At 52.4% G+C, this 57,671-nt stretch carries 58 protein-coding genes and 3 tRNA genes (2 of these 61 only partly in view); 19 read left to right on the forward strand and 42 right to left on the reverse strand.

What is annotated here, in order from left to right:
* Positions 1-340, forward strand: partial view of a TonB family protein gene (locus Ga0123461_RS06580; RefSeq protein WP_100277608.1) — the final stretch only. It extends 458 nt beyond the left edge of the window; 340 of the gene's 798 nt are visible here — the last part of the coding sequence; its start codon lies off the left edge, out of view; its stop codon occupies positions 338-340.
* Between the two features lie 75 nt (positions 341-415).
* The gene (locus Ga0123461_RS06585) at positions 416-835 is read left to right on the forward strand and encodes a hypothetical protein (protein ID WP_100277609.1); all 420 of its coding nucleotides are present in this window, start codon (positions 416-418) and stop codon (positions 833-835) included.
* A gap of 283 nt (positions 836-1,118) precedes the next feature.
* Here Ga0123461_RS06585 and Ga0123461_RS06590 read toward each other — a convergent pair whose 3' ends face one another.
* Positions 1,119-2,324, reverse strand: a complete 1,206-nt coding sequence (locus tag Ga0123461_RS06590) for an SH3 domain-containing protein (protein WP_100277610.1) — start codon at positions 2,322-2,324, stop codon at positions 1,119-1,121.
* Positions 2,321-2,473, reverse strand: a complete 153-nt coding sequence (locus tag Ga0123461_RS12355) for a hypothetical protein (RefSeq protein WP_157819267.1) — start codon at positions 2,471-2,473, stop codon at positions 2,321-2,323. The genes Ga0123461_RS06590 and Ga0123461_RS12355 overlap by 4 nt, the downstream gene beginning before the upstream one ends.
* Positions 2,474-2,661: 188 nt before the next feature.
* Here Ga0123461_RS12355 and Ga0123461_RS06595 point away from each other — a divergent pair.
* Positions 2,662-2,737: transfer RNA gene (locus tag Ga0123461_RS06595), tRNA-Lys, on the forward strand.
* A 192-nt stretch (positions 2,738-2,929) separates the two neighbouring features.
* On the opposite strand, the gene Ga0123461_RS06600 is transcribed toward Ga0123461_RS06595, so the two are convergent.
* The 4 genes from Ga0123461_RS06600 to Ga0123461_RS12790 form a co-directional block, all read right to left on the reverse strand.
* On the reverse strand, positions 2,930-5,548 hold the full coding sequence (locus Ga0123461_RS06600) for a cation-translocating P-type ATPase (protein WP_100277611.1): 2,619 nt from the start codon (positions 5,546-5,548) through the stop codon (positions 2,930-2,932).
* 1 nt (position 5,549) lies between these two features.
* Entirely contained in the window at positions 5,550-6,134 is a 585-nt protein-coding gene (locus Ga0123461_RS06605) for a VIT1/CCC1 transporter family protein (protein ID WP_100277612.1), read from the reverse strand.
* Positions 6,135-6,140: 6 nt separating this feature from the next.
* Positions 6,141-6,410, reverse strand: coding sequence for a DUF211 domain-containing protein (locus Ga0123461_RS06610; protein WP_100277613.1), 270 nt, complete (start codon positions 6,408-6,410; stop codon positions 6,141-6,143).
* Positions 6,411-6,881: 471 nt separating this feature from the next.
* Entirely contained in the window at positions 6,882-7,079 is a 198-nt protein-coding gene (locus Ga0123461_RS12790; RefSeq protein WP_157819268.1) for a PhoU domain-containing protein, read from the reverse strand.
* Positions 7,080-7,537: 458 nt separating this feature from the next.
* On the opposite strand from Ga0123461_RS12790, the gene hisJ reads away from it, so the two are divergent.
* From hisJ to Ga0123461_RS06635, 4 genes are all read left to right on the forward strand, one after another.
* Positions 7,538-8,365, forward strand: a complete 828-nt coding sequence (gene hisJ / locus Ga0123461_RS06620; RefSeq protein ID WP_232710057.1) for a histidinol-phosphatase HisJ — start codon at positions 7,538-7,540, stop codon at positions 8,363-8,365.
* A complete protein-coding gene (locus Ga0123461_RS06625) occupies positions 8,366-9,124 on the forward strand; it encodes an SDR family NAD(P)-dependent oxidoreductase (protein ID WP_100277616.1) in 759 nt (252 codons plus the stop codon).
* Positions 9,125-9,317: 193 nt separating this feature from the next.
* Positions 9,318-13,976, forward strand: coding sequence for a glutamate synthase large subunit (gltB, locus tag Ga0123461_RS06630; RefSeq protein WP_100277617.1), 4,659 nt, complete (start codon positions 9,318-9,320; stop codon positions 13,974-13,976).
* Positions 13,969-15,405, forward strand: a complete 1,437-nt coding sequence (locus tag Ga0123461_RS06635) for a glutamate synthase subunit beta (RefSeq protein WP_100277618.1) — start codon at positions 13,969-13,971, stop codon at positions 15,403-15,405. Before gltB ends, Ga0123461_RS06635 begins: the two co-directional genes overlap by 8 nt.
* 64 nt (positions 15,406-15,469) lie before the next feature.
* Here the strand turns inward: Ga0123461_RS06635 and Ga0123461_RS06640 are convergent, their stop codons facing one another.
* Both Ga0123461_RS06640 and Ga0123461_RS06645 read right to left on the reverse strand, forming a co-directional pair.
* Positions 15,470-16,645, reverse strand: coding sequence for a cation:proton antiporter (locus Ga0123461_RS06640; protein ID WP_100277619.1), 1,176 nt, complete (start codon positions 16,643-16,645; stop codon positions 15,470-15,472).
* Position 16,646: 1 nt separating this feature from the next.
* Positions 16,647-17,519 carry a cation:proton antiporter gene (locus tag Ga0123461_RS06645; protein ID WP_157819269.1) on the reverse strand — a complete coding sequence of 291 codons (873 nt, stop codon included), beginning with the start codon at positions 17,517-17,519 and terminating at the stop codon, positions 16,647-16,649.
* A 148-nt stretch (positions 17,520-17,667) separates the two neighbouring features.
* Between Ga0123461_RS06645 and Ga0123461_RS06650 the strand changes: the two genes are divergently transcribed.
* The 5 genes from Ga0123461_RS06650 to Ga0123461_RS06670 are packed head-to-tail and all read left to right on the forward strand — an operon-like array spanning position 17,668 to position 22,418.
* The gene (locus Ga0123461_RS06650; RefSeq protein ID WP_100277621.1) at positions 17,668-18,984 is read left to right on the forward strand and encodes a mechanosensitive ion channel family protein; all 1,317 of its coding nucleotides are present in this window, start codon (positions 17,668-17,670) and stop codon (positions 18,982-18,984) included.
* Positions 18,977-19,420: an ATP-dependent zinc protease family protein gene (locus Ga0123461_RS06655; RefSeq protein WP_100277622.1), complete on the forward strand. Its 444-nt coding sequence runs from the start codon at positions 18,977-18,979 to the stop codon at positions 19,418-19,420. The genes Ga0123461_RS06650 and Ga0123461_RS06655 overlap by 8 nt, the downstream gene beginning before the upstream one ends.
* A gap of 13 nt (positions 19,421-19,433) precedes the next feature.
* Positions 19,434-20,339, forward strand: coding sequence for a 30S ribosomal protein S6--L-glutamate ligase (rimK, locus tag Ga0123461_RS06660; protein ID WP_100277623.1), 906 nt, complete (start codon positions 19,434-19,436; stop codon positions 20,337-20,339).
* Entirely contained in the window at positions 20,336-21,379 is a 1,044-nt protein-coding gene (locus tag Ga0123461_RS06665) for a succinylglutamate desuccinylase/aspartoacylase family protein (RefSeq protein WP_100277624.1), read from the forward strand. Before rimK ends, Ga0123461_RS06665 begins: the two co-directional genes overlap by 4 nt.
* Before the next feature lie 49 nt (positions 21,380-21,428).
* Positions 21,429-22,418, forward strand: coding sequence for a phosphotransferase (locus Ga0123461_RS06670; protein ID WP_100277625.1), 990 nt, complete (start codon positions 21,429-21,431; stop codon positions 22,416-22,418).
* A gap of 17 nt (positions 22,419-22,435) precedes the next feature.
* Here the strand turns inward: Ga0123461_RS06670 and Ga0123461_RS06675 are convergent, their stop codons facing one another.
* A complete protein-coding gene (locus tag Ga0123461_RS06675) occupies positions 22,436-23,143 on the reverse strand; it encodes a rubrerythrin family protein (protein ID WP_100277626.1) in 708 nt (235 codons plus the stop codon).
* 202 nt (positions 23,144-23,345) lie between these two features.
* Here Ga0123461_RS06675 and Ga0123461_RS06680 point away from each other — a divergent pair, with 202 nt between their 5' ends.
* Positions 23,346-23,729, forward strand: a complete 384-nt coding sequence (locus tag Ga0123461_RS06680; protein WP_157819270.1) for a DUF3568 family protein — start codon at positions 23,346-23,348, stop codon at positions 23,727-23,729.
* Between the two features lie 23 nt (positions 23,730-23,752).
* On the opposite strand, the gene Ga0123461_RS06685 is transcribed toward Ga0123461_RS06680, so the two are convergent.
* Positions 23,753-24,445, reverse strand: coding sequence for a TrkA C-terminal domain-containing protein (locus Ga0123461_RS06685; protein WP_100277628.1), 693 nt, complete (start codon positions 24,443-24,445; stop codon positions 23,753-23,755).
* Positions 24,446-24,642: 197 nt separating this feature from the next.
* Between Ga0123461_RS06685 and cmoA the strand changes: the two genes are divergently transcribed.
* Positions 24,643-25,353 carry a carboxy-S-adenosyl-L-methionine synthase CmoA gene (cmoA, locus tag Ga0123461_RS06690; RefSeq protein ID WP_100278715.1) on the forward strand — a complete coding sequence of 237 codons (711 nt, stop codon included), beginning with the start codon at positions 24,643-24,645 and terminating at the stop codon, positions 25,351-25,353.
* Positions 25,350-26,336: a tRNA 5-methoxyuridine(34)/uridine 5-oxyacetic acid(34) synthase CmoB gene (cmoB, locus tag Ga0123461_RS06695; protein WP_100277629.1), complete on the forward strand. Its 987-nt coding sequence runs from the start codon at positions 25,350-25,352 to the stop codon at positions 26,334-26,336. Before cmoA ends, cmoB begins: the two co-directional genes overlap by 4 nt.
* Before the next feature lie 109 nt (positions 26,337-26,445).
* Here cmoB and Ga0123461_RS06700 read toward each other — a convergent pair whose 3' ends face one another.
* The 10 genes from Ga0123461_RS06700 to Ga0123461_RS06745 all read right to left on the reverse strand — a co-directional run bounded on the left by Ga0123461_RS06700 (position 26,446) and on the right by Ga0123461_RS06745 (position 36,314).
* On the reverse strand, positions 26,446-27,048 hold the full coding sequence (locus Ga0123461_RS06700; protein WP_232710058.1) for a peptidylprolyl isomerase: 603 nt from the start codon (positions 27,046-27,048) through the stop codon (positions 26,446-26,448).
* Positions 27,045-27,974 carry a tRNA pseudouridine(55) synthase TruB gene (gene truB / locus Ga0123461_RS06705; protein WP_335645326.1) on the reverse strand — a complete coding sequence of 310 codons (930 nt, stop codon included), beginning with the start codon at positions 27,972-27,974 and terminating at the stop codon, positions 27,045-27,047. Before truB ends, Ga0123461_RS06700 begins: the two co-directional genes overlap by 4 nt.
* A gap of 3 nt (positions 27,975-27,977) precedes the next feature.
* A complete protein-coding gene (locus Ga0123461_RS06710; protein ID WP_100277630.1) occupies positions 27,978-28,979 on the reverse strand; it encodes a DHH family phosphoesterase in 1,002 nt (333 codons plus the stop codon).
* Entirely contained in the window at positions 28,979-29,323 is a 345-nt protein-coding gene (locus Ga0123461_RS06715) for a ribosome-binding factor A (protein WP_100277631.1), read from the reverse strand. The genes Ga0123461_RS06710 and Ga0123461_RS06715 overlap by 1 nt, the downstream gene beginning before the upstream one ends.
* A gap of 5 nt (positions 29,324-29,328) precedes the next feature.
* Complete coding sequence (gene infB, locus Ga0123461_RS06720; RefSeq protein ID WP_100277632.1) at positions 29,329-32,430, reverse strand: translation initiation factor IF-2; 3,102 nt, start codon at positions 32,428-32,430, stop codon at positions 29,329-29,331.
* 9 nt (positions 32,431-32,439) lie between these two features.
* A complete protein-coding gene (locus Ga0123461_RS06725; RefSeq protein WP_232710059.1) occupies positions 32,440-33,051 on the reverse strand; it encodes a YlxR family protein in 612 nt (203 codons plus the stop codon).
* A complete protein-coding gene (gene nusA, locus Ga0123461_RS06730; protein ID WP_100277633.1) occupies positions 33,052-34,530 on the reverse strand; it encodes a transcription termination factor NusA in 1,479 nt (492 codons plus the stop codon).
* Between the two features lie 43 nt (positions 34,531-34,573).
* A complete protein-coding gene (locus Ga0123461_RS06735) occupies positions 34,574-35,044 on the reverse strand; it encodes a ribosome maturation factor RimP (protein WP_232710430.1) in 471 nt (156 codons plus the stop codon).
* Positions 35,045-35,200: 156 nt separating this feature from the next.
* A complete protein-coding gene (locus Ga0123461_RS06740; protein WP_100277635.1) occupies positions 35,201-35,743 on the reverse strand; it encodes a manganese efflux pump MntP in 543 nt (180 codons plus the stop codon).
* A gap of 193 nt (positions 35,744-35,936) precedes the next feature.
* A complete protein-coding gene (locus tag Ga0123461_RS06745) occupies positions 35,937-36,314 on the reverse strand; it encodes a PGAP1-like alpha/beta domain-containing protein (RefSeq protein WP_157819339.1) in 378 nt (125 codons plus the stop codon).
* Positions 36,315-36,828: 514 nt separating this feature from the next.
* On the opposite strand from Ga0123461_RS06745, the gene Ga0123461_RS06750 reads away from it, so the two are divergent.
* Positions 36,829-37,026 carry a hypothetical protein gene (locus tag Ga0123461_RS06750; protein WP_232710060.1) on the forward strand — a complete coding sequence of 66 codons (198 nt, stop codon included), beginning with the start codon at positions 36,829-36,831 and terminating at the stop codon, positions 37,024-37,026.
* Between the two features lie 341 nt (positions 37,027-37,367).
* Here Ga0123461_RS06750 and Ga0123461_RS06755 read toward each other — a convergent pair whose 3' ends face one another.
* Positions 37,368-38,141, reverse strand: a complete 774-nt coding sequence (locus Ga0123461_RS06755; protein WP_100277637.1) for a ribonuclease H family protein — start codon at positions 38,139-38,141, stop codon at positions 37,368-37,370.
* Positions 38,142-38,304: 163 nt separating this feature from the next.
* On the reverse strand, positions 38,305-39,363 hold the full coding sequence (lpxK, locus tag Ga0123461_RS06760) for a tetraacyldisaccharide 4'-kinase (protein ID WP_232710061.1): 1,059 nt from the start codon (positions 39,361-39,363) through the stop codon (positions 38,305-38,307).
* A 106-nt stretch (positions 39,364-39,469) separates the two neighbouring features.
* Between lpxK and Ga0123461_RS06765 the strand changes: the two genes are divergently transcribed.
* On the forward strand, positions 39,470-39,976 hold the full coding sequence (locus tag Ga0123461_RS06765) for an FKBP-type peptidyl-prolyl cis-trans isomerase (RefSeq protein ID WP_100277639.1): 507 nt from the start codon (positions 39,470-39,472) through the stop codon (positions 39,974-39,976).
* Between the two features lie 24 nt (positions 39,977-40,000).
* On the opposite strand, the gene Ga0123461_RS12360 is transcribed toward Ga0123461_RS06765, so the two are convergent.
* Complete coding sequence (locus Ga0123461_RS12360; protein ID WP_157819271.1) at positions 40,001-40,213, reverse strand: hypothetical protein; 213 nt, start codon at positions 40,211-40,213, stop codon at positions 40,001-40,003.
* Between the two features lie 106 nt (positions 40,214-40,319).
* Here Ga0123461_RS12360 and Ga0123461_RS06770 point away from each other — a divergent pair, with 106 nt between their 5' ends.
* Complete coding sequence (locus tag Ga0123461_RS06770) at positions 40,320-41,090, forward strand: ImmA/IrrE family metallo-endopeptidase (protein WP_100277640.1); 771 nt, start codon at positions 40,320-40,322, stop codon at positions 41,088-41,090.
* An 89-nt stretch (positions 41,091-41,179) separates the two neighbouring features.
* Positions 41,180-41,776, forward strand: a complete 597-nt coding sequence (locus Ga0123461_RS12565) for a hypothetical protein (protein ID WP_232710062.1) — start codon at positions 41,180-41,182, stop codon at positions 41,774-41,776.
* Between the two features lie 83 nt (positions 41,777-41,859).
* Here the strand turns inward: Ga0123461_RS12565 and Ga0123461_RS06780 are convergent, their stop codons facing one another.
* The 19 genes from Ga0123461_RS06780 to Ga0123461_RS06870 form a co-directional block, all read right to left on the reverse strand.
* Positions 41,860-42,351 carry a putative molybdenum carrier protein gene (locus tag Ga0123461_RS06780; protein ID WP_100277641.1) on the reverse strand — a complete coding sequence of 164 codons (492 nt, stop codon included), beginning with the start codon at positions 42,349-42,351 and terminating at the stop codon, positions 41,860-41,862.
* 30 nt (positions 42,352-42,381) lie between these two features.
* Positions 42,382-43,662: a serine--tRNA ligase gene (serS, locus tag Ga0123461_RS06785; RefSeq protein WP_100277642.1), complete on the reverse strand. Its 1,281-nt coding sequence runs from the start codon at positions 43,660-43,662 to the stop codon at positions 42,382-42,384.
* Positions 43,662-46,181, reverse strand: coding sequence for a DNA gyrase subunit A (gene gyrA / locus Ga0123461_RS06790; protein WP_100277643.1), 2,520 nt, complete (start codon positions 46,179-46,181; stop codon positions 43,662-43,664). Before gyrA ends, serS begins: the two co-directional genes overlap by 1 nt.
* A gap of 77 nt (positions 46,182-46,258) precedes the next feature.
* Positions 46,259-46,335 (reverse strand) — tRNA-Arg (locus Ga0123461_RS06795).
* 101 nt (positions 46,336-46,436) lie between these two features.
* Positions 46,437-46,964, reverse strand: a complete 528-nt coding sequence (locus Ga0123461_RS06800; RefSeq protein ID WP_100277644.1) for an adenine phosphoribosyltransferase — start codon at positions 46,962-46,964, stop codon at positions 46,437-46,439.
* Complete coding sequence (locus Ga0123461_RS06805; protein ID WP_100277645.1) at positions 46,964-47,809, reverse strand: sigma-70 family RNA polymerase sigma factor; 846 nt, start codon at positions 47,807-47,809, stop codon at positions 46,964-46,966. Before Ga0123461_RS06805 ends, Ga0123461_RS06800 begins: the two co-directional genes overlap by 1 nt.
* Before the next feature lie 74 nt (positions 47,810-47,883).
* On the reverse strand, positions 47,884-48,645 hold the full coding sequence (locus Ga0123461_RS06810) for a LysM peptidoglycan-binding domain-containing M23 family metallopeptidase (protein WP_100277646.1): 762 nt from the start codon (positions 48,643-48,645) through the stop codon (positions 47,884-47,886).
* On the reverse strand, positions 48,636-49,235 hold the full coding sequence (locus Ga0123461_RS06815; RefSeq protein ID WP_232710064.1) for a YqaA family protein: 600 nt from the start codon (positions 49,233-49,235) through the stop codon (positions 48,636-48,638). The genes Ga0123461_RS06810 and Ga0123461_RS06815 overlap by 10 nt, the downstream gene beginning before the upstream one ends.
* Positions 49,232-49,849, reverse strand: a complete 618-nt coding sequence (locus tag Ga0123461_RS06820; protein WP_100278721.1) for a protein-L-isoaspartate(D-aspartate) O-methyltransferase — start codon at positions 49,847-49,849, stop codon at positions 49,232-49,234. Before Ga0123461_RS06820 ends, Ga0123461_RS06815 begins: the two co-directional genes overlap by 4 nt.
* A gap of 82 nt (positions 49,850-49,931) precedes the next feature.
* Positions 49,932-50,008: transfer RNA gene (locus Ga0123461_RS06825), tRNA-Pro, on the reverse strand.
* A gap of 282 nt (positions 50,009-50,290) precedes the next feature.
* Positions 50,291-50,662, reverse strand: coding sequence for a MerR family transcriptional regulator (locus Ga0123461_RS06830; protein WP_100277647.1), 372 nt, complete (start codon positions 50,660-50,662; stop codon positions 50,291-50,293).
* Positions 50,659-50,943 (reverse strand): integration host factor subunit alpha, encoded by a 285-nt coding sequence (locus Ga0123461_RS06835; protein WP_100277648.1) that lies wholly within the window; start codon positions 50,941-50,943, stop codon positions 50,659-50,661. Before Ga0123461_RS06835 ends, Ga0123461_RS06830 begins: the two co-directional genes overlap by 4 nt.
* A 155-nt stretch (positions 50,944-51,098) precedes the next feature.
* Positions 51,099-51,782 carry an ABC transporter ATP-binding protein gene (locus Ga0123461_RS06840; protein ID WP_100277649.1) on the reverse strand — a complete coding sequence of 228 codons (684 nt, stop codon included), beginning with the start codon at positions 51,780-51,782 and terminating at the stop codon, positions 51,099-51,101.
* A complete protein-coding gene (locus Ga0123461_RS06845; protein ID WP_232710067.1) occupies positions 51,775-53,025 on the reverse strand; it encodes a lipoprotein-releasing ABC transporter permease subunit in 1,251 nt (416 codons plus the stop codon). Before Ga0123461_RS06845 ends, Ga0123461_RS06840 begins: the two co-directional genes overlap by 8 nt.
* A 372-nt stretch (positions 53,026-53,397) precedes the next feature.
* A complete protein-coding gene (gene lysS, locus Ga0123461_RS06850) occupies positions 53,398-54,909 on the reverse strand; it encodes a lysine--tRNA ligase (RefSeq protein ID WP_418289149.1) in 1,512 nt (503 codons plus the stop codon).
* A 23-nt stretch (positions 54,910-54,932) separates the two neighbouring features.
* Positions 54,933-55,361: a nucleoside-diphosphate kinase gene (gene ndk / locus Ga0123461_RS06855; protein ID WP_100277651.1), complete on the reverse strand. Its 429-nt coding sequence runs from the start codon at positions 55,359-55,361 to the stop codon at positions 54,933-54,935.
* 138 nt (positions 55,362-55,499) lie between these two features.
* Positions 55,500-56,186: a 7-cyano-7-deazaguanine synthase QueC gene (gene queC / locus Ga0123461_RS06860; RefSeq protein WP_100277652.1), complete on the reverse strand. Its 687-nt coding sequence runs from the start codon at positions 56,184-56,186 to the stop codon at positions 55,500-55,502.
* Entirely contained in the window at positions 56,183-56,773 is a 591-nt protein-coding gene (locus Ga0123461_RS06865) for a radical SAM protein (protein WP_100277653.1), read from the reverse strand. The genes queC and Ga0123461_RS06865 overlap by 4 nt, the downstream gene beginning before the upstream one ends.
* A 71-nt stretch (positions 56,774-56,844) precedes the next feature.
* Positions 56,845-57,671, reverse strand: the 3' portion of a protein-coding gene (locus tag Ga0123461_RS06870) for a tetratricopeptide repeat protein (protein ID WP_232710068.1). Its footprint extends 61 nt past the window's final position; 827 of the gene's 888 nt are visible here — the last part of the coding sequence; its start codon lies beyond the right edge, outside the window; the stop codon is at positions 56,845-56,847.

Genomic DNA, 57,671 nt, shown 5'->3' on the forward strand with positions numbered 1-57,671 from the left:
GACCAATCAGGCCTCCACTTCCCGCCCTGATATCGCCAATATCGCAGGCCAGCAACTCTCGAAAAATGAGATCGAGCGCTATATCGCACTGATGCAGGCGGCGGTACAGGAGCAGTGGAAGGTTCCTGTCAGCAGCAGCAAATTGAATGACCCGCTGGTTGAAATGGAGCTTGCCCGCAACGGTGATGTTGTCTCAGTAAAAATTGCTGAGAGTTCTGGTAATGAGATGATGGATGCTTCACTGATCCGTGCCATTCAGGCCGCTGCACCTTTCCAGATCCCCAAACAGCAGTTCGAGTATTTCCGACATAACAAACTCCGCTTCCGCCCTCTTAAATAATCAGGTAAAACCCACCTGTCTGGGTGGCCGATTTTGTTCTATATTAAGTGCAGGTAGAGGATTTTCGGAGGTGCAATGGAAGTTTCCGAATCAGATCAGAGCCTGACGATCGAAGATATTCAGTGGGATATGATCTCACTGCTCTGGGTGGCCGGACTGTTTTCTCTACTGTTGTTACTTCGTCTTCTTATCAACCAGCCCAATCAAGCCATGCTAATCATTATCCTCCTGCTTATATCTGGCTTACTGCTCTACATCGCCAATCAAGTCTCAGTGAAGTCCCGCTGGCAGTTTGATTTTGATAAGCAGGAACTACTCTGGTCGCAACAGGGGCTGTTGGGCCGCCGCCGTGGCGGCGTTATCCCCTTCTCAAGTATCGAAAGGCCATTTCTGCAGGCTGACTCAGGCATCGCGCCAGACAGCAGGCGCTACAGGCTTGCATTGATTCACTCAGATGGAGCGCTGCCCTTTTACCCCCTACTATCTCCGCGATGACATGGATTATGATAATCTGATAAGTGCAACAAACAGAATCAGTGAAAAAACAATGAGAGGCCCCTTTGATCATGATGATACAATTCGTGACCTGCTTAATCGAGGGATGTACTCCACGGCCATCAGGCAGGCGCGAATCATTCACAAGCTCCCTAATTACAGTAAGGCTGAAACATATATAGCTAACCTCTAGTTCAAACCTTTCAACATCCTGAAACACCGGAACAAAAAAAGCCGCCCATGAAGAGCGGCTTTTTACATCCAGGTTGTGGCTGAAACAGGATCAGAAAATTGATTGATGCGCCCATGCAGTCAGACCCGTGTCCAGCTTAACTTGATACCAGTCCTTCTTTTCTCCCACTTTGGTCACGTAGTCACCCTTCTTCAGGCGGATAACGATCTCTCCCTTCTCGGTTGGGTTCTTACGAATGTTTCCGACATCTACGCCCACCTGCAGCCGTGGTGAAAACAGGGATTTATGTACCCATGCGGTTGCCTCTCCATCCAGCCTGACCTGATACCAACCATCGCTCTCTTTCAGCTTGTAAACCACCTCGCCCTTTTTGAGGCGGGAGACCACCTTGCCACTGTTATCTGGCGCACTCCTTACGTTACCGAAATGGGCAGTTACCTTGATTTTTTCGCCTTTAACCTTTGGCACTACTGACTCTACAACAGTCTCAGGCTTGGCTTCTACAACAGTCTCAGGCTTGGCTTCTACAACAGTCTCAGGCTTGGCTTCTACAACAGTCTCAGGCTTGGCTTCTACAACAGTCTCAGGCTTGGCTTCTACAACGGCCTCAGGCTTGGCTTCTACAACAGCCTCAGGCTTGGCTTCTACAACAGCCTCAGGTTTGGCTTCTGCAACGGCCTCAGGCTTGGCTTCTGCAACGGCCTCAGGCTTGGCTTCTGCAACAGCCTCAGTCTTGGCCTTTTGTTCATTAGCCAATGTCTCCGTGGCTTTCCCGACTTTAACAGGCTGAATCGCCTCAACCCTTTTCTCCTGACTTACCATGGTTGTTTCCACGGCCTGCTGATCGGCTGCAGGCCAGAACACCCACATCAATGAAACTGCAATAGCAGATCCGATAAGGCTCTGAATCACAGTGTAAGAGGCAGGGCGCTTGGTATTAGTAATGCCGTTGGCCTTTTCGATGCCATAGGTGTGGAACTCTTCTTCTAAATTCATCACATTCGTGTTTTTCTCAACATTCAATTCATCGAAACCGCTAAGGTCGCGCTCTTGCGTTGCTACAGGTTCTTCACCCTGCTGTGCATTCTCCCTCTCGATCTCAAGGATATAGCTATCGAAACTCTGCTGCAGGTTATCCATAAAGTGACGAACCTGTGCCTGCAGCTCGCTTACCTCGGCAACCTTATCGACATCGGCAAAAGCCTCCATCTCATGATTAATGATGGCGTGCAATTGCTCCTGAAGGTTTGCACCACTATGCTGAACTTCCGTTGCTGAATGATTCTTGTCGCTCATTTAATACCTTCTCCCGCAGGATTACTGATTTTGCGCAGATACTGCCGAATTGAGCCTGAAATAATGTGATCCAGAACATATTGATTCAAACAGGCGGCCAGTTGGTCGACAGCTGTGAAGGTCTCCATCTGCTCAATTGCTACTGGCATCATGTTTCTCCCAATGTGGCGCTCTATGCTTTTTCATATCGGATCAGCCACTATTGGAGTGATATAGCCATCTCATCTTCGCTTGCGTTGCATCTGGAGAGGTTCTTCTCCCGATACAGACAAATGATGCAGAAAAGGGTTTGACACGCCCGCTGAAATTCGCACACTTCGCGCCGCTGACAAGCAATGCGCCTATAGCTCAGTTGGTAGAGTAGCGGACTTTTAATCCGTGGGCCCTTGGTTCGAGTCCAAGTGGGCGCACCATATAAATCAGGCACTTACGGAAACGTAGGTGCCTTTTTTTATGCTGTATATGCAGCGACCAACACTAAAAAAAAGCTGATGGCCCCCTACCCCATCCAGATCGCACGAACTCCGAGCTGCTTCGGCCTATTCTAATGGGATGGTCCGCTCAGCCCTCTAACGGCATCTGCGCCACATATAGCCGCATATCAACTATTTGCTTCTATAGATCAGACCTCGACGAATTAGCCACTTCTCAATCTCAACCGCCAGCAGCACCAGTGATGAGAGAGCTAGGCAGAAAATCAGATCGAACAGAGGCAGCGGTTGTGTATGGAAAATAGCATTCAAGGCCGGTGTGTAGATCACAGCCAGCTGCAGCAGCAGCGTTAGCAGCACAGCCCCCAGCATCGGCAGGTTGCTGAACAAGCCGATAGTGAAGATCGACTCGCGCTCGCTACGCACGGCCAGCGAGTGGAAAAGCTGTGATACGGTGAGTACTGTAAAGATCACTGTTTGCCAGTAATCCACACCGCGCGCGATGGCCCACGCCTGAGAGGCAATCGAGATGCCACCGACAAACAACCCTACCCAAATGATATGCTGCCACATGCCGTGAGCGAAGATGTTCTCAGTCGGCGGACGGGGTGGGCGCTGCATAATACCTCGCTCCGCAGGCTCGGCAGTGAATGCAAGCCCAGGCAGCCCGTCGGTAACGAGATTGATCCAGAGGATATGGATCGGCAGCAACGGAATCGGCAGGCCAAGGAATGGGGCAAGGAAAAGTGTCCAGATCTCCCCAGAGTTGGAGCTCATGGTGTCCTTGATGAACTTGCGGATGTTGTCGAAGATGCGCCGCCCGGCCTTGACCGCCGTGACGATCGTGGCGAAATCGTCGTCAAGCAGCACCATGTCCGATGCCTCTCGCGCCACATCGGTCCCCTTTTTCCCCATTGACACGCCGATGCCGGCGCGCTTGAGCGCCGGTGCATCATTGACGCCATCTCCGGTCATGGCGACGAACTCACCATTGGCCTGAAGCGCCCTGACAATACGCAGCTTCTGCTCCGGAGACACCCGCGCATAGACCCGCACAGACTCCACAGCACGGGCGAAGGCGTCATCGTCCATGCTGGCCAAGCTGTCACCGCTGAGGATGGCCTGCCTGTCATCTGTAATGCCCATACGTCGAGCAATAGTCATGGCGGTGCTGGGATGATCACCAGTGATCATTACGGGGGTGATGCCTGCTGTCAGACAGTCAGCCACGGCCTGCTGCACCTCTGGTCGTGGCGGATCGATCAACGCCACGAGCCCCAGAAACACCAGCTCCTTTTCAATCGATTCGGCATCCAGCGGCTCCGGTAGGGCTTTAAACTCACGCTTTGCAAAGGCAAGCACCCGGTATCCTTCGCCGGCCAGTTGATCCGCATCGGCCAGCAGAGTACCGACATCGAATTCAACTCCCTCATCAGCCCTGCTACACTGGGCTAGAATCCGCTCGGGTGCACCTTTCATGTAGGCGATGACCCCTTCTCCACCTCTGCGGTGCAGTGTTGTCATCTGTTTGCGTTTGCTGTCAAAGGCAATTGCTGCGAGGCGGGGCACCTCAACTTCCAGCGTGAACTTGTCGAAGCCGCCCTTAAGTGCCGCTTCAAACAGAGCTAGTTCGGTCGGCTCGCCTGCTGGCACCCCATCCTTCTCGACCACGTCGTTATTGAGAGCCAGCGCCTCCCCCAGATCCCCCCATACACGTCCGAAAGCTTTTCCTGGCAAGCCCTCAAGACGTTCTGTGGCGCAAAGAAATAGCTCCGCACTCATATGGTTTTGAGTCAGCGTGCCGGTCTTGTCAGCGCAGATATAGGTGACAGAACCGAGGGTTTCCACGGCCGGTAGATTGCGCACCAGCGCGTTGTGACGGATAAGTTTGCGCGCGCCAAGCGCCAGTGAGATCGTTACGACCGCCGGCAGTGCTTCAGGAATCGCTGCCACCGCAAGACTCACAGCAGTGAGAAACATCAACATTGCAGGCTGCCCCTGCAAAATGCCTGCGACAAAGACAATTGCGCAGATCGCCAGCACACCCAGCGCCAGATAACGTCCAAAACGGGCCAGCCGCTCCTGGAGGGGCGTCTTGACCCCTTTTTCGAGATGCAGCAGTTCGGCGATACGGCCGATCTCCGTTTGCAGGCCGATTGCGACAACTAGGCCTCTGCCGCGCCCCCGAGTAATCAGGGTGCTCTTGAAGGCGGTGTTATGGCGATCCCCTAGTGGCAGGTCACCCTTTTTCAGAGAACTGACCTGTTTACTGACCGGATGCGACTCGCCGGTCAGCGCCGACTCATCTGTCTGCAGCTCTTCACTCTCCAGCAGCCTGAGATCTGCCGGCACGATGTTGCCCGCCTCCAGCAGTACCACGTCGCCCGGAACCAGGTCTGAGGAGGCAAGCGTAACCGCCTTGCCATCGCGGAAAGCTTGCGTCTCTGGAGCTGCCATCTCACGCAGTGCCACTACCGCCTTCTCAGCGCGGAACTCCTGCACCGTACCAATGATAGCATTGAGTATGATGATGACGAGGATGGCAATTGTGTCCTGTGGTTCGCCGACAAACCCTGAGATCACTGCAGCAGCCAGAAGCACCACGATCATAAAATCGGAAAATTGCGCTAGCAGTATGGCCAGCAAAGTACGGTGACGCGCCTCCGGCAACCTGTTGGGGCCATGCAGGGCCCGCCGTTTCTGCACCTCCTCCGATGTTAGCCCATTCGGAAAGGATTCTAGCTTGGCCAGTGCCTGCTCTGCCTCAAGGGCATGCCAGAAAGTCTTCGCCAATCTAATCCCCTTCAATAAGATAGATCAGCAGCACAGTGACCAGCGCAACCAGCAGGGTTTGGATGCCGCTACGCAGCCAAGAGATGCCAGCAATGCGGCCAAGGAATACGCCGAGCAGGAAGATCAGCAGCAACGCTACGATGATGGCTAGATGGAGCGGTGATAGCGGCAACTCTATGCCGGCATTCGCTAGCCATAGTGGTGTGAGGATTAGCAGCGAGATCAACAACGGAGATGAGCCATTAACAAGCGCAACCAGCAGTGGAACCCAGTGTGCTGCCTTGCCATGAGAACTCTCCTGGAGATCGCTGACCATCGCCTCCTCAAGTTTATCAAGTGCCCTCTTTCGCTCTGCCGCTTCGCTCATATAGGCGCTACTCATACCACTCATACCAAGCGCAATGGCCGCCCCTAGGCATGCATTAATCATAATACTCAGATTTTCGGAAGCGCTGATCAGGAAGCCTACAATGAGCCCAAGCATCGTGAGCGCACCATCAAAGCCGTTAACCACAAAATAGCGCCGCACAATATCGCGTGTTCGGGTGATTCGAAGAAGAAACTTCACCTGATCGAGAACTATCACAAGAATTTACCCTGTGTCATTTTCACTCTGCACTTCCACCTCATCGATGCTGTGCAGTGCACCTCCCAGAGTGGCAATAGCGGCCTGAACCGCTTCAAAGTCGATAGCACTACCCACAATTTCAACTTGAAGAGTTTCGGTGTTTTTATCCACCTCGACCACGGTCAGAGTTACATGGTAATCACTGCCCACTTCAGCGATGGCCTTGGAAAACTCCAGTGCATCGGGTTGATGGGGCTTTAGTACATCCAGAACTACTCGTTTAACAGATTCCATAGCAAACCCTCAAGGCCTCCCTGCTTGAGCACAACAGAACAGAGTGCCTTTCTACTTTTGACCATTCATATAATTATTATAGCATACACCTTCACCCTTGCATGACTGATATCTAGGGCTTGCACACAGTGCATGTCCCTATGAGTAACAGAAGGGGAAGCAATAAGTAAAATCAGAGTTTAGGATTCTTTATCCCCTCATTTAAAACCCCTGCCAAAGAGCTTTTCGGTGAAGACAGCCTCCTCATTCCAATGGTGTCCTGTTTTGTCCGGCACGGGGAGCCTCGAACGAGTAACCGGAGTTGGCCGCACCTTGCCGGTCGCGCCACAGGCAATAGTCGACCAAAAATTGCCCCTGATTGCACGGCCACTCGGCCTTATTAAGTTAAGCTGCCTTCGGATACTCCAGTGAATTGAACTATCAAACTGGCCCTGAATGCCTCTGGTACAAAGCAAATAACACAGCGACCTATCAGTTGCCCTTGAGAGCCTGCTCGGCGATGTTATTGGCATGGTCTCTGATCCTTTCGAGATCTTGCAGTACGTTAGGGTAGAGGGCATTGATCAATGGGCTGGCGGTATCGTTTGCTTGTCTAATGAGATGCTTCTTGCGGTATCTAGCCTCAAGCTCATCAAAGTCCTGCTCTATCTGGTTGATGTCTAGAGCCAAGGTGCGGCGATTGCGGTACAGAACCTAACGAGGGGCTTCGAGAGATCGAGACCCCTTTTCTTTTTCTTCTCTAATTTGCCTTTCCATAAGCTTTATTAACCAAGTAACAGCAATGCATATCATTTGTGATCCGCATCACATCTACCGCCAAAGTGCATGATAGAAACACACTCATATGTTCAATATCAGGCTCACGGAGGTCGCTATGCCAATAACACATGATCACTCCCCTCGCACAGAGGATCGTGCTATTTTAATTGCAATTGTGGCGCTAATTACCATTTTCGGAGTTGTTTCATCTTTCATATAAGAGTACCTCGTGATTAGATGACTGATATATCCGGCAGATGACCGGAATGATGACAATCCATGAATAACCCATTTATTAGAGGGGGCGAGCAATCGCCCCCTTTCTCTTTGCCCGTTGCGGCATCCTGCTGCTGCTTTACAATAGCCGCATGAGCTACCGTCCTGTTCCCGACTATCATATGCATACACCGCGCTGTAACCACGCTACTGGCTGCGTCACCGAATATGCTGATGCAGCAGTGAAGGCAGGGCTAACTGAGCTCGGCATGTCCGACCACTCACCGATGCCCGGTGATTACGATAAAGCGTGGCGCATGGGGCACCATGAGTTGAATGACTATATCCGCGAAGTGGAACACGCCCGTGAAAAGTATGCGGACCAGCTCACTATTCGGTTGGGGATTGAGGCTGATTTTCACCCCGGCACGGAAACCTACGTCATGGAGATGATTGAAACCCACCCATGGGACTATGTGATCGGCTCCGTGCACTATATTGGCGACTGGGGCTTCGACAATCCGGATACGATCCAGATATGGGATACCTGGAAAATCGAGGATGCATATTGCGCCTATTTCAAACTGGTGCAGCAGTCAGCCGAATCAGGCCTCTTCAACATTATCGGTCACCCCGACCTGATTAAGAAATTCGGTCATCGCCCTCCATCCGATTCAAAAGCCGTTAATGACGCCATTGAAATGATGTTGCAGGCGGTGAAAAAAGCGGATGTGACGCTTGAGATCAGCTCAGCCGGACTTCGCAAACCTGTAGGCGAGATTTATCCACAAACTAGAATTGTAAAACGGGCAGCAGAGCTCGGTATAACCTTCTCATTCGGCTCCGATGCCCACTCTCCTGTCGAAGTCGGGCACGCTATGGATGACTGCCTTGCACAGCTTGAATCATTCGGTGTTACCGAAGTCGCCAGCTTCAAAAAGAGGCAACGTACCATGATACCCATTCAGCGTACCGCATAGATGGAGAAACAGCTTTCTGTACTTATAACCGGAGCATCCGGCGGCTTCGGACTTGAGTTTGCGAAACAGATAGAACCGCAAGGTTACCGCCTGATCCTTCATGGGCGCGATCTCCCCCGCCTGCAGATGACCCTGGACAGCCTTAAATATCCAGAGCGCCACAGGCTCCTGCAGGCGGATATGACTGCCAAAACAGGTGTCGCCACTCTGCTTCAAGAGCTTGCCGATGAGCAGCTGGTCGGGCTGGTTAATAATGCAGGTTTCGGCATCTGGGGTTCCTTCGAGCGGACCGGTATCGTGCCACAGATCGATGTGATCAAAACCGACCTGAATGCGCCAATCGCAATCACCCATGCGCTGCTTCCCTGTCTGCTTAGAAACAGCGGCTTTGTGATCAATGTGTCGTCACTGGCTGGCGAAGCACCCCTTCCTTACATGAGCACCTATGCTGCCGCCAAAACTGGCCTGACCTACTGGAGCGAATCGCTGCGTGCCGAGCTGGCAGGCAAACTGCGGATTGTAACCCTTGCACCGGGTCCATCGCCGACAGGATTCCGTGATGTTTCCGGAATGCCTTCAGGACCGGGAAGCTTCTTTCGAACCCCGATCCCGCTGATTGTTGACGCCTCACTTAAAACGCTTGAACAAGGCGGCGGCTTCTGCGTGCCGGGATGGCGCCATAAACTACTGTTTTTATTGCAAAAAATAACACCACGTTCAATGGCCATAAAAATCATGGAGGGGCATTTACGACCCTGATGGCAGCCATTTTTTCTCTGAGGATTTCAAGGTTGCAATTAGGGTGGAGAATTCTCTCTACTTTCGCTAGATTGCGCCCCCTTTTTGCGCTCCGGGGGGAGTGATACAAGTTTGAGTGATGTATTCAGATTCATACATGTCGCGCAACTGGTTCTGCCGATTGTTTTGAGTCTAAATCTGTGAGGTTACAAGAATGAGCAATTCACATCCAAGTGTGAACAGAAAACCAGTTAAGCAGGGCCTGTACGATCCTAGGAACGAACATGATGCATGTGGCGTTGGTTTTGTTGCCCAGATCAAAAACGAAAAAAGCCATGATATCGTTGAGAAAGGCCTGGAAATCCTTGAGCGCCTGACCCACCGTGGTGCTGCCGGAGCCGACCCTCGCGAAGGTGATGGCGCAGGCATTCTACTGCAGATTCCCCACCAGTTTTTTGAGGCGGTCACCGCTGATCTTGATTTTGATCTGCCCCCTGCAGGTCACTACGGTGTTGGCATGGTCTTCTTGCCACAGGATGCAGCTTACCGCGCCTCCTGCCAGGAGATCTTTGAAAAAGCTGTAAGCGATGAGGGCCAGAAGGTTCTCGGCTGGCGTGATGTGCCAGTGGATGCCGTCAGTGCAGATCTTCCTGAGAGTGTCACTGCCTGTGAGCCGTTCATTCGCCAGCTGTTTATCGCTCAAGGTGAAAGCTGCACTGATCAGGATGAATTTGAGCGCAAACTGTTTGTGATTCGAAAAGTGGCGAGCAATGCTGTATCCGCACTGGGTCTGGATGACGCTGCCAACTTCTATACTGCATCGCTCTCCAGCCGCACTATTGTTTATAAGGGCATGTTCCACTCCCACCAGGTATCGCCTTACTATGAGGATCTGCGTGATGCACGTATGACCTCTGCACTGGCACTGGTACATCAGCGTTTCTCTACCAACACCTTCCCATCCTGGGAACTGGCTCACCCATTCCGCATGATGGCGCATAACGGCGAGATCAATACCGTACGTGGTAATATCAACTGGATGAATGCGCGCCGTCAGTCCATGCAGTCTGAACTGCTGGGCGATGATCTGACCAAGCTCTGGCCAATCAGTAAAGAGGGCCAATCAGATACAGCATGTTTTGATAATGCACTGGAATTGCTGGTAGCTGGTGGTTATTCACTGGCGCACGCAGCCATGTTGATGATTCCTGAAGCGTGGGCTGGAAACAAACAGATGGATGAGCAGCGCAAGGCATTCTATGAGCATAACGCTGCCCTGATGGAGCCATGGGATGGCCCTGCTGCCGTAGCATTTACCGATGGCCGCCAGATTGGTGCGACACTCGACCGTAACGGCCTGCGCCCTACCCGCTACCTGGTTACCGAAGATGGCTTGGTACTCGGTGCATCTGAGATGGGTGTACTGGATATCCCTGAAGAGAAAATCATCAAGAAATGGCGCCTGCAGCCGGGTAAAATGCTGCTCATCGACCTTGAAGAAGGGCGCATCATTGATGATGCCGAGATTAAACAGCAGCTGGCTTCAGCCAAGCCGTACAAAGAGTGGCTGGCTAAAACCCAGATTCAGTTGGAAAACCTGCCGGAAGAGATTGCGCCTCAGACTCCGGATCACGACACCATGCTGCATCGCCAGCAGTCCTTTGGTTACACCCAGGAGGATATCAAGTTCCTGATGACGCCAATGGCTGTTTCCGGTCAGGAGGGCACAGGATCCATGGGTAATGACAGTCCACTGGCTGTCCTCTCCAACCGTGCCAAACCTCTGTATAGCTATTTCCGCCAGCTCTTCGCACAGGTAACCAATCCACCCATCGACCCAATTCGTGAAGAGATGGTGATGAGCCTGACCTCCATCATCGGCCCCCGCCCTAACCTGCTTGGCCTTGAAGAGAGCGAGCCGCAGCTACGCCTGGAAGTGCTTCAGCCGATCCTCTCTAATGTGGATGTGGAGAAAATTCGCCACATTGATCAGTACACTGACAACCGCTTCCGCACCATCACACTCTCATCCTGTTATGCCATTGATCAGGGTGCTTCGGGTATGGAAGCTGCCATTGAAAACCTCTGCAAGCAGGCGGAAGAGGCAGTTCGTGATCGCTTCAACATCATTATCCTCTCTGATCGCAAGATGGATGCTCAGCATATTGCCATCCCTGCACTGCTGGCCACATCGGCAGTACATCATCACCTGATCCGTGAGGGGCTGCGTACCGAAACTGGCCTCGTTGTTGAAACAGGCTCTGCCCGTGAAGTGCATCACTTCGCCTGCCTGGCAGGTTTTGGTGCTGAAGCAGTCAATCCGTATCTTGCGTTTGAAACATTGGTGGATATGAAACGTCAAGGGCAGTTGCCGAATGACCTGAGCTCTGAGGAAGCTGAAAAGCGTTACATCAAAGCCATTGGCAAAGGACTGTTCAAGGTGATGTCCAAGATGGGCATCTCCACCTATCAGTCCTACTGTGGCGCTCAGATTTTCGAAGCTGTGGGGCTGGCCTCCGACTTCGTGGCGAAATACTTCACTGGCACAGCCACTCAGATTGAGGGCGCAGGCCTTACAGAGATCGCTCAGGAAGCCACCCAGCGTCATATCGACGCCTTCCGTGGTGTTATGATCTACAAAGACGCACTGGATGTCGGCGGCGAATACGCATGGCGTGCACGTGGTGATGCACATACCCTTACCCCTGGCGTTATTGCTAAAGTACAACATGCCGTAAGAACATCTAACTATTCATTATATAAAGAATATGCCGATGAAATAAATGATCAGGCAGGCAAGCTGAAAACACTTCGCGGCCTATTCAAATTCAAAGGTGGCAGTGCCATCCCTCTTGAAGAGGTCGAACCTGCAACAAGCATTGTAAAACGTTTCGCTACCGGTGCGATGAGCTTTGGCTCCATCTCGCATGAAGCGCACAGCACACTGGCGATTGCTATGAACCGTCTTGGCGGCAAATCCAATACCGGCGAAGGTGGTGAAGAGCCAGAGCGTTTCAAACCGATGGCAAATGGTGACTCCATGCGCTCTGCCATTAAGCAGGTTGCATCGGGCCGTTTTGGCGTAACCACAGAATACCTGGCCAACTCCGATCAGATTCAGATCAAGATGGCCCAGGGTGCAAAACCGGGTGAAGGTGGACAGTTGCCTGGCCATAAGGTTGATCAGCGTATCGGCCGCGTACGCCACTCCACACCTGGCGTAGGCCTTATCTCCCCGCCTCCGCACCATGATATCTACTCTATTGAGGATCTGGCACAGCTGATCTTCGATCTGAAGAATACCAACCCGCGTGCTGACATCTCGGTGAAATTGGTATCAGAGATCGGGGTCGGTACGGTTGCTGCCGGCGTGGTCAAAGCACATGCTGATCACGTGGTGATCGCAGGCCATGATGGCGGCACAGGCGCCTCCCCACTGACCTCGATTAAACATGCAGGTTCTGCATGGGAGCTGGGACTGGCTGAAACACAGCAGACGCTGGTGCTTAACCGCCTGCGTGGCCGTACCATCCTGCAGGCTGACGGCCAGATGCGTACAGGTCGCGATGTTGTCATTGCTGCCCTGCTTGGCGCGGATGAGGTTGCATTCGGCACCATCGCACTGATTGCCGAAGGCTGCATCATGATGCGCAAGTGTCACCTCAACACCTGCCCTGTCGGTGTTGCCACACAGGATCCTGAGCTGCGCAAGAAGTTTGTAGGTAAACCTGAAGATGTGGTTAACTTCTTCCTCTACCTGGCTGAAGAGGCTCGTGAAATCATGGCTGAGCTTGGCTTCCGTACCTTTGCTGAGATGATTGGCCGTGCTGACATGCTCGATACCAACGATGCAGTCAGGCACTGGAAGTCGGAAGGACTGGATCTCTCCCCCATTCTGCATCTGGTCGATGCTAACGGTACTTCCGTCTCTCACACCGACACCCAGGACCATGGTCTCGAGAAGTTGATCGACAATAAACTGATCGAACAGGCGAAAGAGGCCCTGGAGAACAGAACACCAGTCGTGATTGAAACACCAATCTGCAATGTTGATCGCAGCTTCGCTACCATGCTTTCAGGTGAAGTAGCCAAGCGTTATGGTCATGAAGGTCTGGCTGAAGACACAATCGTCATCAAGGCCAAGGGTACTGCAGGCCAGTCACTCGGTGCTTGGCTGACCCGTGGTGTATCGATCGACCTGGCCGGTGAAGGCAACGACTATGTTGGTAAAGGCCTCTCTGGAGGACGCATCGCCATCTACCCGCCTGCCGAGTCCAAGCTGATTGCCGAGGAGAACATCATTGTCGGTAATACCGTGCTCTTCGGTGCTACTGAAGGTGAATGTTATTTCAACGGTGTCGGCGGCGAACGCTTTGCCGTACGTAACTCAGGCGCAGTTGCCGTTGTTGAAGGTGTTGGTGACCACGGTTGTGAATATATGACCGGTGGCACCATCGTGGTTCTCGGTGATACAGGTCGCAACTTTGCTGCAGGCATGTCCGGCGGTATCGCTTATGTACTGGATGCCGACAATACATTCGAGAGCCGTTGTAACATGGCTCAGGTTGCACTGGAACCTATTGCTTCAGAAGCCGATGCTCTGGAAGAACTGGACCATCAGGGCCCTGATCTGGAAACACACGGCCGTGTGAACATCAAACACACGCTCTCTCAGAATGACCAGAAGATTCTGCGCACACTGATTCAGCGTCATGTGCACTACACCAACTCTGCCGTTGGTAAGCGCATTCTTGAAAACTGGAACGATTACCTTGGCCAGTTTGTTAAAGTGATCCCGGTGGATTACCGCCGTGCACTGGCCGACATGGAAGCGGAAAAAGCAGCAGCTGCAAAGGAGACTATCAATGGGTAAGGCAACCGGATTTAAAGAATTCGCTCGCGAAAACCTGAGCTACGCACCGGTCGCAGACCGTATTGTACACTTCAAAGAATTTTCCAAGCTGCCTGAAGATATGGCAACACAGGGTGCCCGCTGCATGGATTGCGGCATCCCCTTCTGCCATAACGGCTGCCCTATCAACAACATCATCCCGGACTGGAATGATGCGGTTTATCATGGCAACTGGCGTGAAGCGCTGGATGTACTGCACTCCACCAACAACTTCCCTGAATTTACCGGCCGCATCTGCCCTGCTCCATGTGAAGAGGCGTGTACTGTTGGCCTGATCGGTGATTCAGTTTCGATCAAAAACATCGAGCTCTCCATTGTTGAAAAAGGGTGGAAAGAAGGCTGGATCACACCGCAGATTGCGGCAGTTAAAACAGGCAAGCGTGTCGCCATCGTCGGATCAGGTCCTGCGGGCATGGCAGCGGCTCAGCAGCTTGCCCGTGTAGGACATGAAGTGGTTGTATTTGAGAAGAATGACCGTATTGGTGGCCTGATGCGTTATGGCATCCCGAACTTCAAGTTCGAAAAGTCCGTGATTGATCGTCGCATGGGTCAGATGCGAGCAGAAGGCGTGGAGTTCCGTGTGAACTCTGCTGTGGGTGATAATGTATCAGCCAAGGATCTGGTTAACGATTTCGATGCTGTCGTTCTCTCCGGCGGTTCCGAGAAGCCACGTGACCTGCCGGTTCCTGGCCGTGAACTCAATGGCGTTCATTTCGCCATGGAGTTCCTGACCAAGAACACCAAACGCGTTCTCGGTGATGATATCCCTGAAGATGAATTTATCTCTGCAGCCGGTAAACACGTCGTTGTTATCGGTGGTGGTGATACCGGTTCTGACTGCATTGGAACCTCTGTCCGTCACGGCGCTGAATCTGTTACCCAGATTGAAATTCTGCCGAAACCAGAAGCTGTTCCGAACAAGCTCGTCACATGGCCAAACTGGCCGATGAAACTTCGCACCTCCACATCTCAGGAAGAGGGTTGCGAGCGTGACTGGGAAGTTTCCACTAAACGTTTCATCGGCGATGCTGATGGCAATCTGCAGGCTGTTGAATGCGTTCGTGTTGAATGGACACAGGAAAATGGCCAGTGGAAGCTGAACGAGATCGAAGGCTCTGAATTCGAACTGCCTGCACAGCTGGTTACATTGGCCATGGGTTTTGTGCATCCTGTTCATGAAGGCATGCTGGAAGAACTGGGTGTTGAAAAAGATGGTCGAGGTAACGTGGTTGCCTCTGACACTGACTATGCAACCAGCCTTGATAAGGTGTTTGCTGCCGGTGACATGCGTCGTGGTCAGTCACTGGTTGTCTGGGCCATCCGTGAAGGCCGTCAGTGCGCACGTGCTGTGGATGAGTTCCTGATGGGTTCAACCACCCTGCCCCACTAAATTAGGGCATACCAACCTGAAACGAAGGGCCGCTATATGCGGCCTTTTTTTTTATACTCATCTATTATTTTTGGGAGAGATAAATACCGTTCTTGTTTAGCATGTATCGGGTCAATGTTACCCAAGCAGGGCTCAGAAGCAGCGTTAAGGAGATCACAGCTATAATAAGCTGATAGGATGCCTCCACAATCACCCCTGCATGCATGCCGACCGCCGCCAGCACGAAAGCAAACTCACCAATCTGTGCAAGTAGTGCACCGGCATAGATACTATCCCCCCAGCAGCTACCAAGGCCCTTCAATATCAGAGCGTTGATTGCCATATTGGTAACAAATACAGCAAGCACCAGCAGGGAAATCTGTAGCCAGTTTTGCAGAATAAGGGAAATATCCACTAGCATGCCTACGGAGACAAAAAACAGTGCCACAAAGATCACCCTGAAAGGCTCAAGGCTGTGATGAACCCACTGTGTCTCTCTTGCGGCACCAATAATCATGCCGCCAATAAAGGCCCCCAATGCCGTGGATAGACTAAACATGCCGGTAAGCATACCAAGTCCCAGGCAGGTGATCATGGCTGCAAAAACCTGTAGTTCGTGGTCACCCTTAATCCATCGAGCCAGCGGCAATTGAATCTTCCCATGATAAACGATCCAGGAAAACAGGCTAATCATGGCGACACCGCCGACCAGCTGCATGGTAAACTCTCCTGCTTCGATCTCTTTTCCACCAATCAGGCTCACAACAATCAGCATCGGAATAATGGCCAAGTCCTGAGTCAGCAGAATACCCAGTGAATTTTGCCCAACTGGGGTCTCCATCTCACCCCAATCCTGTAACAATTTCAGCACAACTGCTGTGCTGCTCAGGCTGATTACAAAGCCGAACAGTACTGTTTTTCCCATACTCCAGCCAAACCATTCCCCCAATAGCCAGATTACGCCAACACTGATAACAATCTGCAACAGGGTTCCCAGTAGGGCGACACGCCAGTTGCTGATCAGTCGCTGCGGAGAGACCTCCATGCCGACAAAGAACAGCAGCAGCACTACACCAAAGGCACCGAGCCTTTCAAGTAACACCTTATCAGTGATTAGGCCGAGCAGTTCAGGCCCCAGACAGACACCAGCCAGCAGGTAACCCACCACGTGAGGCTGATTCAACAATCGCAGGGTCAGACCAAGCAGAAAGATCACCAGAAGCACGACCACTAACGCTGGCAATGCCGGATCCATATGCATGCTATTTGCCCTCCCGGTACAGCCAGTTACGCAGAAGTATTGGAACAACAAGCGTAGTCAGCAAACTCATAAGAACAATGGCTACATACGCCGGCTGCGCTATCACTCCACTCTGCAGTGCCAGCAGCGCAACAACCATTGCCACCTCACCCCTTGGCATCATGCCAACCCCGATAATAAGAGACTCCCTGATTTTAATACCCATCAACCAGGCAGGGACTCCGCAGCCGATGAGTTTGGAAATAATTGCCATGCTGGTAAGAGCCAGTGTAAACCAGACCAGTTCTGTATCGAAAGCGCGTATATCAGCAAGCACGCCTAGAGAAATAAAGAATATCGAACCGAATACAATGCGCAGATACTCAGCCCCCTCCCTGAAAGAGCGGCTATGGCGCAGTTTGATAGCCTCCAGCGATACGCCTGCAACAAATGCACCGACAATGGCGGAGAGGCCGATCATTTCAGCGACCATGGCATAAAGAAAGGCGATCATCATCACTGCCGCAAACACAAAATCCGGATAACGTCTGGCGAAATCGGTCTCATCTACTCGAATGATTAATCGGCCAAAAACGAACACCCCCATGGCTGCGCCAACAACAAGAAATAGCACAGCAGCAAAGACGGATTGCATAATCATTGAAACAGTAAAAGAGCCTTCTGCCAGTTGAATGGCAACCGAAAGAGCCAGCAGTGCAAGAATATCATCAAGGATTGCCGCACCAATAATGGCCTTGGCAGTTTCAGATTGCAGTTTACCCAGTTCGCGCAAGACGTCAGCGGTAATGGCGATACTGGTTGCAGTCAGGGCCACCCCCAACAAAATAGCCATGTCGCGTGCACTGATGTTTATACTTCTCGTGCTTATCGGCACGGCCATAGGCTGGTTGCTGCGTGGCCACATGCTGCATCAGACCCAGAGGCAGGAGAGAAAAGATGGGTAGTAGATATTGGATGATATATTGACCTTCTTCCGGTTACACTTCTGAACGTACAGAGTCGCCCCCAATTAGGAGAGTTGTATGCTAGATAGTTTTCAAAACAACTATGAGACATGGCTAAGCCATCTCACGACAGCTGACTTCTGGTGGCAGTTTGCGGTACTCTGCCTAGCAATAATTTCAGCACTGTATGTACAGCGGCTGATGAACCGGATCGCGGGACAATTGAAAGGCGAAGGCCCCAGCCACCTGCGTAAACTTTCAATTAAAGGCGTTGAAAGAATCCAATTTCCGTTTTCAATGCTGATAGTCACATTGATCGGGCAGTCCATACTGATCAACCTTGGTTTTAATACGCCGCTTTTAGCCTTGGCTACACCCCTTCTTATCTCTCTGGCTGCTATCCGTTTTCTGATCTTCATACTGCGCAAGGGGTTCGCTCCCAGCCCGCTGGTTAAGGCCTGGGAAAACATCATCAGTTCATCCATCTGGATAATCGTCGCGCTGCACCTGCTTGGCTGGCTTCCTGATGTTCTGGCCGCACTCGATGGACTTGCATTCAGTCTCGGTGACGCCCGGATCTCCTTATTGCTGGCACTTAAACTGATTATCACCATTGTATTCTTCTGGATCGTAGCGCTCTGGCTGGCCAACTTCATAGAGCAGAGGCTCAGTAATTTCGAGCACTTCAGTCTCAGCGCCAGGGTGGCACTGGCCAAAACCAGTAAATTCCTGCTGATTGCCATCGCCATCTTTGTCGGCCTTGATGCTGCAGGTGTGGATTTGACTGCACTGACTGTCTTCAGCGGTGCTGTGGGGGTCGGCATCGGTTTTGGCCTGCAGCGCATCTCCAGTAACTTTATCAGTGGTTTTATTCTGCTCTTTGACCGCTCCATTAAACCCGGGGACGTGATCACCGTTCGCGATAAGTTTGGCTGGGTTCAGGAGCTCAGGGCCCGCTATATTGTTGTGCGTGACCGTGATGGTGTGGAAACACTTATTCCGAATGAGAATCTGGTAACATCGGAAGTGATCAACTGGAGTTATACCGATCCGGACATTCGCATGAAACTGCCTGTGCAGATCAGTTACAACGATGATCCAGAAGAGGCGATGAGGCTAATGCTGGAGTGCGCCAAGGCTTCGCCTCGTGTGCAGGATGACCCTGTTCCGCTGACTCGTCTCATGGAGTTTGGTGACAACGGCATCCTTCTGGAACTACGCATCTGGATTCTTGATCCGGAAAACGGCCTTGGCGGAGTGCGTTCCGAGGTGAACCTAGCAATCTGGCGTGCCTTCAAAAAGGCGGGCATCACGATCCCTTACCCACAACGTGATATTCACATCAAGGATGAACGCATACCGCATGCGCCTAAACAGGAGAGAATAGATGAATAAGGTATTACTTGGCTGGCGCGAGTGGGTCTCACTGCCTGAGCTCGGCATTGATGCAGTCAAGGCAAAGGTGGATTCCGGCGCCCGAAGTTCTGCGCTGCACACCTTTGAACTGGAAACGTTCAGTGAAGGTGGCATTGCCAAGGTGCGTTTCAGTATCCACCCATACCAGCATGATACGACCATCGTGAAAACATGCGTTGCAGAACTGCTTGATGAACGTAATGTTACCGACTCTGGCGGTCACACCGAGCTGCGCCCTGTCATTTCAACGCAGCTGTTGCTTGGTGGCGTCAGGAAAAAGATAGAGATCACCCTGACCAACCGTGAAAACATGAAATTCAGAATGTTGCTGGGGCGTACAGCCATGGTTGGCGATTTCCTCATTGATCCGGAGCACTCCTACCTGTTAGGCAGTGCTGAAGCCATACAACAATAAAAGGAAGAAACTTATGAAAATAGCTATCCTGTCACGCAATCCAAAGCTCTACTCAACCCGACGCCTGGTTGAAGCTGCCATAGAGCGTGGCCATGAGGTACAGGTGTTTGATCATCTTCGCTGCTACATGAATATCACCTCAATGCGTCCATCGATCCACTATAAGGGTGCGAAACTGGAAGGCTTTGATGCCGTGATTCCCCGTATTGGCGCCTCGGTAACCTTTTATGGTACAGCAGTGCTCAGGCAGTTTGAGATGATGGGTGTCTACCCTCTGAATGAGTCCGTCGCCATCTCCCGCTCTCGCGACAAGCTGCGTTCGGTGCAATTGCTTGCCCGTAAAGGCATAGGTCTGCCTGTAACCGGCTTTGCCCGTAATCCCGATGATATCGATGATCTGCTTAACTCTGTCGGTGGCAGCAAATTTGTCATCAAGCTGCTGGAGGGCACACAGGGTATCGGCGTGGTGCTGGCAGAAAACAAGAAAGCTGCTGAAAGTGTGATTGAGGCCTTCTTCGGCCTGAATGCCAATATTCTGGTGCAGGAGTTTATTGAAGAGGCAGGTGGTGCCGATATCCGCTGCCTTGTTGTTGATGGTAAAGTGGTTGCAGCGATGAAACGACAGGGTAAAGAGGGTGAATTCCGCTCCAACCTGCATCGTGGCGGCAGTGCCGAGGTAGTACGCATCACACCTGAAGAGCGCTCTACCGCAGTGCGTGCAGCAGCCATCATGGGACTGAATGTGGCGGGTGTCGACCTGCTGCGCTCCAATCACGGACCGGTGGTAATGGAGGTGAACTCTTCCCCCGGCCTGGAAGGTATTGAGCGGGCAACCGGCAAAGATGTCGCAGGCATGATTATCGGATGCATAGAAAAAAATGCCAAAGTCGGTAAAACAAGCACACGGGGTAAAGGGTGAGCGAACCTTTTCTGATAGCCGGTCAGGAGGTCAAACCGGGTAGCCGGGAAATTATAGAGTTTCCGCTGCCACCCCTTTCAACCCACTCCGATCTCGAGATGCCGATCCATGTAATTCGCGGCAAGAAAAGCGGGCCTTGCCTGCTGGTATGTGCCGCACTACATGGTGATGAGATCAATGGTATTGAGATCATTCGCCGCCTTGTTGGGCTGAAAACGATCGCAAATCTGCGTGGCACACTCATCGCTATTCCGATTGTGAATGTCTACGGCTTTATCCATATGAGCCGTTATCTGCCAGATCGGCGCGACCTTAACCGCTCGTTTCCAGGATCGGAAAAGGGCTCGCTTGCCGCACGTCTGGCCAACCTGTTCATGCAGGAGATTGTCTCAAAGGCGACGCATGGCATCGATCTGCACACGGCAGCCATTCACCGGGATAATTTCCCTCAGATTAGAGCCAGTCTCGAGTCTGAGGAAACACTGGCTCTCGCAGAGGCATTTCGCGCGCCCCTAATTATTGATGCTGCCCTGCGGCCGGGTACGATTCGAGAAGCGGCAGTAGCCAGAGGCATTCCATGGCTAGTATACGAAGCAGGTGAAGCTCTTCGCTTTGATGAGGTAAGCATTCGCGCCGGGGTTCGCGGCATTGTTAATGTCATGCGTGCAATAGAGATGCTTCCCAAGCAGCAAAGTAAAAAAACATTTCTTCCCCGTATCGTTAAATCCAATGCTTGGATTCGCGCACCACAGAGTGGCATTTTACGCCTCACAGTAAAATTGGGCGCCTGCGTCAACAGAGATGATATTCTGGGTTATGTATCTGATCCCTATGGCGAAAACCAGACGCAGATCATCGCCCCCAATACCGGCATCATCATTGGTCGCACCAACCTTCCTCTTGTGCATGAAGGTGATGCGCTTGTTCACCTAGCTCGTTTCCGCAACACAGGAAATGCATCTGAAGCAGTGGACGTATTCCAGTCCGAACTTGAACCTTCTGAAGTAGAAAGCCTGTCCGGTACAACCCCCATCACCTGATAAGGCCATATCGGTTTCCACTGCCCCTTTTTTCATTCAGTTTTCGGAAATGAACCAGAACCTTCTCGATATTGTTAAACAGGCTACAGGCGCATCTGATGCGACTCAGGGGGAGATTATCCAGTCTCTCTGGAGTGGTTACGGGGAGATTGTGCGTATTCAGCTAAAAGGCGCACCTGTGCAGAGCGTTGTGCTTAAACATGTGCGCTTCCCTACCGAGGCGGATCATCCCCGTGGCTGGCACTCAGACCTCTCGCATGCGCGCAAGGTAAAATCCTATGATGTCGAGATGGCCTGGTATGACCAGTGGAGCAGCCGCTGTAGTGATGGCTTCCCTGTTCCACACTGTTATTTTGCGGCAACACTGGCTGATGACGAGCATGTGATGGTACTTGAAGACCTAGATGCTTCCGGTTATCCACTACGCAGGCATGAGATGGATCGGCCTGCTGTGGAACTCTGCCTGAAGTGGCTGGCCAACTTCCACGCCACCTTTATGGGTGAAACACCGAGGCTGCTTTGGGAAACCGGCACCTACTGGCACCTGGCCACCCGTCCTGATGAACTGGAAGCCACTGATGATCCCGCCCTGAAACAGGCAGCGGCTGCCATTGATGCCGAACTGAACAACTGCCGGTTTAAAACATTCGTTCATGGCGATGCCAAAATCGCCAACTTCTGCTTCTCAGCTGACAGCAAACAGGTCGCTGCTGTTGACTTCCAGTATGTCGGTGGTGGCTGCGGCATGAAGGATGTCATCTACCTCCTTGGCAGCTGCCTTGATGAATATTTATGTGAAGCCTGGGAGCACGAACTTCTTGATTTCTACTTTAATGAACTGAAGCAAGCTATTGATATGCAAGGCAAATCTACAGATTGGAAAGCACTGGAATTAGAGTGGCGCGCCCTCTTTCCGATCGCCTGGGTCGACTTTAACCGTTTCCTCGCTGGCTGGATGCCCGGCCACTGGAAGATCAACAGCTACAGCCGTCGCCTGACATCAGAGGTCATAACCCGCCTGAATTCGTCTGCTAGTTGATAGAAGGGGTAGCACAATCAGGGTGCGGGAACTTCCTTATAGGTATCCAGTGGCTTGTGACAGATCGGGCATGCATCTTTCGGAAGCTCCATCACGGTAGCGCCACAGTTCTGATTCACATAGTAAGTGCTCTTGTTTTCGCGAAACCTCTCTAGCAGAATACTGAAAAAGAAGCCTGTTCCGCTCTTGATCTCCTTGATCAGTTCACGGTGCTGCCGCTCCGCCTCCCATGCATAATTGATATACTCCATTGCTTCCTTGTGCTTCTCTGGAGCGACACGGCTAATATATTGAGGATACTCCTTATCGATCTCGGAGAGTTCCACATTGGTCGCATATTTCAGGTTATCCTGAGTGGTCGAAGCCTTAATTGTGCTGACATCAACCTCTGGCACCTTGGCACCGAGACCCACCAGAATCAGACTGAAGTTTCTTTCATGCACCGCTTCTGACGCGGCTATCGACTTGAACAGATGAGCGATATTGGTATGCCCGTCAGCCTTGGCCGTATCGGAAAAAAGTTGATAGCGGTGACGCGCACGCACCTCATTGCCATAAAGAGTCTGCAACACGGCAATGGTTTCGGGGTATTGCTCTAGCTGTTCTTGTTCAATCTTCTCTATCAAGCCCTCTTCAGCCTGTAGAACGGGGATGCTGCCGATAAAGGCAAACATAGCAGCAATGATCAGAGTCGCTGCAGCAGAAATGTGCCGAGGACAGTTCATGGGTCGATCATACACCCTTTTCGTTTTTTATTGCAACAATGGCCCAGCACTATTCGTTCACTAAAGCTTTCAGGGCAGGCCATCTCTATCAGTTCTATATTCAGCCATATTGTCTCTTCTTCTGCCTATGCAAAGCAACATGTTAATTCATCGGCTATAATATCAAAGAGCATTCAGACCAATGCATTGGCAGGAGGAAGTTATGAACAGAAGCTTTATATTTACCCTTTCACTATTGATATTTCTGCCCTTAGTCAGTGGCTGCATGCTGCTGGTTGCCGGTGGTGCCGGCGCCGGCTCTGTTGCCTATATCAAGGGCGACCTCAATGCCAATCTTGAGGCATCATTGAATCGATCGGTTGCCGCCACAAACCGGGCAGTGAGAAGCCTGAGATATGCCAAGATCAGCGAGGCAACCGATGCCTACTCGAGCCATATCATCGCCCGTACAGCCAGCGACAAAAAAATCGATATCATGCTGAAAAAGGCAACCGAGCGCACAACACACATCTCGATCAGGGTTGGCATGTTCGGCGATGAGGACATCTCAAACGCCATCTTAAGTGAGATCAATAAACGCTTGTAAATAAAAGGGTATTACCCTCTGTTTCAGTCGGGCGTATTAGCGCTTTCAAACTCCCCTTTCATCTTCTGAAGGTGGCCATAGATGACCAGTTCATCCCCCTCCTGAAGCGGCTCCCGCATCTGACGGGCAGGCAGCCAGGAGTGGTCGCGTTCGATACCGAGAATCAGAACTCCTTTGCGCGCCGATCCTATCTCTATAATCGACTGGCCCAGCAGGGGCGATTCAGCACCAACCTCCAGCTTAACCAGGCCGTATCCGTCAGCAAGGTGAAGCAGCTCCTCAACCGGCTCGAATTCAAAAAAAAGCTTTTGCCTTAACAGTCTCTCTATTAACGCCTCCCAGTGCCCCATCAGACCTGAGCTGCGGGCGATCAGGTAGATGACAATGATTCCCACGACCAGGATCAGTGCGGCCTTGGGCAGCGTCTGACTTGAGGTCGTAGCAAAGGTAGTTGTCGCGCCGACGATGACTGTTGCCACACCTGCATAGCCGCCAATCATCAAGATGCTTATGATTTTGCGGCGAATCGGGTGATTGACGACGCGCTCGGCCTCCCGAGTTGTAAAGCCTGTGGCAGTAAAGGCCGAAAGCGCTTGAAATTTCGCCTGCTCATAGCGCATGCCGGTCAGCACAAGCATGATCGCACCGGCACGCACAAAGAGCATGGAAACAAGAATAGCCAGTAGCGTCGGAGCAAGAAAATAGAGACCTTCCATCGAGTCACCTCTTACAGCAGAGCCTTACACAAGTGATCGGACACATTGCTATTATAGATGATTATTTCCTTACCGGATGGATTCAACGCATGGATCCTCCCTGTTTTGATGATATTCGCTGCGCCTTCGACAGCATCAGAAACAGGGGACGAAAAAAAAGGGTTAAACCGGAAGGGTTTTGCGTCAGATTTCGCCGCATGAGCCGAGACGTCATCTACACCTCCGAAATTCACAGCAATGGTTTTGTCTTTGATGACAAGGTTGCCTCCGTTTTTGCCGACATGATTGGCCGCTCCGTACCGGGTTACGGCCAGACACTGCAGATGGTTGAGCTGCTGGCCCATCAGTTTGCGCAAGCAGAGAGCAACCTCTACGACCTCGGCTGCTCACTCGGTGCGGCTACGATGGCACTTTCCCGAGGCAGTGCAGGCAAAGACTGCAGGGTGATCGGCATCGACAACTCCCCTGCCATGGTCGAACGCTGTAAAGGGATGTTAAAGGATGAACCGGTTGAGATCCTCTGTCAGGACATTCTCGATACCGCGATTGAAAACGCATCGGTGGTTGTTCTGAACTTCGTGCTGCAGTTCATAGAGCGTGAAGAGCGTCTGCAACTGCTGAAAAAGATTCAACAGGGTTTAAGGCCCGGTGGTGTGCTGATAATCTCTGAGAAGATCGCTTTTGTTGATGAGGCGGAGAGCCGTCGACAGATCGAACTGCATGAAGCTTTTAAGCGGGCGCAGGGTTATTCTGAGCTTGAGATAAGCCGCAAGCGTTCGGCACTGGAGAATGTACTGGTTCCGGAACCACTGGATGTCCACCATCACCGTCTGAAACAGGCCGGATTCTCTGCTTCCAATACATGGTTCCAGTGTTTCAATTTCGCCTCGATGATTGCCTTCAAATGAAAGAGTACAAAGAGAGAGAAGCGGCCATTCTCAAAGCGCAGATGGAAAATTCCATATTGTCCGATTTTTCCGATGACCTGATGCCACTTTATGAACAGGGGTGGCATAAAATCCTCAAGCACGGCGACCTGGGGCGCTGGCAAAGCGGTTTTGATGCGTTACCCGACCTCACCCCCTCCGTTGTCGACTTCAACCGCTCAGCGCTAAAAATCGGGCTACCTGAAGATACCGATCTAACCCATGAGCAGATCGAAACGGCACTGAAACAGATGCACCCATGGCGCAAGGGGCCATTTGAGATCTTCGGTGTTCATATCGACACCGAATGGCGTTCAGACTGGAAGTGGGATCGACTGGCCGAGGCCATCTCCCCACTTGAAGGGCGCACCATCCTCGATGTTGGATGCGGCTCGGGCTACCACCTCTGGCGTATGCTTGCTGCCGGTGCAAAACTGGTAGTTGGTATCGACCCCACCCCACTCTTCTCGATGCATTTCGCTACGATCAAACGCTACAGCCCGAATGCCCCGGCCTTTATTCTGCCCGTCGGTATTGAACATATGCCCGCCGACATGGGCTGCTTCGACACGATCTTTTCAATGGGCATTCTCTACCACCGCAAGTCGCCGATTGACCACCTTCTCGATTTGAAAGGCCTGCTGTGTGAAGGTGGAGAGCTGGTGATTGATACACTGGTAGTCGAAGGCGATGAGCATAACTGCCTGATGCCACACGGGCGTTATGCCAAGATGCGCAATGTCTGGTTTATACCCAGTGTGGCGATGCTGGAAATATGGCTCAAACGTGCCGGATTCAAGGATATTTCAGTGGTCGATATCTGCCCGACCACGGTGGATGAGCAGCGTGGAACGGAGTGGATGACATTCGAATCGCTACCCGACTTCCTCGATCCGAACGATTCCAGCCTGACCATCGAAGGCTACCCTGCCCCGATCCGAGCCGTTCTCACCGCAAAAAAATAGGCACAAGCAGCACTCGCCCGCCGCGCGATAGCCCTTCTTAACAATTCGGCAGACAAAAAAAATGGGCAGGTTTACACCCGCCCACTTTAATAAGTCACAATTGTAATCCTTAAGGAAGGACGGAAACCTTCGTCATTACATCACCCTGACGAATGTCATCAACGGCCTGCATGCCTTCGATGACCTGCCCGAAGATGGTGTACTGACCATCCAGATGCGGTGTGTCACCAAAGCAGATATAGAACTGGCTGCCTGCTGAATCAGGGTTGGCTGAACGCGCCATGGCGAGGGTACCGCGCACATGTTTTCGCTCGTTGAACTCAGCTTTGACCGAGTAACCGGGGCCGCCCATACCAGTGCCATCAGGATCGCCGCCCTGTGCCATAAAGCCTGCAATCACACGATGGAATGTCAGGCCGTCGTAGTAGTTCTTGCCTGCCAGAGCCTTGAAGTTGGCTACGGTGTTCGGTGCTGTGTCCGGATAAAGCTCGATCAGGATATCACCCTTCTCAGTCTCAATCTTAATGTGATTGCCTTCCGGAATATCCTTATCGCCTGCTTTTGGTGCTGTTGTGAAAATTCCCACTCTGTTCTCCTCTATGTTCTGGCTCTGAGCCACATCGAGCTGATTGATATAAACCAGTCCCGCAAAGGCCAGCCCCGTTATGATATACAAACTTCTCTTTTTCATTCGCTTCTGGATCTCACTCACCGGTAGATCTCCTGTGCGGAGGGCAGTATCCGGACCGGATGCAGCACCATATGTTTCAGGCCTGCCTTCACTGTTCCTGTACCGAGCAGTGTTTGCCCCTCAAAAACAGCGACATCCCGCTCACTCTCATCATCGGATGTGGATTTAAGCTGTAGCCGCTGCCCATTCAGGAAGCGTTTCGCCTCATCTATCGAGATCTCAAGGCGGGAAAGGTTGCGCAACCACGAAGCCAAAGGCAAGAGACAGCCCTCTTTTTGCTCATGCAGCTGCTCGATCGTCACCATCATCTGTTGTGGCCAGCCGCCGGTGGAGAGACGCCTTAGTTCAGTCACACAGCCGCCCAGGCCAAGGCTCTTACCAATATCCCGAGCCAGTGAGCGAATGTAGGTACCCTTGCTGCAACTCACCTCCAGTGTCACCAGCGGATATTCAAATGAAACCAGCGTCAGTGTCTGGATAGTTATTTTACGCGACTTCATCTCCACAATTTCACCCTTGCGGGCCATATCATGGGCGCGTTTACCGTCGATACGGATCGCCGAATAGACTGGTGGCACCTGATCCAGCTCACCGATGAATGCGGGCAGGAGAGCCTGTAGTGTTTCAGTTGTGACATCGCCATCAAAGCGGACTGTCACTTCCCCTTCCCTGTCCAGGGTGTCTGTCTGGTAACTGAGGTCAAAGGTTACCCTGTATGCCTTCTCGGCATTCAGACCAAGTTCCGCATAACGGGTCGCCTCACCGAGAAGAATCGGCAACATACCGGTAGCCAGCGGGTCCAGTGTGCCGCCATGGCCTGCCTTAATTCGTTTCTTACCAGGCTCGGAAAAAAGCCGCACCATCTCATTCACTGCCTTACGTGAAGTCCAGCCCAGTGGTTTATCGAGAAAGATGACGCCTGAAACAGGTGGAGTGGAAATAATGATATCCTAAACGAGAGAATCTGATACAGCTTTTTGAACGGTTGCGCGAACCTCTTCAAAGCTACCACGCATCATACAGCCTGCAGCGTAGTGATGGCCGCCACCACCGAGTGAGCTGGCAAGCGCGCCAACATCAGCAACGGTTTTAGCCCTGAAATTCACCTTCCAGCAATTTTCACTGTTCTCATCACTGCGAATAAGCACCGCTATTTCAATACCGTTGATAGAACGGCCATAATCGATCAACCCTTCAGAGTCCTCGACATCGGCACCGGTAGCATCATACATCTCTCTGGAGATATGCATCCAGGCAGAACGCCCCTCATCACAGATCTCCAGTGTTTCTAAAGCTGCGGAAAGGATATGCAGACCTGCCAGCGGCCGGCTCTCATAAACCCCCATGCTGATCGGCCACGGCTTGGCACCGGCGTCAACCAGATCTGCAACCATACGATAAACTGCAGCGGTAGTAGTGGAGAGTCGGAAACTTGCAGTATCAGTCAACACAGCGGTGTAGATTGCACTGGCGCTGGCCACAGTAAGGGGGATATTCATGGCAATCATCAGGTCGAAAACCATCGCACCTGTGGCGCAGTAACGACTATCAACAATATTGTAGTCGCCGAATTTTTTGTTGCTGGCGTGATGATCAATGTTGACCAGCACACTACCTTCAAAAAAGGCATCTGAGAGCCCTAGGCGCGGCCGCGAACCACTGTCCAGGCTGATGATCAGATCGGCATGATGGCTTTCGCAGTGCGGGTCGCCCCGCTCGACATTCCATGCATGTTCGAGAAAAGTGTAGATGCGCGGAATACCGTCACGATTGAACAGACGCACCTTCTTCCCCATGCGGGTTAGTGCATCGAAAAGCGCAAGTTCAGAGCCGATGCCATCGCCATCCGGGTTGCAGTGGGTTGTCAGGGTAATCGATTCAGCCTTCTCGATCTCACCAATGACCGGCTGCCAGTCGATATCGGAAAATAACGACTGGAGCTTACGAGTCATTACGACTCCTCCAGCTTTTTCAACAACATGAGTACATCGCCACTCTTTTCAAATGCGCTATCCCACTTGAATCTGAGTTTAGGCAGCCGCCGTTTTGGTAGCGCGCGCCTGAGTGCATGCTCGAGAAACGGGGTGATGCGCTCAAGTGACTGAATGCACCCCTTCTGATCCTCTTCGTTAGCCCGATACACCCAGACGTCCACCATCTGGCTGCCAGGAGATTCGACACGCGTAATCGAAATGTTGAAAAGGCGTGGGTCAGCGACATCACGAAGCAGCAGTGTGGAGAGCAAGCGGTGGATATCAGTAAGAAACCGCTGCTGAGCAGGTGTTTGACGTCTCATAGTCTTCAGAGTGTCGCCGCAACTTCCTCAATGATATAAAACTCGAAACGATCTCCGACCTTCACGTCATTGAACTTCTCAATGCTCATACCACACTCGTAACCGGTCTTAACTTCTTTCACATCGTCTTTGAAACGACGCAATGAAGCTAGAACTCCATCGTAGATCATCACACCATCACGCAGCACACGTACATGGGCGTCGCGGGTAACAGTACCTTCGGTCATGTAGCAACCGGCAACAGCACCGATCTTCGGAGACTGGAACACATCGCGGACTTCAGCCTCACCGGTCACTTTCTCCACCTTATTCGGTGAAAGAACACCGGCCATTGCAGCCTTGATCTCATCAATTGCTTCATAAATAATCTTGTAGAAACGGATATCTACGCCTTCAACTTCAGCTACTTTCTTGGCCTTTGTTTCAGGGCGGACATTAAAGCCGATAATGATTGCGTTGGCAGCAGATGCGAGCATCACATCTGATTCGGTTATGCCGCCGATACCCTTGTGAACAACCTTAACCTTCACTTCTTCGGTGCCGGCCTTGGCCAGTGATTCCGCCATCGCTTCTACCGAACCGGTCACATCACCCTTTATCAGTACAGGTACTTCCTTGATGCCGCTCTGCAGATCAGCAAACAGCTCATCGAGACTCGCCCGTTTCTTGGCCTCTGCGCCCATCTCACGGTCTCTGTCTTTACGGTAACGCACAATGTCACGTGCCTGTTTCTCATTCTCTACCGCGAAGATCTCCTGACCAGCTTCCGGAACCATATCCAGACCCAGCAGTTCGAACGGAATAGATGGGCCAGCCGTACGATGCTGTACCGAATTCTCATCGACAATCGCACGCAGTCGGCCAGTTGCAGAACCTACAACCACAGTATCGCCCTGATTGAAGGTACCATTCTGAACCAGAACAGTCGCTACTGGTCCGCGACCACGATCAAGGCGTGATTCAACCACGATACCCTTACCACGACGCGCCGGATTAGCCTTAAGCTCCAGAATTTCAGTTTGCAGTGCCAGCATCTCGAGAAGCTCATCCAGCCCCTGGCCGCTATGTGCGGAGACCGGTACGAACATAGTATCGCCGCCCCACTCCTCAGACAGCAACTCATGCTCTGCCAATTGACGCATCACCTTCTCAGGGTCTGCCCCCTCTTTATCCATCTTGTTCACTGCCACGATGATTGGCACGCCAGCTGCACGTGCATGGTTCAGCGCCTCAACGGTCTGCGGCATCACACCATCATCAGCGGCAACAACCAGTACTGCCACGTCAGTCATGCTTGCACCACGTGAACGCAGGCTGGTAAATGCTTCGTGACCAGGTGTATCGATAAACACAACCTTCTCGCCACTCTCCAGTTTCACCATATAGGCACCGATATGCTGGGTGATGCCACCGGCCTCGCCATCTGCCACATGCGCTTTGCGCAGGGCATCGAGAATCGAGGTTTTACCATGATCCACATGACCCATCACTACAACAACGGGTGGACGTGGTACCAGATCTTCCTCGTTATCTTCAGAGGTGTCCTCTACCAGAACATCTTCAACTGCTGCTGCATTGATAATCTTCGCCTTATGGCCAAACTCTTCAACAATCAGTACGGCAGTTTCTGCATCAATCGCTTCATTGATGGTGGTTGTCATGCCCATCTCAAATAGCTTGCGTACAACCTGAGCACTCTTGAATGCCATACGACTGGCCAGTTCCGATACCATGATCGGATCGGTAACTTCAACGGTACGCACAACAAAGGCTTCATCATCCTTGTTGACACCAAAGTCACGTTTTCTGGAACCACGTGCCAGACGCGCCTGACGATCCTGCTGTTCAGGGGTCAGAACCTCATGACGTTTGGAAGCATAATCCCTGCGCGCTGCCTTCTCAGCAGGTGATAGCCTGCGCTGTGGCCTTGCGCCACCCGGACCACCACGGCGGCGCTGAGCACCTGGTGGTGGCGGAGCTGTCGCATCAGGGGAGACTGCAACCGATGGTGTACGGCGCATAGCACCCTGTTGTGGCGCACCCGGTGCACCTGGGCCACCCGGACGTGCCTGACGCTGCGGCTGTGCCGCTCTGCGCTGGCTTGCACGATCTTCAGAGATTTTCTTCTCAATCTGTTTAACCGATGAACTTGGTGCTTTTGATGCGGCAATCTGGGCCGGAGTCAAACCACGGCGAATGGTCGTGCGTGGCCCCTTATGTGTCGACTCAGTTGGGCGTGCACCCGGACGGTTCTGTGGGCGCTCACCTGGACGAGCACCTGGACGGTTCTGTGGGCGTTCACCTGGACGAGCGGCTGGACGGTTCTGTGGAAGCCCGCCTGCACGGCCCTGAGGACGCTCACCTGGACGAGCTGCCGGGCGTGATGCACCAGCTGGGCGAGCCGTTGGACGGCTAACCGTCGGAGCAGCCTGTTTAATAGCCGCTGTTGCTGCCGCTGCACGTTGTGCAGGTGTTGGGCCGGCTTTCTTAACCACTGTTGTGGTTGGCCGTGGGGCTGTTGTTGTCACGGCTGGACGTGGAGCCACAGGCGCAGTTGGGCGTGGTGCGGCAGGTATTTCAGCAGCAGCTGACTCTTTTGCTTTTGCAGCAGCCTGTGCCGAGGCGGCCTTCTCCTGAATTTTCTTCGCCTCTTCTAGTTTCTTCTTCTCAACAGCCGCAGCTGCACGCTGGGCTGGAGCCAGAGGTTTCTGCGGACTTACCGGAGCTGCTGGTGCTACTGGCGCTACTGGCGCTGCAGCTACCGGTTCCTCTTCCGGGGTTACCCTTGAGGTAACGCCCATTTTAGAGACCGGGGTATGGCGACGACGGACGGCGACTTCGACTTTGCGGCCGCGCCCCTCAACCTGAGCGCTACCTCTAGCCTGACCGGCAACCATCGGCCGATTCAGGGTAAGTGTCGTGCCACCACTCTTTTTCGCTTCGGGTTTAGCGGCTGATTTAATGGCAGCTCGAATTTTCCCTTGATCATCGGCATCCAGTGAACTTGTTGGTCCACTCACCACGATATTGCACTGCACGGCAACTCGTTGAATATCGGACGCTTCCACGCCGAGTTCTTTTGCCAGATCCAGAATACGTTTTGCCATGTTTACTACTTACCCTATTACCTTTAGTTGTCCGTACCAGCCACAATACTGGTTCAGCTTCCTGACGTTCGTCGCCATCATGCCGGAAGTTCCCAGTGCTGCAACTGCGACACTATCCCGACCCAGCATCTCTCCAAGCCACTGCTTGGATTCAACGCTTAGAGTCCGTGATTTATGTCCTGCCTGTTCTCTCTTCTCTACAGCGTCCTCAATCTGACGAACCACTGCATCACCTGCATCTGTTGCGATCAGCAACAGCACCGGCGCATTATTCCACAGTCGATGCATCACTGCATCCCTGCCTATCTCTGTTTTTACACGCAGACGCGTAAACATCTGCAGTAACTGCTTGTGCAGGATAGAGACCAAACGCTCCTTCACCTTCTCCCACTGGGGAAAGTCCACCTTGAACTTTGCCTTCAGCGGCTGCAGTCGTCTGTCACTCATGCCATTAAGGCACTCTGCCTGCATGCAGAGGTAGACACCCCTTCCAGGCAGTTTCTGCAGCAGATCCGGCCATAACTGGCCTTCGTCATCGACGATTAACCTGAGCATCTCCTGCTTGGATGCGCTCTTCCTGCAGGCGACACAACGCCTGTCGCTGCCAGAGCCGGTTTTCACTTACTCGTCAAACCAGCCTGATGCTTCACGTGCCGCGATAATCAGCGCATCAGCCTCTTCACGGCTCAGCCCTTCAATATCTTCAATCTCATCACCAGCCGCATCAGCCAGCGCTTCTACACTTACCATATCACGGGCTGCCAATTGCTCGGCAATCTCGCGTGTCATACCGGGAAGATCCAGCAGTGAGACAGTAGCCTCACCCTCTTCTGCACCAACCTGCAGCGCCTGATCCAGAAGTACATTACGTGCACGCTTCTGCAGCTCCTGAGCCACCTCAGCGTCAAGACCACCGATACCTGAGATATCTTCAATCGCACAGTAGGCCAGATCTTCAAGGCTGAAGAAGCCTTCGTCCACCAGTACGGCAGCGAAATCTTCATCGACATCGAGTCCTTCTTGGAAAACAACCTTGGCAGCGGCAATCTCTTCAGAACGACGCTCTTTCTCTTCGCCTGCACTCATCAGCTCGATATTCCAGCCGGTCAGCTCAGATGCCAGGCGTACGTTTTGGCCACGACGGCCGATCGCAATGGCAAGGTTCTCTTCGGCAACTGCCACCTCGATGGTGTTGGTCGCTTCATCAACCAGTACACGCTCGATTTCAGCCGGTGCCAGTGCATTCACAACGAATACAGCAGGATCTTCAGTCCATTCAATAATATCGATCTTCTCGCCGTGCAACTCATTCACTACAGCCTGAACGCGTGCACCACGCATACCTACACAGGCACCAACAGGATCAACAGCAGCATCGGTGGAGATCACAGCAATCTTACTGCGTGAACCCGGATCACGGGCAATCGCCTGGATCGCAACTACGCCATCTTCAATCTCAGGCACTTCCTGCTCGAACAGACGCAGTACCATGCCTGCATCAGAACGGGAAACAAATACCAGCGGGCCTTTGGTCTGGTTGCGTACTTCACGCAGGTAGGCGCGAATGCGGTCGCCCTGACGGAAGGTTTCACGCGGCAGCAGATCTTCGCGATACATCACAGCTTCGCCGCGACCCAGATCAACATACACATTACCACGTTCAACGCGTTTAACGATACCGGTAATCAGCTCACCCACGCGTGGTTCGTACTCAGCAATCACGCGATCGCGCTCTGCCTCACGAATCTTCTGGTTAATCACCTGTTTGGCGGTCTGGGCTGCAATACGTCCCAGCTCAATCGGCGGCAATGAAGTGCGGAATTCGGTGCCGATCTCGGCTTCCGCATCCAGCTCTTTACCCTGCTCAAGCGTCAGGTGATTCTCCTCTTCTTCAAACTCTTCATCTATCACAACGGTGCGCACGTGGAACAGGCGAATCTCGCCTGTCAGGCGGTCAATTTCCGCCACCACTTCTTTGCCCGGATAGGTTCTGCGCGCAGCGGTCTTGAGCGCCTGTTCCATCGCTTCAAGAACGAGCTCACGCTCTACTGATTTTTCACGTGCGACTGCATCCGCAACTGCCAATATTTCTACATTCATGCCTGCATCTCACTCACTCACTCAATTCAGTCTTTGTTAATCTTTACTTTCTTGAACGGGAAACCTCTTTCCAGTTAATCGCCCGAACAACCTTGGTCACCTCATTTAACGAGATCACCTCTTCCTGTGTATCTGATGGGCGCTTCCCCTCAACCTGCAGAGTAAAGGCATCACCACTCTCCAGAGGACCGAGATTCCTGCCCTCAACCGTCCTGCCATCGACAAAGAAGGCTTTCACCCATTCACCGCTGTAACGCTCAAAATCGGCAGTCGTCTCAAAGGCATAATCCAGCCCCGGAGATGATACTTCAAGGCGGTATGCATTCGGGATCAGATCCTCTGCATCAAGCTGCAATGCAAGCCCCCTGCTCACCCGAGCCAGAATATCGGAGTCTACACCCCCCTTCTGGTCTATCATTACACGCAGAAGCTGGTTGCGGCCACTACCAAGGGTTATCTTGATAATCTCTACGCCCAACTCTTCGGTAATCGGTTCAAGCAACGAACGAATCACTTCTTCCAACTCTATACCCACCTTCAAGAAACAAAAAAAGCGAGCCGCGGCTCACTTTCAACGCAGCGAAGGATAGGGACGGGGAGATAAAAAGCAATAAAATAAAAGCCTTTTAAAAACAGATCACCAGTTCTCGCCCTCAGATTGATCGTAGCGTTAGAAGAGCAGCACCTTAAAACCGATCAGGATCAGCACTATGCCGCCAAACAGCTCTGCCCTGCTCTCCAGCCAGGTTCCACTGCGAAATCCGACATAAACACCAAGCCAGCTGAAGACAAAGGTGGTGACAGCAATAATCACACAGGCCAGTAGCGCATTAACCTCAAGCAGCGTCAACGAGAATCCAGCCGCCATGGCATCGATACTGGTAGCGATGGCGAGCATCAGCATCACCCTCTGCGTGACAACAGCAATCTCCGCCTCCACCCCTTCGCAGAATGATTCGTAGATCATCTTGCCACCAATCAGAGCAAGCAGCCCGAAGGCGATCCACGGCGCGTAACCTTCAACCCAGCCCAGCACCCCTCTGCCGCCAAGGTAGCCGATCAACGGCATCAGTCCCTGAAACAGGCCGAACCAGATGCCCGCCTTAAGGGCCAGCCCTCCAAGATTCTCCCTCTCCTCTTTAGAGCCCAGCCCGATGGATACGGCAAACGCATCCATGGCAAGCGCCACAGCCAGAAACAGCACCTCGATCATCAACAGATACCCCTTTCATCCAGAGTTTACAGATCGCATATACTGCCCATAAAGCAGCGGATTTACAGTGCAGCATTTGAGCTTTCAGCCTTCGAACCTGAAAACCCTGAACTTTAACAAACTCCTATATGTGGCTGTTTTATTGGAGAAATTTCTTGATGGTATTCGATACCTCCGGTGTCCTCAGGTAACCCTAGGATTTATGGTGAAGGCCACTCCAGTCATTTGAGACAAGGCCATCACTCACCTGAACACCGGCAGCGTTGGCTGCGTAGTCATCAGCCAGATGGACATCCAGTGCAACGGGATCCCGTCTATCGGCAAAGTTAGACCACTGCTGCACCACGCTTGGAGTGCGAACGGCATCGTTCTCCTTTGCTATCTTATATTTCACATGCGGAAGACCTAACGGTGAGCCGATAGTCACAAAACGTGCCACCTTTAACTGAGGATGTTTTTTGCCGATAGCCCTTAATACATCATAAGCGACAATCGTTCCCATGGAGTGTGAGACAACCATGACCTCACTCCCCTGATGTTTCAGGATCTCATTTTCCAGCCGGCTGCGCAGTTCCGCTCTCTTATCCGACTCCTCATACCTGAAGCATCAAGCCATATTGAGTGCCACCACCCCCGGTTCCCCAACCATTAACACCAGTATAGACCAGAACTCATGAATGTGAGAAATCGGATTCAGGAGCATGGGAGACCTCTCTTATCCACCATATGTGACCTGATGTAACAAAGTGAGCACCTCTTATCTGTTCAAGCCATAACATCACACCTTGAAAGAACTAAATCACTGTTTTCAAAGGCAATTAAACCATGCCTAAATTTTAGTCATTTTAGCCACTGCATGTCACACACCTTGAAGAGACAGCCCTCACCCGCTTCCATCCACAAAGTTATCCACAGATTTTGTGGATAGAAGAAAAAAACCTTATTTCACAACCTTTTTGCAGCACAAACCGACGCCGAAGAGGAAGAGGAAGAGGAAGATAACCTCCTGCATGCAGGGTATCACAAGGGTAGACCAGCCGCCCAATAGACTGAAGGGTTCGAGGAAATGAAACAGAGGTGGAGCTTTGAATCCTGAGAACCTGAGTATTGATGCACTGCAAATATTCAACAACCTGCCTTCTGAGCTGCAGCAGCAGGCTATTCAGCTCTGCGGCTCGCACTCCGAGGATGAAGCTGTCTACCTGGTCGCCCTTCGCAACATGAACGAGCGCGAGCGGCGCAAGCTCCTTTTCCGCTTAAGCAGGAAACGCTGGGGGCTTTAGCCCTTCCAGCTAAACAGCTTGCCCACAGGACCAGGGTCATGGACGACCCGAATCAAAAAGGAATGGAACCTGTAACGTCTATGGTACTAATAAGGAAGTCTAGGAAGTACTCTTTTCATACAACAGAACTGTAGGATGTATGTAGTACATATTCACTGGGATTGCCTGTTCATTCTTTGTGCGCACAAAGAACGAACCAAGAAAAACGCCCCGGAGATCAGCCTGCCCTTTCGGGTTCCCGATCCTGCATGTTAAAAATCGGCCACGGCTCCGCCGCTCTTCTCCGATTTTGAACATTTGTCTCGGCAGTCTGCTAGCGGGGGCTCAAAAACCTTTAACTATTACCCATCCCGCATGGCCAAAATAGCTTTGATATCGAGCTTTTCACGGTAACGCTTAAAACCGGTATCGCGTGAATCAATGGCCAGAATCGACATCCGGTCAGCCAGTTCATTGCCTTCAACACCGACATGGCCGTTCACATGCAACACCTGAACGCTCTCTTTCAACGTCTGGTGCAGTGCAAACATATCCTTGATAAGCTCAAGGTTCTTGATTTCACCACCGGCCTTCTTCCACCCCTTCTTCTGCCAGTTCACAGCCCACTGGGTCACGCATTGAATGGCGTATTTGGAGTCACAAAAGATGGCGACAGACCTCTTCTTCTTGATCTCGTCCTTTGCCATGATCAGCGCCTGGTGCAGTGCATTTAACTCAGCCGTATTATTCGTACCCTTGGGGTTATAGAGACCGTACCAGAGCTCAGCAACCACACCATCACGATAGAGGGCAATGCCGGAACCAGCTTTGCCGGGGTTGGGTTCACAGCCGCCATCGGTGAATATCTTTGTATCGATCTTCATGGCTTCAATCTCTGCAGCCGCATAGGTTTTAACCGCTTGAGCTGCGCTTCTCTTTGTGGCTGAAGCGGCTTTCGATGCACTACCAGTCGATCTGGCAGCTTCACCATGGAAGGCGGCTTCAGCCTCAGCCAGTGTCGGAAATGACTTGTACCGGGCACCGGCAAACTTGTCGATCTGCTTTTTGCAGCTATTCCAATCGGTGAAAATACCGGTTTCCCTTCCCTGCCATACTACGTAAAACTTTTTAGCCACTGTGCTATACCTCTGTTGTTGGTGGGAAGTCCTGTGCCACGCGCTTCGGGCAATCATCGCTCGCCGATTGTATAAAGCAATTGATCCAAGTCACGATTTACCACCCACCTTTATAGCGAAGCAACGATCGTTTCATGGCACACATCCATGTGTGCCATGGGCGCTAAGCGTGCTCTTGTACTTTCCTTGTACAATAATCGGCAAGGCCTTGCTGCGCTTCCACCTGCTGCTCCAGGACCCATAGGGGTTTATCTGCCGGCCAGAGCGGCAAAAGCTTCACCGCGTCTTTGGCTGTTGTCACAATCGACTTATGGCTCTGTAAAAGCTCCTCAATATCCTGCGTTGAATATGCGTGGTGATCGGCAAAGCTGCTATGCTCGGCAACCTCATAACCCAGCTCCTTCAGGTCCTTTAACACACGCCATGGCCTGGCAATGCCCGTGACTAGATGAACCGGCCGGGAGGCCTCCAGCAGAATATCACCCGGCCCCATCCAGTCACGAAGCAGGCCGGCTTTCGCCGACCAGACCCACTCCTTCTGTTCTGATATCGGCTTAAACCCGGAGGAGCCACTGCGCACAATAAGGTCGGCCCGACCCAGTGCGGATAGAGGTTCTCTTAAGGGGCCTGCAGGAAGAAGCCCACCGTTGCCTATCCCTTCGCTTGGCACCAGCACAATATCGCAGGCGCGTTCAAGCTGCCGATACTGAAAACCATCATCGAGAATAATAATATCCCCATAATCTGCTGCCAGCTGGGCACCAGCAACACGGTCGCGCCCAGCGATCACCGGGCAACCGCTCAGGCGATAGAGCAGCAGCGCCTCATCACCGACCTCATGGGCCTTGGAGTATTGAGAAACCAGATGCGGGGTTTGATTGTTTGCCCCGTCGCCTCGCGACAGCAGCACAGGAGTGAAAGCGCGGTTTTTCAACTCAGCTGCCAGCCACACCACAAAAGGTGTTTTACCACTGCCACCGACGGTAATGTTGCCGACCGAGATCATAGGAATGGAAGGTTTAACCACGCGCTTCAAACGTTGCTGCTGATCAAATCTTGATAGCAGTGCATAAACCGCAGAGAAGGCAGCCAGCAGCACATTAGGTTTTCGCCTGCTGTTCCACCACATATACTCAATACGCTGATGCAGCATCCACTCTCCCCTCTCTCTGCCAAACAGGCAGAAGACATGTTGCAGCTTCGATTCGCAAATGCAATGCACGTTACCAATGCTTTGCCCAAGGATAAACACTGCAATTGTTTTCCGGCCCGGCGCGAGTAGTGTGCCGCGCCCGGTGATCAGAGCATCACCGATTTAGGAGAAAAAGATGCAGATCACTGACCATAAGGTTGTTTCATTTCACTACACCCTGACCAACGATGCCAGAGAGGTTCTCGACACAACCACTGGTGGCGAGCCACTACCTTACCTGCATGGTGAGGAGAATATCGTTCCTGGCCTTGAGCTGGCACTGGAGGGCAAGAGCGTTGGCGACAAGCTGAAAGTCTCCCTTGATGCTGCAGATGCCTATGGCGAGCTGGATCCAGCGCTTATCGAGGTTGTATCCGCGGATCTGTTTGAGGGCATTGAAACACTTGAAGCCGGCATGGAGTTCGAGACCGAGTCCGACGATGGTGAGGTTGAGTTTGTACGCATTACCGCCATCGATGGCGACAATGTCACGATTGACGGCAACCACCCACTGGCGGGCCAGAACCTGACCTTTGATGTCGAGATCACCGATATCCGTGATGCTACCGAAGAGGAGCTTGAGCACGGCCATGTACATGGTGATGACGAAGGCTGCTGCGGCGATGAGGATTGCTGTAGCTAATCGCTTCCGCAAATCCTGATAGCTTTAAAGGCCACCCATCCGGGTGGCCTTTTTATGGTCCATCGCGCAATTGCGGGGTTGATCGACAAAGGCACTGAGCTGACGACAAACATAGATCATCTGAGTGAATGAATTCACTTGTTCTTTCTTTGATGGCAAAGAAAGAACGAAAGAAAACCACCCCTCAACAGCAGTGAAGAGATATTCACTGTTGCAGAAATGCGAAAGCTGACTCATAGTGTTCTACTGGATTAACAAAACCCTATAACTACTTGATAGATTACGTAAATTCAGCCTGTTCCTGGCAAGCATCATCGATCACTAGGGAGTGTGGAGGGATCATATGGAAAACACAGAATATAGTGCAGTCATTCAGGATGAGTTCGCCGAATTAACAGATACACCTCTCACATCCCGGCGCTATTCCGATAGCCAGATTGAGATGCGGGCAAATAATATTCTTAGAGAGCTGTGGCAAAACAGGGAGCAGATGTGGGGCTGGAGTCCAACTGACCCGACAATCGTCATTGATCCGGCCAAAGGACTGGAGCTGTTAGGCTTTGACTTCTTTCTCGAAGAGGAGCTGGCCACATATGACTCCGATCAGGGCCATGTTCAGGTTGCAGGCGTAATAAACAGAGAGACCAGGAGAGTTCACGTTTCAAAGAAATTTCCGATGAGTGTGGTCTCCTTCACCGCTGCACATGAACTGGGGCATGCAGTGTTGCATGAGATAAGTGGACCAATACATCGCGACAGGCCAGTCAATGGAGAGTCGATAGCAAGAGACCCCATAGAGCGGGAAGCTGACAAGTTCGCCACCTTTTTTCTTATGCCGGCCAAGCTGGTCAAATCGCGTTTCGTTGAACTCTTTGGCACTGAAAACTTCTCGTTAACAGAAGATGCCGCCTTTGCACTGACTTGCGACTCTTTAGCCAAGGTAAAGAAGAGATACAAAACGCGGCGGGATATCTCCCGACTGCTTGCCAGCGCTAAAAGTTATGGCGGACGCAATGTTTATTCACTGGCAGATCAGTTCCGTGTCTCTGTTGAAGCCATAGCTATTCGCCTTGAGGAATTATCCCTGGTTCAGGCCCCTACCGCTCGCTCCTGATAGACCCTCTCTGACAAAACCGCTGAGGTGACCGTTCAGCTCTCAGACTGCTCTCTTATGACAACATGTTTTGCTCCGCATACGGAGCAGTGGAATCGATGCACCTCTTTGCGCAGCTCATCAACAGTATTGAACGGCGTTCGCGGCAATATCTTCGTCACGTCTTGTTGAAAGTCGCAGGCTTTGCAGTAGAGGAAATAGGTTGTTCTTTTTTCTGGCATCATTTCTCTCCGTGTCATAGACGTACCCTAGCCGCTCACCCACAACTGAAACAACTGGGTGCACGGCTTAAAAGCCCTGCTAAGGTTGCAGACTCACAGGAGCTGGATTTGGAAGGGATGCCCATTAAACATATTTGTGACGCCGTTGAAGTGGCGCATGCGAAGATTCAAGAGGATTTCGATAACATCAATCCCGTCGTCGGGTTGATCAATCGGATGCGCAATCACGGCATTCCGGCTGATTTGATGACCATCGATTGCCTGAAGAGTGGCAAGCGCATTCTGCTTATGGTTCATGATAGCCAGCCGGAGATCGCCAGCTATCAGTTCTGCCGTCGTGATGAAGACCCCAGTGATGAATTTGAGAGTATCGCGATAAAAAGCCTAACCGCCCAAAAGCTCTATGATTGGATGAAGGATACCTTTTCTACAGAAGATTCGGAGGAAGGTCTCTGTAAAGGGTAGCACTCCCTTAATCTCATGGTCTTCTGACCCGAACAGGTCGACAGTGAAAACTAGAAGGTATAGGCCTGACCCTCGGCGTTAGATCAGGGTTTTGTGATCAATGCGGAGAAAAGTTGCAGCAGCCATTCGTGGGCAGCCTGATAGGCCGGCACGTCTTCGCGCTCTATTGGTCCGGCGATGTTAAGGATTTTGCCCTTGTGGTCGCTTAACCAAGCCAAAACCGATTCAAAATCGGATGAGTACGGGGAAACAATGAGAAACGGTTTATTGAGTTGTTTGCAAAACTGAACCGTGAGCAATGTGCCGCCTGTCGGTTCACCTTCACAGAGGATCAGCGTGGCATCACTGTCTCTAACGTTCCAACGGGTGCGAGTGCGATATTTATTACACTTGGTTTCTATTAGCGGATAACCGTCAGGGATAGGGCCATCCTCGGCCCTTCGTCCTTTTGGACACCAGCCCCCTACTTCTAATCCTGCTGTCATTGCTGCATCAAGAGCGGCGCGATCAACACCAGTCTGACCACCGGAAACGATGGTCAGACTGGGTGAATTATCGGATGAGGTTGCGATCATAAAACCCTGTTAAAGAACAGGAAATAGTTATTAATTACTAATGACCTGCATGCCGCCCATGTAGGGTTGCAGAACGGTCGGAACACGAACCGAACCATCTTCCTGCCAGTAGTTCTCAAGGATCGCTACAAGCGTACGGCCGATGGCCAGACCTGAACCATTCAGGGTTGCTGCAGGTTGGTTCTTGCCGTTCTCATCGCGGTAGCGAATCCCTGCCCTGCGCCCCTGGAACTGACCGAAGGAGGAACATGAACTGATCTCGCGATAGCAGTTCTGAGATGGTAGCCACACCTCAAGATCAAAGGTGAGCTGTGAGGAGAAACCGATATCGGCGGTGCATAACTGCACCGTACGATATGGCAGCTCTAACGCTTCCAGTACCGCTTCGGCATGGCTCACCAGCTCATCCAGGTCAGTCAGTGCCCGCTCAGGTGTAGTGATATGTACCAGCTCGACCTTATCAAACTGATGCTGGCGGATGATACCGCGCTCGTCCCTACCTGCAGAACCGGCCTCACGCCTAAAACATGGGGTATAGGCGCAGTGGCGCTTGGGAAGATCGGCAATATCGAGGATCTTATCCTGATAGAGATTGGTAACCGGCACCTCGGCTGTCGGGATCAGGTACTGATCCTCCCCCTCAAGCTTATAGAGATCATCGGCAAACTTCGGCAGCTGCCCTGTCCCTGTCATGGTCTTGGTGTTGGCAATCGCGGGTACCCACACCTCTTCATAACCATGGCGATCAGCATGCAGATCGAGCATGAACTGCATCAGAGCGCGCTCCATGCGTGCTGCTGCACCTTTAATCACCGTAAAGCGACTGCCGGCCAGTGTTGCGCCTGCTTCAAAATCAAGAATGCCGAGATCGGTGCCGATATCCCAGTGGGCTGGAACCTCATCCGTGCGCGGAGTACCCCAGCTACGCAGCTCTACATTATCATCCTCGGAGTCACCGGCAGGAACGGAGTCATGCAGGGGATTGGGAATCTCCAGAAGTGCTGCAGCAAATTCAGCTTCCGCCTCTTTGGTCAGGGCATCGAGCTCCTTCACACGCCGGCTTACCTCACCCATCGCGGCGATCTCAGCGCTTGCATCTTCACCTTTGCCCTTCTTCATGCCGATGGCCTTGGAAGCGCGGTTACGCTCAGCCTGCTGCGTCTCTGACTCGGTTTTCAGCTCACGCTGGCGGGCATCCAGCTCGGCAACCTTCGCCCATGCGGAACCCGGAGCAACCACATCGCCGCCACGGCGGGCTATGGCAGCCTGTAACCCTTCAAAATCTCGCCTTAATGCCTGTCTGTCGATCATTACGCTTCAGCTCCGCCCTCTTCAGTTGCATCAACATCAATGATGCCGTCATCTTCAAGCTCATCGCCTTCGATGCCCTCTTCACTGGTGTCCGGCCTGTCCACGACACGCACCGCGCCAATCACGCGCTCATTCTTATCACAACCGATCAGTGTCACACCCTGGGTATTGCGACCAATCACGGAGACGCCATCCATCTTGATGCGAACCAGGCGACCGCTGTCGGTCATCATCATCACCTGGTCCTCATCGAGCACCAGCAGTGCGCCGATCATGTTACCGTTGCGGCCACCTGTTTTCAGTGTGAAGACACCCTGTCCGCCACGTTTCTGCACATTGTACTCGGCAATCGAGGTACGTTTACCGTAACCATTCTCGGAGACCGCCAGCAGCGATGCATCGTCGTTCACCAGCGTCATGGAGATCAGGTGCTCACCAGATGCCATGCGCATACCGGTAACACCGCGTGTGCTGCGTCCCATAGGCCTTGCATCACTTTCTGCAAAACGGATCGCCTTGCCGTTACTGGCGCAGAGCATCACATCCTGATCACCATTGGAGACAACTACACCAATCAGGCCATCATCATCATCGATCTTGATGGCAATAATGCCGTTGGCACGGATATTCTGGTACTCAGCGAGCAGCGTCTTTTTGATCACGCCATTCTTGGTAGCCATGATAATATAGTGGCCGCCATTGAAATCGCGGATCGCCAGTGTTGCGGAGATCTTCTCATCCTTCTCGACAGGCAGCAGATTGACCAGCGCCTTTCCACGGGTTGCACGACCTGCCTGCGGCACCTCATACACCTTCTTGCGGAACACACGTCCACGATCGGAGAAGAAGAGCAGGTAGTCATGCGTTGATGCCACCATCAACTGGGCCACGAAATCCTCATCCTTGGTGGTCATGGCTGTCTTGCCCTTGCCACCACGACGCTGAGCCCGGTAGAGGGAAGCGGCATTACGCTTGATATAACCCTCGTTGGAGATGGTCACGACCATATCCTCTTCGGTGATCAGATCCTCAACTGAAAGCTCGGCGGTCTCATCCATAATGATCGAGCGGCGCGGATCGGCATACTTATCGCGAACCATCTCCAGCTCTTCAACAATCACACCCATCAGCAGCTTCTCATCAGCAAGGATCGCTTCCAGATGGGCAATCAGCTTCATCAGCTCATCAAACTCAGCCTGGATCTTGTCGCGCTCAAGGCCGGTCAAGCGATGCAGGCGCATATCGAGAATCGCCTGTGACTGCTTGTCTGACAGCGCAAAACGGGCCATCAGCCCCTCTTTCGCTTCAGCCGGTGTCGCACTGGCCCGAATCAGCTTGATTACCTCATCGATGTTATCCAGTGCAATCAACAACCCTTCAAGGATATGGGCACGTGCCTGAGCCTTCGCAAGGTCGAAGAGGCATCGACGGGTAACCACCTGACGACGGTGATCCAGGAAGTGCAGCAGCAGTTCACGCACGCCGCACAGTTTCGGCTGTCCATCCACCAGTGCCAGCAGGTTACAACCGAAGTTGCACTGCAGCTGCGTATGTTTGTAGAGGTTATTGAGTACAACCTCTGGTATCTCGTTGCGTTTAAGCTCAATGCAGATACGCATGCCGTCGCGATCGGACTCATCGCGCAGATCAGAGATCCCCTCCATCTTCTTATCACGCACCAGATGGGCGATATTCTCAATCAGGTTGGCTTTGTTCACCTGATATGGCAGCTCGGTAATGATCAGTGCCTGACGTTTGGTTTTGGCGTTCTCTTCCACGATCGCCTTGGCACGCATGGTGACCGATCCACGACCTGTGGTGAATGCATCACGGATGCCTTTGCGCCCGTAGATAAAACCGCCGGTCGGGAAATCCGGACCCGGCATAATCTGCATCAGCTCATCTTCATCCATATCCGGATTGGCAACCAGCGCCACAGCGGCATTGATTGTTTCACCCAGGTTGTGTGGCGGAATATTGGTGGCCATACCCACGGCAATACCCTGCGAACCATTCACCAGCAGATTAGGATACCTCGCCGGCATCACCTTCGGCTCTTTCAGCGACTCATCATAGTTGGGAGCGAAATCAACGGTGTCTTTATCAATATCGGCAAGCAGCTCGGCAGCAAGCTTGCTCATGCGCGCTTCGGTATAACGCATCGCTGCAGGTGAATCGCCATCAACCGAACCGAAGTTACCCTGACCATCAACCAGCAGATGACGCATGCTCCACGGCTGCGCCATACGAACCATCGCATCATACACTGCTGTATCGCCGTGCGGATGGTATTTACCGATCACATCACCAACCACACGCGCCGATTTCTTATACGGCTTGTCGTAGGTGCATCCAAGATCCTGCATGGCAAAAAGGATACGACGATGAACCGGTTTCAGCCCGTCTCTGGCATCAGGGAGTGCACGGCCGACAATCACGCTCATGGCGTAATCGAGATAGGAGCGTTTCATCTCATCTTCAATCAGTACGGGTACGAAAGGATTCACTGTCTGTTCCATGCATTCAGCCTCGGTATATCTTGATCTTCTTATTTCGGTGAAGCGCTGCGATATTCAGCATTTCACTCTATTATAAATGGTGCCCTCGACACGATTCGAACGTGTGGCCTGCCGCTTAGGAGGCGGCCGCTCTATCCATCTGAGCTACGAGGGCTGACGGGCATGATATTTTCATTCCAATCGTGCGATGAATCATAACGGCTTCACAACCGAATGCACGATGAATCATGCCCTTTAACTTCAACGTCGGGCGTCCTATTTAAAGCTTAGCAGGCTCTCCACCCTCACATCTTCCAAGGCCCCTCGACCATCAAGAAATGCGAGCTCAATAGCGAAGAGACAGCTCTCCACATCAGCGCCAAGTTTACGCACCAGCTCCACCGTTGCAGCCGCAGTTCCACCGGTCGCCAGCAGATCATCGACGATGACAACCTTGTGTCCCCGGCTCAGGGCATCGCGATGGATCTCAAGCCGGTCCACGCCATACTCCAGCTCATACTCAACGCTGTGAATATCGGCAGGCAACTTACCCGGTTTGCGCACGGTCACCAGCCCGAGCCCGAGCTTAAATGCCAGTGCGGCACCAAAGATAAAGCCGCGCGACTCCACACCAACAATGGCATCGACATCGGGGCCTACCCGCTCCGCCATCTGGGATATGACAGCTGAAAATGCAGGGCCATTGGCCAGCATCGGGGTAATATCCTTGAATACGATGCCCGGTTTGGGAAAGTCAGGCACATCGCGAATCAACGCCTGCCAGCAAATTTCATCAGGCTCCATCAAATAATCTCCTCAAAATCAACGTCCTCGCTATCCACCATGCGCCGCAGCTTCTGCAGGGCAGCCACCTGAATCTGGCGGATGCGTTCGCGTGTTACGCCGATGTGCTCACCAATGGCCTCAAGCGTCCAGGCATCATCGTTACTCCCCAACCCATAACGCAGCCGAACCACCTCCTGCTCCTTGGGTGTCAGATGTTTCATCCACGAGGCCAGCATCTCATCACGACGCCTCTCCTCCATATCCTGACTCGGAGAGGCGGCACTTTCATCTGCCGTAATGTCGTAAATCGTAAAATCGCCATCCTCATGTCGAACCACATCCGCACTCTCGGTGGTCAGCGAACTCCTGAGAAGGTCCTGCACCCGCTCCAGCGGAATCTGCAACTCCTCGGCAACTTCAAGTTCATTCGGCTCGCGGCCAAGCGAAATACGCAGGCGATTAAAACTACTCATCACCCCGTTGTACTCCTTGGCAACATGCACAGGCAGGCGAATGGTACGCGACTGGTTCATGATCGCCCGCTCCACCGACTGACGAATCCACCAGGTGGCATAGGTGGAAAAGCGGCAGCCGTAAGCCGGATCGAACTTCTCGACCGCCCGCATCAGTCCAATATTGCCCTCTTCGATCAGATCACCCAGTGCCAGGGTGCGATTCATATAACGTCTGGCAATCTTGACCACCAGACGCAGGTTCGCTTTGATCATATAGTGGCGCGCATCCTCATCGCCCGCGGAGATGCGCATGGAGAGAGCCACCTCCTCTTCCGGAGTCAGCAGCTCATAACGGGATATCTCCCGCATATACATGGCCATCGGCTCAAGACTTTTCTGTTTAGGCATCAGCCGCTAACCGCTTGAAATAGAGAAGTAAATTGTCCTTCGAAAACAGAGGCTCGAAACATAGGTCGACTATCTCACCGGCGCGGCAAATAGGCAAGTGGATCGACCGGTGTACTGCCCTGGCGAACCTCAAAATGGAGGTGGGAGCCACTGGCGCGCCCTGTCCTGCCGACCCTTGCAATCGTCTCCCCCGCCTTCACCTTTGCCCCCTTCTTCACCAGGTTGCGTTGGTTATGGGCGTAGGCTGTGAAAAGATTGCGACCGTGACGAATAATGACAAGTTTGCCGTAACCACTCAGCCGCTGATCGGAGTAGACCACCACGCCACTGGCAGCTGCCAGCACCGGCGTCCCCTCCTTGGCCGGGATGTCGATGCCATCATGCATGCGACTTCCCCGGCGCCCGAAACGACTTGATACCTTGGCGCGCACTGGCCAGAGAAGCTTTCCTTTCTCGTAACCAGCAGCCTTGGACTTATGCGAACCGTTTCGAGCACTCTTTTTGACAGATTTTTTCTTCGCAGGCGTTGAGTAGGCGCGCTTAATGCTTGCTGAGGGAAGGGCTTGCGGCCTGGGTGCCCAGCGATCAATAGAGAGCCGCTGGCCCACATAGATACTGTAGGGCTTACGAATATAGTTACGCTTGGCGATAAGGTGGTAATCGACCCCGAATCGTTTGCCTATGCTATAGAGCGTATCTTTGGGACGAACGAAATAGACAACGGCTTGCGGCTTACTACTTCTGGATATGTGCTTGCCCGTAACGGGCTTGGTGCTGTAGCAGCCTGCCAGCGAGAGCAGCAGCACAAAACAGAGCAGCCGTATGACTACAGCCACAACAGGGCAAACCCTCCGATCACTACAATTGCAACCACGGTCGTTAACAGCTGAAAATGTTTTTCAACAAAACTGCGCAGGGGCTCCCCGCCCCAGTGCATGATAGCCGCCTCCAGATAAAAGCGGGCTGCCCGCGCCAGAATTGCAGCAATGATAAAGGGAATAAAAGCGAGATTAAACGCGCCAGCGGCGATGGTAATGATCTTAAACGGGATCGGAGAGAAACCAGCCAGAACAACAAACCAGACGCCCCACTCGTTGAATTTACCCTGCACCTGATTGAAGGTCTCCATGGCGTGATAGAACTCCAGCACCGGCTGGGCAACAGCAACAAAGAGAAACATGCCAATGGCATAACCGATCACGGCACCAATGGATGAGCCAGCGGTCGTGATCGCGGCATAGCGGAACGCATGTTCGGGCCGGGAGATCGACATCAGCAACAGCAGCACATCCGGCGGAATCGGAAAGACGCTGGCCTCAATCACCGCAATACAGAATAGCGCAACACCAGCCTTGGGGTGCTCGGCCCAAGCAAGCGTCCAGTCATAAAGGCGCCGAAACATGGAACGGCGAGGTTCTATCGTCACCGGTTCAGCGATGACTCAACCCCTTCAAGCAGCGGAACAAATGTACATGCATCGAAATACTCCTCGCTGTAACCATGGGTGTTTTTGGTTCGCCTTACCAGCCTGTGCGCACCACCATCGCCTTCAGGCAACAGCAGCACCCCTCCGGTTTTTAGCTGCTGCAACCATACATCGGATGCAAAACCGCCTGCAGTGACAATAATCGCATCATAGGGAGCATAATCTTCCCAGCCAAGGCGTCCGTCCGCACATTTGAGCATAACATTGGCATGTCTTGCCGCCCTGAGGTTCTGGCGGGCCCGCTCATGCAGCGCAGAGATTCGTTCGATGCTGTAAACGCGCCGACAGAGGCGTGAGAGCACGGCCGTCTGATAACCACAGCCTGTGCCAATCTCCAGCACACGTTCATGCCCCTTAAGTGCCAGGAGCTGGGTCATGCGGGCAACCATATAGGGCTGGGAGATGGTCTGGCCACTACCGATGGGTAGTGATGCGTCATGGTAGGCACGGGAAACCAGTGCCGGATCAACAAACATATGCCTGGGTACCGAAGACATGGCAGCCAGCACCCGGGCATCAACGATACCGCGCGCCACAAGCTGATCGGTGACCATTCGCTGGCGCGGACGCTCATAAGAGAGGCTTGCATGCAAAGTCACCTAGTTGTACTCCATCAATGCAAAACCCCATAAGAAGTGGTCGGGACGAGAGGATTCGAACCTCCGACCACACGGCCCCCAGCCGTGTGCGCTACCAGACTGCGCTACGTCCCGTTTAGTTGGCGGTGAAGCATACTTATTTTGTGCAACATTGTAAGATTAAATGCACTTTTCAGCCAAAGATTGGAATACGCTTTTTCATATTTGAATTGAAGACGCTCTGAGCCTATAAAAAATACAAAGATTGTTTTTCCATATGAACCTATCGCGCGGCGGGACAGCACCGCTTGCTCCCCGCTAGCAGGCTGCCGAGACAAACAATCAAAATCGGAGAAGAGCGGCGGAGCCGTGGCCGATTTTAATTGCGCAGGATCGGAAACCCGAAGGGCGGGCTAATCAGTCGAGCAGTGCGTTGATCTCCAACAACTCCTGCTTCAGCTGCTTCAGAATCGTCTGGCTGTCCTTCTGTTCAACGATATCTTCAAGATCACCATTAAGCAGCCGCTTCTTGGCACCCCGAATGGTAAAATTCAGATCATAGAGAAGGTGTTTAATCTGTAGAATTGCGTAGATGTCGCGATGACGATAAAAACGTCGATTACCGCTCTTCTTCACAGGTTTGATATGTTTAAACTCGGTTTCCCAGTAACGCAGCACATGCGGCTCAACACCGCAGATATCACTGACTTCACGAATAGCAAAAAAGAGTTTATCGGAAAGCTCTGGAACCTCTAGCCCAGCCTTTGCAAGCGCCTGCTGAGGATTCATTTATCACCCTCGATCAGCTTACCCTTGAGCAGAGGGCTGGCGCGAAATGTAACGACTGAACGTGGTGCAATGGTAATGTCAGATCCGGTTTTTGGATTCCTGCCGCGTCGCGCATGTTTCTTGCGAACGATGAAATGACCGAAACCTGAAAGCTTCACATTCTCGCCCTTCTCAAGAGACTGGCGAATCTCACTCAGCACTGATTCAACAATCTGGGAAGACTCTTTCTTGGTCAGCCCCACCCGTTCATGAATAGCTTTGGCAATCTCGGCTTTGGTCACGTTCCCTCGTCCCTCTCATTCAAGCTACAGCGAAAACAGAGGTATCTCGCTAGAATTAACTTATGAACGTTAGCAGAAGCCTTTGATCTGTCAAAGCTTTTCGTTGTTTAAATAGTGCGTACTGAGCGCTATTGATCTCATAAATCAGAAGATCATCAGGATGGAATCAATACACCATCATGCAGGGAGAGCATCCGATCGCACGCCTTTGCCAGACTCTTGCTATGGGTAACCATGACAACAGAAGCCCTCTCTTCCCTGCAAAGCTGCTGTAGCAGATCAAACACCTCCTGAGCACTCTGCTCATCAAGGTTTCCTGTCGGCTCATCAGCCAATATCAGGCGCGGCCGTGCTGCCAGCCCCCTGGCCACCGCCACGCGCTGCGCCTCACCACCTGAAAGTCTGGCCGGCACATGCTGTGCCCGCCCACCAAGCATCAATCGTTCAAGAAGCTCCATGCCACGCGCCTGGGCATCAGAAACACTCATGCCCTGCACAAGCAGTGGCAGGGCAACGTTTTCAAGCGCCGTAAGCTCGGGAATCAGGTGATGGGCCTGATAAACAAAACCAATCTTGCGATTACGCACCTCAGCCTGGGCTGATTCCCCCAAACCAAGCAGCGACTCCCCCTCAAGGAAAATCTCACCCTGATCAGGTGACTCAAGCGTACCGAGAATCTGCAGCATGGTGGACTTACCACTTCCTGAGGCTCCAACCACAGCAAGAAACTCACCCTCATTCAGGCTGAACTCCAGCCCCTTCAATATCTCAAGTCGTCCGGCCGGGGCATCGAACCCCTTGCAAAGGCCTGTAACCTTGAACAGTAACGAATCACTCATATCTTAATGCCTCGGCAGGCGGCACGCTTGCGGCTCGCCAAGCAGGATAAAGTGTTGCCAAAACGCCCATAATTAGACTGATGATAACAATCACAGAGACCGACATGGGATCAATTTTCGATGGAATATGATCGATAAAATAGACCTCTCCTGACATAAACTGGACACCGGTAATGGTCTCAATCCATGCCAGCAGCACATCAAGCTTCCATGCCAGCAGCAGCCCCAGAATTGCGCCGACCAGCGTACCAATCCCGCTAAGCATGGTTCCCATCAGCATCACGATCCGCATAACAGAGAGGCGTGATGCTCCGATCGTTTTGAGAATCGCAATCTCCTTGCGCCGCTCCATCACCACCATCACCAGCGAGGCCACCATATTAAATACGGCCACCATAATGATCAGTGAGAGGATCACCCCCATGGCTACACGTTCGGTTTTAAGTGCATTAAAAAATGCGCGATTGCGTTGCTGCCAGTCAATCACCCATGCACCAGACGGCAGCGCCGATTTCACCTGACCGGCGACCTGGGATGCAAGTTCGCGATCATGCAGGAAAAGCTCAAGACCTGTCACCGCATCACCCATCCGGTTCAGGCGCTGAATAGCGGGAATCGGCGTAAGGATCACGCCCACATCATACTCGTGAAACCCTGAGTCGAAGACACCTACCAGTGTAAAACCACGCATACGGGGGGCAGCACCCGAGGGGCTTATCCCTCCGGAAGGCGACATCAAACGCACCTGGTCACCCAACTCCAGACCCAGTTTTCTAACCAGTGTTTTACCCATCACCACCTGAAACGGAGAACCTTCGGAGTTCACAAAACGGCCGCGGATAATGTGCTGGGCGATATCGTCACTACGGGCCACATCCACCCCTTTAAGCAGGGCACCATAGGCACGTGCTCCGTAGGATGCCAACACCTGGCCCTGCACATAGGGCGCGGCACGTTCCACATCGGGAAGTGACTCCACCGTTTTCAACCATCCCCTCCACCCTTCCAGGGTATCACCGGGACCCTGCACATCGATGTGGGATGAGAAGCCGAGCATTTTGTCGCGAATCTCGCTTGCTGCCCCATTCATCACGGAGAGCACCACGATAAGGGTCATCACACCAATGGCGATACCAATACCTGAACTCCAACTAATCAGCGAAACAAAACGCTCACTGCGACGAGAGCGCAAATAGCGGCGCGCCAACATCCATTCATGCGGTCTGAACAACCACTGCTTCAAGCTCTCACTCCTTCTACTGACAATAGATCTAGCACAACCCTAATCTTTCAGGACATGCAGCGCAGATACAAGCAGATATATGAGATCAACATGAGCAAGTGGCGCTAGCAGGCTGCCGGGACAAATGTTCAAAATCGGAGAAGAGCGGCGGAGAGCCGTGGCCGATTTTTAACATGCAGGATCGGGAACCCGAAGGGCAGGCTGGTTCCGGGGTGGTTTTCTTTCGTTCTTTCTTTGCCATCAAAGAAAGGGCAAGTGAACGTTGATTCACTTACAATCCCTTTGATTTGCTGTAGCTCAGTTAGTTACTATGATGATAATTCCAGAATTCCACGATGAACAAAAAAAGGGCCCGAAGGCCCTTTTCTAGAATTACTCCGGTCTCATATGAGGGAATAGAAGCACATCACGAATTGAGTGCTGACCGGTCAACATCATCACCAGTCGATCTACGCCAATACCTACACCTGCAGCAGGAGGCATACCGAACTCCAGCGCACGAAGGTAGTCCTCATCAATTCCGGCAGCTTCAAGGTCACCAGCAGCCTTGGCCTGAGCCTGAGCTACAAAACGACCACGCTGATCATCAGGATCATTCAGCTCGGAGAAACCGTTAGCGATTTCACGCCCTGCAACAAACAGTTCAAAACGATCCGTTACGGTTGGTTCATCATTGCTGCGGCGCGCCAAAGGTGATACATCAACAGGGTAATGAGTGATAAATGTCGGCTGATCCAGTTCAGGTTCAACAAACTCCTCAAACAGAGCTACCAGATAGTGGCCCGCCTTCCATGTGATCAGCGGTTTGAAGTTTTCAATAACACGCATGCAGACCGTGGCCAGCAGCGCCTTATCGTTGGCGTGGCCGCGCACCTCTGGAAGCTTCTCAAACACAGACTCATCAAGACGAATACGTCTGAACGGCTTGGAAAGGTCGATATCCACCCCTTCCCACTCCACCAGTGTCACACCAAGGCCATCACCGATCCCGCGAATTAACGCCTCGGTTGTATCCATGGCATCGGAGAAGTCAGCGTACGCCTGGTAGAACTCCACCATGGTAAATTCCGGGTTATGGGTAGCATCCAGCCCTTCATTACGAAAGTTGCGGTTGATCTCAAAGACGCGCTCAAAACCACCAACCAGCAAACGCTTCAGGTAGAGCTCAGGCGCAATACGCAGAAACAGCTCCATATCCAGTGCATTGTGATGCGTGGTAAAAGGCCTTGCTGCCGCACCACCGGGCTGCGTCTGCAGCATTGGTGTTTCAACCTCGATAAAGTCGCGGGACTCAAGCCCCTGTCGCAACAGAGAAACCACTTTAGAGCGTGTCCTGAATGTTTCACGCGACTCAGGCGTAACCATCAGGTCAACATAACGCTGGCGATACCGGGTTTCGATATCAGAGAGTCCGTGCCACTTCTCCGGAAGCGGACGCAAACATTTTGACACCATCTCAATATGCGATACGCGAACAGAGAGCTCATCAGACTTGGTCCTGAAGAGAACACCCTCAGCACCCACGATATCACCCAGATCCCATTTTCTGGTCGGGTTATACACTTCGGGGCCACCAAGCTCGTCACGATTCAGGAAAAGCTGGATCCTGCCAGAACCATCCTGAATCTGGACAAAGCTGGACTTGCCCATAACGCGGTGAGCCATAATACGACCGGCTACAGAGACACGATGGCCGACCTCTTCAAGATGAGAGGTGTCCTGATCTTCAAATCGCGCAAAAATTTCAGCGGTTGTGTGATCGGTTCGCCACGTGTTCGGGTACGCTTCACCAGCCTCGCGTATACGCTTCAGCTTTTCACGGCGAACCAGAATCTGCTCGGAGGTTTGTGCTGTAGCCTGAGGCTTCTGTGTGCCCGGCTCCACTACGTTGTCGCTCATGTAGTATCTTATCCGCGGCTATGCAAATCCAGATCAGAAAAGAAGTATGAGATCTCGATCGCAGCATTCTCTTCTGAGTCGGAACCATGAACGGCATTGGAATCAATGGAGTCAGCATGGTCAGCACGGATCGTGCCGGCTTCAGCTTCTTTAGGGTTAGTTGCACCCATCAGCTGACGATTCAGTGGTACTGCATTCTTACCTTCCAGCACCAGGACCAGAACCGGGCCTGAACTAATGAATGCGCAAAGGTCTGCAAAAAATGGGCGGGCAGCATGAACGGCATAGAAACCACCGGCCTCGACTGCACTCAGGTGCACCATTTTAGCCGCAATAACAGAGAGTCCATTCTCTTCAAAACGGCGGATAATATCACCGATTACGTTCTTACCTACAGCATCCGGCTTGATAATTGAAAGTGTGCGTTGAACTGGCATTTAAGGAATCCCCCTTGATAACCCTGCAGCTTCCCGCTGCGGGGTGCGGCACTCTAGAGGAGGTCATGCCAACTTCCAAGATTAAAAAACAGCTGGCTTAGATATAACAGACCAATGAAATATCTCGCCATAAAGCCGTCAGTGATCGGGATATGGTAGAGGATCAGAGATGCCGAGCTCGGCAAAACCGATCTTTCGGTAATGACAGGAGTCACAGTGACCACAAGGCATGCCATCGGAAAGCGGATCGTAGCAGGAGCGTGTCAGCCCGTAATCGAGACCCAGTTTGAGACCCATACTGATAATTTCGGACTTACCAAGGTTGATCAGTGGCGCTTCGATATCAAGCGTCCCTCCCTCTGCACCTATCTGGGTGCCAATGCGGGCGCAGCGGGCAAATGCCTCTAGAAACTCAGGCCGACAGTCGGGATAACCCGAGTAATCCACCACATTTGCTCCAATCACCAGCTTGGTTGCCCCCACTGTTTCGGCAAGCCCTGCTGCCAGTGAGAGGAAAATCAGGTTTCGGGCTGGTACATAAGTTGTGGGAACCTCTGCTCCACCCGCCTCATCCTTAGGTACAGGCATATCAGATGTAAGTGCAGAATGCCCAATCGTTCGCATATCCACAGAGATGGTCCGGTGATCCGTGACGCCAAAAAAGCGGGCGACATGCTCCGATGCCGCAAGCTCGATGCGGTGACGCTGACCATAGTCAAAAGCGACGGTATGGCACTGCCAGCCCATCTCTTTAACCGCCCATGCCAGTGCGGTACTAGAATCAAGCCCACCCGATAACAGAACCACGGCTTTAGCCTTACTCATACCCCGGTAGCCTCCGCACCCCAGATCACCTTGTGCAGCTGCAGCTGCATACGCGCAGGCAGATGGTCTTCAAGTATCCATGCACACAGATCGCTGGCTGAGACCTCACCCCACGAAGTGGAAAGAAGTGGCGGCACATCATCACCACCCAGCTCATGGCTTCGGATAAAGTCGCGAGACCACTCATAATCACTACGGTTACAGATAACGAATTTAATCTCATCCCCTGCCCTGAGCAACTTCAGGTTATCCAGCTGGTTCCTCTCAACCTCACCACTGCCAGGGGTTTTAATATCGACAATCCGACGTACACCATCAGGCACCCCGGCAACAGAGTAAGCACCGGATGTCTCAAGCTGCACCTCGACACCGAGAGCCAGCAGCCGTTCAAGAAGCTTTATACAGTTTCGCTGCGCAAGAGGCTCACCTCCAGTCACAAGTACCAGCGGGCGCCCTCGCTGCTGCACATCATCAATGATCTGATCGATATCCATCCACGCGCCGCTATCTGTAGGAATAGCCTGCGTGGTATCGCAGTAGAGGCAGCGTAGCGGGCAGCCAGCCAGCCGGATAAAGGTGCACGGCATGCCAGCCAGAGTACTTTCGCCCTGTACACTGTCGTAAATTTCATGAATGCGTAAGCGTGAAACTGAAGTGATTATTGCGGTTTCTCCACAGACGGGTTTTTACCCTGCCTCTTTTCACCTGAGCTATCGCTCTTCTTCTCAGGTGAACTTTCATCCTGCTTCTTCTCGAGTGCGCTTTCCACCTTCTGGATATCAGCAAGTGCAGCCTGAGCCTGTTCAGCAAGAGTGCTTTCGGGATGTTCATTGATCAAACGACTATAGTATCCTGCAGCGGCCTTTTTACTGTTCGACATCTCGGATAGCTGTCCAAGCTTCAGTAGCGCGGCAGCATGTTTAACACTATCCGGATAATGGTCGGCCACATATTTAAATGCATGCAGTGCATTCTCGAGCGCCTGCTGCGAAATCCGTGTCTCCCCCAGCCAGAACCATGCCTGGTCTGCATACTCACCATCAGGAAAAACATCCAGCTGTTCATTAAAGCCTCTGGAAGCCTCATCGAAGCGACCACTCTTCAAAGCCAGATAGGCTGCGGTATAGGCATTCTTTTCAGCCTCTGCCTGTGCTCCCCTGTCGGTAAACTGTTCGGACTTGGTGGTGACTGGTGGTGTTTCAGGCGCCTTAACAGGCGTGGTCCTGTGCATTGATGGTACACCCTGCTCTGCCTCCGGAACGGGCTTCACTACCGGCTTGGGTATCACTCTTCTCTTGCGGTGAAACTTTTCGATGCGTGCAGTCAGCGCATCTATCTGGGCCTGTTGCGTCCGGTTAACCTTTTCCAGGTCCTTCAGCCGCTTGCTCACCTTAAGGGCATCCAACTCATCCAGCTTCAGTGTGTTCGCCTGAACTTCAGCATCAACTCTATCCTGAGAAACCTTGATCGCCTCGATGGAAGCGG

This window comes from Mariprofundus aestuarium (genome assembly GCF_002795805.1).
In the GTDB taxonomy this organism is placed as follows: domain Bacteria; phylum Pseudomonadota; class Zetaproteobacteria; order Mariprofundales; family Mariprofundaceae; genus Mariprofundus; species Mariprofundus aestuarium.

What these genes read in the sequence shown, in the direction of transcription:
- Ga0123461_RS06830 (WP_100277647.1), bottom strand. Translation starts at nt 50,662, where the DNA reads ATGAATCCTCAGCAGGCGCTTGCAAAGGCTGGGCTAGAGGTTCCAGAG.
- Ga0123461_RS06685 (WP_100277628.1), bottom strand. Translation starts at nt 24,445, where the DNA reads ATGGAAGGTCTCTATTTTCTTGCTCCGACGCTACTGGCTATTCTTGTT.
- ndk (WP_100277651.1), bottom strand. Translation starts at nt 55,361, where the DNA reads ATGCCAGTTCAACGCACACTTTCAATTATCAAGCCGGATGCTGTAGGT.
- Ga0123461_RS12355 (WP_157819267.1), bottom strand. Translation starts at nt 2,473, where the DNA reads ATGCCAGTAGCAATTGAGCAGATGGAGACCTTCACAGCTGTCGACCAA.
- Ga0123461_RS12360 (WP_157819271.1), bottom strand. Translation starts at nt 40,213, where the DNA reads ATGAGTCAGCTTTCGCATTTCTGCAACAGTGAATATCTCTTCACTGCT.
- Ga0123461_RS06585 (WP_100277609.1), top strand. Translation starts at nt 416, where the DNA reads ATGGAAGTTTCCGAATCAGATCAGAGCCTGACGATCGAAGATATTCAG.
- queC (WP_100277652.1), bottom strand. Translation starts at nt 56,186, where the DNA reads ATGAGTAAGGCTAAAGCCGTGGTTCTGTTATCGGGTGGGCTTGATTCT.
- Ga0123461_RS06625 (WP_100277616.1), top strand. Translation starts at nt 8,366, where the DNA reads ATGGAGAAACAGCTTTCTGTACTTATAACCGGAGCATCCGGCGGCTTC.
- gltB (WP_100277617.1), top strand. Translation starts at nt 9,318, where the DNA reads ATGAGCAATTCACATCCAAGTGTGAACAGAAAACCAGTTAAGCAGGGC.
- Ga0123461_RS06865 (WP_100277653.1), bottom strand. Translation starts at nt 56,773, where the DNA reads ATGCCGTGCACCTTTATCCGGCTGGCTGGCTGCCCGCTACGCTGCCTC.
- cmoB (WP_100277629.1), top strand. Translation starts at nt 25,350, where the DNA reads ATGAAAGAGTACAAAGAGAGAGAAGCGGCCATTCTCAAAGCGCAGATG.
- Ga0123461_RS06840 (WP_100277649.1), bottom strand. Translation starts at nt 51,782, where the DNA reads ATGAGTGATTCGTTACTGTTCAAGGTTACAGGCCTTTGCAAGGGGTTC.
- Ga0123461_RS06640 (WP_100277619.1), bottom strand. Translation starts at nt 16,645, where the DNA reads ATGCATATGGATCCGGCATTGCCAGCGTTAGTGGTCGTGCTTCTGGTG.
- Ga0123461_RS06715 (WP_100277631.1), bottom strand. Translation starts at nt 29,323, where the DNA reads ATGAGACGTCAAACACCTGCTCAGCAGCGGTTTCTTACTGATATCCAC.
- Ga0123461_RS06655 (WP_100277622.1), top strand. Translation starts at nt 18,977, where the DNA reads ATGAATAAGGTATTACTTGGCTGGCGCGAGTGGGTCTCACTGCCTGAG.
- serS (WP_100277642.1), bottom strand. Translation starts at nt 43,662, where the DNA reads ATGATCGACAGACAGGCATTAAGGCGAGATTTTGAAGGGTTACAGGCT.
- Ga0123461_RS06590 (WP_100277610.1), bottom strand. Translation starts at nt 2,324, where the DNA reads ATGAGCGACAAGAATCATTCAGCAACGGAAGTTCAGCATAGTGGTGCA.
- Ga0123461_RS06675 (WP_100277626.1), bottom strand. Translation starts at nt 23,143, where the DNA reads ATGAACTGTCCTCGGCACATTTCTGCTGCAGCGACTCTGATCATTGCT.
- Ga0123461_RS06820 (WP_100278721.1), bottom strand. Translation starts at nt 49,849, where the DNA reads ATGGTCACCGATCAGCTTGTGGCGCGCGGTATCGTTGATGCCCGGGTG.
- Ga0123461_RS06770 (WP_100277640.1), top strand. Translation starts at nt 40,320, where the DNA reads ATGGAAAACACAGAATATAGTGCAGTCATTCAGGATGAGTTCGCCGAA.
- Ga0123461_RS06800 (WP_100277644.1), bottom strand. Translation starts at nt 46,964, where the DNA reads ATGGAGCCTGATGAAATTTGCTGGCAGGCGTTGATTCGCGATGTGCCT.
- Ga0123461_RS06805 (WP_100277645.1), bottom strand. Translation starts at nt 47,809, where the DNA reads ATGCCTAAACAGAAAAGTCTTGAGCCGATGGCCATGTATATGCGGGAG.
- cmoA (WP_100278715.1), top strand. Translation starts at nt 24,643, where the DNA reads ATGAGCCGAGACGTCATCTACACCTCCGAAATTCACAGCAATGGTTTT.
- infB (WP_100277632.1), bottom strand. Translation starts at nt 32,430, where the DNA reads ATGGCAAAACGTATTCTGGATCTGGCAAAAGAACTCGGCGTGGAAGCG.
- Ga0123461_RS06765 (WP_100277639.1), top strand. Translation starts at nt 39,470, where the DNA reads ATGCAGATCACTGACCATAAGGTTGTTTCATTTCACTACACCCTGACC.
- Ga0123461_RS06740 (WP_100277635.1), bottom strand. Translation starts at nt 35,743, where the DNA reads ATGATCGAGGTGCTGTTTCTGGCTGTGGCGCTTGCCATGGATGCGTTT.
- Ga0123461_RS06780 (WP_100277641.1), bottom strand. Translation starts at nt 42,351, where the DNA reads ATGATCGCAACCTCATCCGATAATTCACCCAGTCTGACCATCGTTTCC.
- Ga0123461_RS06635 (WP_100277618.1), top strand. Translation starts at nt 13,969, where the DNA reads ATGGGTAAGGCAACCGGATTTAAAGAATTCGCTCGCGAAAACCTGAGC.
- nusA (WP_100277633.1), bottom strand. Translation starts at nt 34,530, where the DNA reads ATGAATGTAGAAATATTGGCAGTTGCGGATGCAGTCGCACGTGAAAAA.
- Ga0123461_RS06680 (WP_157819270.1), top strand. Translation starts at nt 23,346, where the DNA reads ATGAACAGAAGCTTTATATTTACCCTTTCACTATTGATATTTCTGCCC.
- Ga0123461_RS06670 (WP_100277625.1), top strand. Translation starts at nt 21,429, where the DNA reads ATGAACCAGAACCTTCTCGATATTGTTAAACAGGCTACAGGCGCATCT.
- rimK (WP_100277623.1), top strand. Translation starts at nt 19,434, where the DNA reads ATGAAAATAGCTATCCTGTCACGCAATCCAAAGCTCTACTCAACCCGA.
- Ga0123461_RS06650 (WP_100277621.1), top strand. Translation starts at nt 17,668, where the DNA reads ATGCTAGATAGTTTTCAAAACAACTATGAGACATGGCTAAGCCATCTC.
- gyrA (WP_100277643.1), bottom strand. Translation starts at nt 46,181, where the DNA reads ATGGAACAGACAGTGAATCCTTTCGTACCCGTACTGATTGAAGATGAG.
- Ga0123461_RS06710 (WP_100277630.1), bottom strand. Translation starts at nt 28,979, where the DNA reads ATGACTCGTAAGCTCCAGTCGTTATTTTCCGATATCGACTGGCAGCCG.
- Ga0123461_RS06610 (WP_100277613.1), bottom strand. Translation starts at nt 6,410, where the DNA reads ATGGAATCTGTTAAACGAGTAGTTCTGGATGTACTAAAGCCCCATCAA.
- hisJ (WP_232710057.1), top strand. Translation starts at nt 7,538, where the DNA reads ATGAGCTACCGTCCTGTTCCCGACTATCATATGCATACACCGCGCTGT.